This window comes from Polynucleobacter victoriensis, assembly GCF_900187875.1.
Classification (GTDB): domain Bacteria; phylum Pseudomonadota; class Gammaproteobacteria; order Burkholderiales; family Burkholderiaceae; genus Polynucleobacter; species Polynucleobacter victoriensis.
The window spans coordinates 340,041-396,942 of the sequence record NZ_FYEX01000001.1 but is presented as its reverse complement, the minus strand read 5'-3'; the positions used below and the strand labels follow the sequence as shown (position 1 = coordinate 396,942).

The 56,902-nt window shown below is 44.4% G+C and carries 57 protein-coding genes, 1 other RNA gene and 1 pseudogene (2 of these 59 only partly in view); 37 read left to right on the top strand and 22 right to left on the bottom strand.

The features are described from left to right. A protein-coding gene (locus CFR83_RS02090) for an ATP-binding cassette domain-containing protein (RefSeq protein WP_088812304.1) crosses the window boundary here: on the top strand, positions 1 to 118 show its final stretch. Its footprint begins 1,802 nt before the window's first position; 118 of the gene's 1,920 nt are visible here — the last part of the coding sequence; the start codon falls outside the window, past its left edge; its stop codon occupies positions 116 to 118. Here the strand turns inward: CFR83_RS02090 and CFR83_RS02085 are convergent. Further along, complete coding sequence (locus CFR83_RS02085) at positions 115 to 1,566, bottom strand: ferredoxin reductase family protein (protein ID WP_088812303.1); 1,452 nt, start codon at positions 1,564 to 1,566, stop codon at positions 115 to 117. The genes CFR83_RS02090 and CFR83_RS02085 overlap by 4 nt on opposite strands. A gap of 80 nt (positions 1,567 to 1,646) precedes the next feature. Between CFR83_RS02085 and CFR83_RS02080 the strand changes: the two genes are divergently transcribed. Further along, a complete protein-coding gene (locus CFR83_RS02080) occupies positions 1,647 to 2,615 on the top strand; it encodes an SLAC1 anion channel family protein (RefSeq protein ID WP_088812301.1) in 969 nt (322 codons plus the stop codon). Here the strand turns inward: CFR83_RS02080 and CFR83_RS02075 are convergent. Beyond that, a complete protein-coding gene (locus tag CFR83_RS02075; RefSeq protein WP_088812300.1) occupies positions 2,581 to 3,054 on the bottom strand; it encodes a methylated-DNA--[protein]-cysteine S-methyltransferase in 474 nt (157 codons plus the stop codon). The genes CFR83_RS02080 and CFR83_RS02075 overlap by 35 nt on opposite strands. A 187-nt stretch (positions 3,055 to 3,241) precedes the next feature. Between CFR83_RS02075 and CFR83_RS02070 the strand changes: the two genes are divergently transcribed. After that, positions 3,242 to 4,363: a hemin-degrading factor gene (locus CFR83_RS02070; RefSeq protein ID WP_088812298.1), complete on the top strand. Its 1,122-nt coding sequence runs from the start codon at positions 3,242 to 3,244 to the stop codon at positions 4,361 to 4,363. Positions 4,364 to 4,417: 54 nt separating this feature from the next. After that, positions 4,418 to 4,776: a transfer-messenger RNA gene (gene ssrA, locus CFR83_RS02065) on the top strand. Positions 4,777 to 4,898: 122 nt separating this feature from the next. Here the strand turns inward: ssrA and CFR83_RS02060 are convergent. The 6 genes from CFR83_RS02060 to ompA all read right to left on the bottom strand — a co-directional run bounded on the left by CFR83_RS02060 (position 4,899) and on the right by ompA (position 10,637). Further along, positions 4,899 to 6,119 carry a 50S ribosomal protein L11 methyltransferase gene (locus CFR83_RS02060; RefSeq protein WP_088812297.1) on the bottom strand — a complete coding sequence of 407 codons (1,221 nt, stop codon included), beginning with the start codon at positions 6,117 to 6,119 and terminating at the stop codon, positions 4,899 to 4,901. Further along, positions 6,112 to 7,170 carry a tRNA 2-selenouridine(34) synthase MnmH gene (gene mnmH / locus CFR83_RS02055; protein WP_088812295.1) on the bottom strand — a complete coding sequence of 353 codons (1,059 nt, stop codon included), beginning with the start codon at positions 7,168 to 7,170 and terminating at the stop codon, positions 6,112 to 6,114. The genes CFR83_RS02060 and mnmH overlap by 8 nt, the downstream gene beginning before the upstream one ends. A 134-nt stretch (positions 7,171 to 7,304) precedes the next feature. Next, on the bottom strand, positions 7,305 to 8,588 hold the full coding sequence (chrA, locus tag CFR83_RS02050) for a chromate efflux transporter (protein ID WP_088812293.1): 1,284 nt from the start codon (positions 8,586 to 8,588) through the stop codon (positions 7,305 to 7,307). Then, on the bottom strand, positions 8,589 to 9,254 hold the full coding sequence (gph, locus tag CFR83_RS02045) for a phosphoglycolate phosphatase (protein WP_088812291.1): 666 nt from the start codon (positions 9,252 to 9,254) through the stop codon (positions 8,589 to 8,591). It lies immediately after the preceding gene. A 3-nt stretch (positions 9,255 to 9,257) separates the two neighbouring features. Then, the gene (ubiG, locus tag CFR83_RS02040) at positions 9,258 to 9,950 is read right to left on the bottom strand and encodes a bifunctional 2-polyprenyl-6-hydroxyphenol methylase/3-demethylubiquinol 3-O-methyltransferase UbiG (RefSeq protein WP_088812289.1); all 693 of its coding nucleotides are present in this window, start codon (positions 9,948 to 9,950) and stop codon (positions 9,258 to 9,260) included. Between the two features lie 114 nt (positions 9,951 to 10,064). Further along, entirely contained in the window at positions 10,065 to 10,637 is a 573-nt protein-coding gene (ompA, locus tag CFR83_RS02035; protein ID WP_088812287.1) for an outer membrane protein OmpA, read from the bottom strand. A 115-nt stretch (positions 10,638 to 10,752) separates the two neighbouring features. On the opposite strand from ompA, the gene gyrA reads away from it, so the two are divergent. From gyrA to cysM, 15 genes and pseudogenes are all read left to right on the top strand, one after another. After that, entirely contained in the window at positions 10,753 to 13,464 is a 2,712-nt protein-coding gene (gene gyrA, locus CFR83_RS02030) for a DNA gyrase subunit A (RefSeq protein ID WP_088812286.1), read from the top strand. Beyond that, positions 13,457 to 14,548 (top strand): 3-phosphoserine/phosphohydroxythreonine transaminase, encoded by a 1,092-nt coding sequence (gene serC, locus CFR83_RS02025; protein WP_088812284.1) that lies wholly within the window; start codon positions 13,457 to 13,459, stop codon positions 14,546 to 14,548. Before gyrA ends, serC begins: the two co-directional genes overlap by 8 nt. After that, on the top strand, positions 14,538 to 15,617 hold the full coding sequence (gene pheA, locus CFR83_RS02020; RefSeq protein ID WP_088812282.1) for a prephenate dehydratase: 1,080 nt from the start codon (positions 14,538 to 14,540) through the stop codon (positions 15,615 to 15,617). Before serC ends, pheA begins: the two co-directional genes overlap by 11 nt. 18 nt (positions 15,618 to 15,635) lie before the next feature. Further along, on the top strand, positions 15,636 to 16,769 hold the full coding sequence (gene hisC, locus CFR83_RS02015) for a histidinol-phosphate transaminase (RefSeq protein WP_088812280.1): 1,134 nt from the start codon (positions 15,636 to 15,638) through the stop codon (positions 16,767 to 16,769). Continuing rightward, positions 16,769 to 17,659, top strand: coding sequence for a prephenate dehydrogenase (locus CFR83_RS02010; RefSeq protein ID WP_088812278.1), 891 nt, complete (start codon positions 16,769 to 16,771; stop codon positions 17,657 to 17,659). Before hisC ends, CFR83_RS02010 begins: the two co-directional genes overlap by 1 nt. After that, the gene (gene aroA / locus CFR83_RS02005; RefSeq protein WP_088812276.1) at positions 17,659 to 18,981 is read left to right on the top strand and encodes a 3-phosphoshikimate 1-carboxyvinyltransferase; all 1,323 of its coding nucleotides are present in this window, start codon (positions 17,659 to 17,661) and stop codon (positions 18,979 to 18,981) included. Before CFR83_RS02010 ends, aroA begins: the two co-directional genes overlap by 1 nt. A 114-nt stretch (positions 18,982 to 19,095) precedes the next feature. After that, a complete protein-coding gene (gene cmk, locus CFR83_RS02000) occupies positions 19,096 to 19,782 on the top strand; it encodes a (d)CMP kinase (protein ID WP_088812274.1) in 687 nt (228 codons plus the stop codon). 103 nt (positions 19,783 to 19,885) lie between these two features. Then, on the top strand, positions 19,886 to 21,562 hold the full coding sequence (gene rpsA, locus CFR83_RS01995) for a 30S ribosomal protein S1 (protein ID WP_088812273.1): 1,677 nt from the start codon (positions 19,886 to 19,888) through the stop codon (positions 21,560 to 21,562). 108 nt (positions 21,563 to 21,670) lie between these two features. Then, positions 21,671 to 21,949: pseudogene (locus tag CFR83_RS01990) on the top strand (integration host factor subunit beta); the annotation flags it as partial. 26 nt (positions 21,950 to 21,975) lie between these two features. After that, positions 21,976 to 22,224, top strand: a complete 249-nt coding sequence (locus CFR83_RS01985; RefSeq protein WP_088812271.1) for a lipopolysaccharide assembly protein LapA domain-containing protein — start codon at positions 21,976 to 21,978, stop codon at positions 22,222 to 22,224. 2 nt (positions 22,225 to 22,226) lie between these two features. Beyond that, the gene (gene lapB, locus CFR83_RS01980; protein ID WP_088812270.1) at positions 22,227 to 23,441 is read left to right on the top strand and encodes a lipopolysaccharide assembly protein LapB; all 1,215 of its coding nucleotides are present in this window, start codon (positions 22,227 to 22,229) and stop codon (positions 23,439 to 23,441) included. 47 nt (positions 23,442 to 23,488) lie between these two features. Next, positions 23,489 to 24,430, top strand: coding sequence for a D-glycero-beta-D-manno-heptose-7-phosphate kinase (gene rfaE1 / locus CFR83_RS01975; protein ID WP_088812268.1), 942 nt, complete (start codon positions 23,489 to 23,491; stop codon positions 24,428 to 24,430). Then, positions 24,427 to 25,446 (top strand): ADP-glyceromanno-heptose 6-epimerase, encoded by a 1,020-nt coding sequence (rfaD, locus tag CFR83_RS01970; RefSeq protein ID WP_088812266.1) that lies wholly within the window; start codon positions 24,427 to 24,429, stop codon positions 25,444 to 25,446. The genes rfaE1 and rfaD overlap by 4 nt, the downstream gene beginning before the upstream one ends. Positions 25,447 to 25,536: 90 nt before the next feature. Then, positions 25,537 to 25,986, top strand: coding sequence for a ComEA family DNA-binding protein (locus CFR83_RS08485; protein WP_088812264.1), 450 nt, complete (start codon positions 25,537 to 25,539; stop codon positions 25,984 to 25,986). Positions 25,987 to 26,056: 70 nt separating this feature from the next. Further along, positions 26,057 to 26,974: a cysteine synthase CysM gene (gene cysM / locus CFR83_RS01960; protein ID WP_088812263.1), complete on the top strand. Its 918-nt coding sequence runs from the start codon at positions 26,057 to 26,059 to the stop codon at positions 26,972 to 26,974. Here cysM and mltB read toward each other — a convergent pair. Beyond that, positions 26,971 to 28,188 (bottom strand): lytic murein transglycosylase B, encoded by a 1,218-nt coding sequence (gene mltB / locus CFR83_RS01955; protein ID WP_088812261.1) that lies wholly within the window; start codon positions 28,186 to 28,188, stop codon positions 26,971 to 26,973. The genes cysM and mltB overlap by 4 nt on opposite strands. 77 nt (positions 28,189 to 28,265) lie before the next feature. On the opposite strand from mltB, the gene CFR83_RS01950 reads away from it, so the two are divergent. From CFR83_RS01950 to CFR83_RS01930, 5 genes are all read left to right on the top strand, one after another. Next, positions 28,266 to 29,189, top strand: a complete 924-nt coding sequence (locus CFR83_RS01950; protein ID WP_088812259.1) for a histone deacetylase family protein — start codon at positions 28,266 to 28,268, stop codon at positions 29,187 to 29,189. Positions 29,190 to 29,343: 154 nt separating this feature from the next. After that, positions 29,344 to 30,996: an acyl-CoA synthetase gene (locus tag CFR83_RS01945; protein WP_088812257.1), complete on the top strand. Its 1,653-nt coding sequence runs from the start codon at positions 29,344 to 29,346 to the stop codon at positions 30,994 to 30,996. 99 nt (positions 30,997 to 31,095) lie between these two features. Continuing rightward, entirely contained in the window at positions 31,096 to 31,845 is a 750-nt protein-coding gene (locus CFR83_RS01940; protein WP_088812256.1) for an electron transfer flavoprotein subunit beta/FixA family protein, read from the top strand. Continuing rightward, positions 31,846 to 32,784, top strand: a complete 939-nt coding sequence (locus CFR83_RS01935; RefSeq protein ID WP_088812254.1) for an electron transfer flavoprotein subunit alpha/FixB family protein — start codon at positions 31,846 to 31,848, stop codon at positions 32,782 to 32,784. Positions 32,785 to 32,841: 57 nt separating this feature from the next. Beyond that, a complete protein-coding gene (locus tag CFR83_RS01930; protein WP_088812252.1) occupies positions 32,842 to 34,623 on the top strand; it encodes an acyl-CoA dehydrogenase in 1,782 nt (593 codons plus the stop codon). Positions 34,624 to 34,698: 75 nt separating this feature from the next. On the opposite strand, the gene CFR83_RS01925 is transcribed toward CFR83_RS01930, so the two are convergent. Further along, on the bottom strand, positions 34,699 to 35,139 hold the full coding sequence (locus CFR83_RS01925; protein WP_088812250.1) for a hypothetical protein: 441 nt from the start codon (positions 35,137 to 35,139) through the stop codon (positions 34,699 to 34,701). 42 nt (positions 35,140 to 35,181) lie between these two features. Next, positions 35,182 to 35,673, bottom strand: a complete 492-nt coding sequence (locus CFR83_RS01920; RefSeq protein ID WP_088812249.1) for an META domain-containing protein — start codon at positions 35,671 to 35,673, stop codon at positions 35,182 to 35,184. A gap of 78 nt (positions 35,674 to 35,751) precedes the next feature. Between CFR83_RS01920 and rpsP the strand changes: the two genes are divergently transcribed. The 6 genes from rpsP (at position 35,752) to CFR83_RS01890 (ending at position 39,635) form a co-directional block, all read left to right on the top strand. After that, the gene (rpsP, locus tag CFR83_RS01915) at positions 35,752 to 35,997 is read left to right on the top strand and encodes a 30S ribosomal protein S16 (protein WP_088812247.1); all 246 of its coding nucleotides are present in this window, start codon (positions 35,752 to 35,754) and stop codon (positions 35,995 to 35,997) included. A 67-nt stretch (positions 35,998 to 36,064) separates the two neighbouring features. Then, on the top strand, positions 36,065 to 36,616 hold the full coding sequence (gene rimM / locus CFR83_RS01910) for a ribosome maturation factor RimM (RefSeq protein ID WP_243383306.1): 552 nt from the start codon (positions 36,065 to 36,067) through the stop codon (positions 36,614 to 36,616). A gap of 20 nt (positions 36,617 to 36,636) precedes the next feature. Continuing rightward, a complete protein-coding gene (gene trmD, locus CFR83_RS01905) occupies positions 36,637 to 37,401 on the top strand; it encodes a tRNA (guanosine(37)-N1)-methyltransferase TrmD (protein ID WP_088812246.1) in 765 nt (254 codons plus the stop codon). A gap of 65 nt (positions 37,402 to 37,466) precedes the next feature. Continuing rightward, positions 37,467 to 37,853 carry a 50S ribosomal protein L19 gene (rplS, locus tag CFR83_RS01900; protein ID WP_088812244.1) on the top strand — a complete coding sequence of 129 codons (387 nt, stop codon included), beginning with the start codon at positions 37,467 to 37,469 and terminating at the stop codon, positions 37,851 to 37,853. A gap of 109 nt (positions 37,854 to 37,962) precedes the next feature. After that, positions 37,963 to 38,694: a CoA pyrophosphatase gene (locus CFR83_RS01895; RefSeq protein ID WP_088812242.1), complete on the top strand. Its 732-nt coding sequence runs from the start codon at positions 37,963 to 37,965 to the stop codon at positions 38,692 to 38,694. Further along, entirely contained in the window at positions 38,691 to 39,635 is a 945-nt protein-coding gene (locus CFR83_RS01890) for a CobD/CbiB family protein (protein WP_088812240.1), read from the top strand. Before CFR83_RS01895 ends, CFR83_RS01890 begins: the two co-directional genes overlap by 4 nt. Here the strand turns inward: CFR83_RS01890 and rsgA are convergent. Together rsgA and CFR83_RS01880 are read right to left on the bottom strand one after the other, a co-directional pair. Then, the gene (gene rsgA / locus CFR83_RS01885; protein ID WP_088812239.1) at positions 39,613 to 40,551 is read right to left on the bottom strand and encodes a ribosome small subunit-dependent GTPase A; all 939 of its coding nucleotides are present in this window, start codon (positions 40,549 to 40,551) and stop codon (positions 39,613 to 39,615) included. The genes CFR83_RS01890 and rsgA overlap by 23 nt on opposite strands. Positions 40,552 to 40,557: 6 nt before the next feature. Further along, a complete protein-coding gene (locus tag CFR83_RS01880) occupies positions 40,558 to 41,814 on the bottom strand; it encodes a M48 family metallopeptidase (protein WP_088812237.1) in 1,257 nt (418 codons plus the stop codon). A 15-nt stretch (positions 41,815 to 41,829) separates the two neighbouring features. Here CFR83_RS01880 and orn point away from each other — a divergent pair, with 15 nt between their 5' ends. Together orn and CFR83_RS01870 are read left to right on the top strand one after the other, a co-directional pair. Then, on the top strand, positions 41,830 to 42,414 hold the full coding sequence (gene orn / locus CFR83_RS01875) for an oligoribonuclease (RefSeq protein ID WP_088812235.1): 585 nt from the start codon (positions 41,830 to 41,832) through the stop codon (positions 42,412 to 42,414). Continuing rightward, entirely contained in the window at positions 42,414 to 43,295 is an 882-nt protein-coding gene (locus CFR83_RS01870) for an AEC family transporter (RefSeq protein WP_088812233.1), read from the top strand. Before orn ends, CFR83_RS01870 begins: the two co-directional genes overlap by 1 nt. 51 nt (positions 43,296 to 43,346) lie before the next feature. Here the strand turns inward: CFR83_RS01870 and mog are convergent, their stop codons facing one another. Then, a complete protein-coding gene (gene mog / locus CFR83_RS01865) occupies positions 43,347 to 43,988 on the bottom strand; it encodes a molybdopterin adenylyltransferase (RefSeq protein WP_088812231.1) in 642 nt (213 codons plus the stop codon). 26 nt (positions 43,989 to 44,014) lie between these two features. On the opposite strand from mog, the gene pmbA reads away from it, so the two are divergent. From pmbA to CFR83_RS01850, 3 genes are read left to right on the top strand one after another with little or no spacing between them, the layout of a single operon-like run. Next, a complete protein-coding gene (gene pmbA / locus CFR83_RS01860; RefSeq protein ID WP_088812229.1) occupies positions 44,015 to 45,367 on the top strand; it encodes a metalloprotease PmbA in 1,353 nt (450 codons plus the stop codon). Between the two features lie 12 nt (positions 45,368 to 45,379). Then, positions 45,380 to 45,931, top strand: a complete 552-nt coding sequence (locus CFR83_RS01855) for a TRAP transporter small permease subunit (RefSeq protein ID WP_088812228.1) — start codon at positions 45,380 to 45,382, stop codon at positions 45,929 to 45,931. Continuing rightward, positions 45,928 to 47,421 carry a TRAP transporter large permease gene (locus CFR83_RS01850; protein ID WP_088812225.1) on the top strand — a complete coding sequence of 498 codons (1,494 nt, stop codon included), beginning with the start codon at positions 45,928 to 45,930 and terminating at the stop codon, positions 47,419 to 47,421. The genes CFR83_RS01855 and CFR83_RS01850 overlap by 4 nt, the downstream gene beginning before the upstream one ends. An 89-nt stretch (positions 47,422 to 47,510) precedes the next feature. Here CFR83_RS01850 and CFR83_RS01845 read toward each other — a convergent pair whose 3' ends face one another. The 4 genes from CFR83_RS01845 to CFR83_RS01830 are packed head-to-tail and all read right to left on the bottom strand — an operon-like array spanning position 47,511 to position 50,988. After that, positions 47,511 to 48,593 (bottom strand): TRAP transporter substrate-binding protein, encoded by a 1,083-nt coding sequence (locus CFR83_RS01845; protein ID WP_088812223.1) that lies wholly within the window; start codon positions 48,591 to 48,593, stop codon positions 47,511 to 47,513. A 14-nt stretch (positions 48,594 to 48,607) separates the two neighbouring features. Then, the gene (locus tag CFR83_RS01840; RefSeq protein WP_423808368.1) at positions 48,608 to 49,087 is read right to left on the bottom strand and encodes a dihydrofolate reductase; all 480 of its coding nucleotides are present in this window, start codon (positions 49,085 to 49,087) and stop codon (positions 48,608 to 48,610) included. A gap of 10 nt (positions 49,088 to 49,097) precedes the next feature. Further along, entirely contained in the window at positions 49,098 to 49,892 is a 795-nt protein-coding gene (locus CFR83_RS01835) for a thymidylate synthase (protein ID WP_088812219.1), read from the bottom strand. A gap of 19 nt (positions 49,893 to 49,911) precedes the next feature. Continuing rightward, positions 49,912 to 50,988: an ABC transporter ATP-binding protein gene (locus CFR83_RS01830; RefSeq protein WP_088813159.1), complete on the bottom strand. Its 1,077-nt coding sequence runs from the start codon at positions 50,986 to 50,988 to the stop codon at positions 49,912 to 49,914. A gap of 18 nt (positions 50,989 to 51,006) precedes the next feature. On the opposite strand from CFR83_RS01830, the gene CFR83_RS01825 reads away from it, so the two are divergent. Then, complete coding sequence (locus CFR83_RS01825; protein WP_243383305.1) at positions 51,007 to 52,578, top strand: ABC transporter permease; 1,572 nt, start codon at positions 51,007 to 51,009, stop codon at positions 52,576 to 52,578. Here the strand turns inward: CFR83_RS01825 and CFR83_RS01820 are convergent. Both CFR83_RS01820 and fdxA read right to left on the bottom strand, forming a co-directional pair. Continuing rightward, positions 52,552 to 53,619, bottom strand: coding sequence for an NAD(P)/FAD-dependent oxidoreductase (locus CFR83_RS01820; RefSeq protein WP_088812216.1), 1,068 nt, complete (start codon positions 53,617 to 53,619; stop codon positions 52,552 to 52,554). The genes CFR83_RS01825 and CFR83_RS01820 overlap by 27 nt on opposite strands. Positions 53,620 to 53,726: 107 nt before the next feature. Next, positions 53,727 to 54,050, bottom strand: coding sequence for a ferredoxin FdxA (gene fdxA, locus CFR83_RS01815; protein ID WP_088812214.1), 324 nt, complete (start codon positions 54,048 to 54,050; stop codon positions 53,727 to 53,729). Positions 54,051 to 54,235: 185 nt separating this feature from the next. Here fdxA and CFR83_RS01810 point away from each other — a divergent pair, with 185 nt between their 5' ends. Beyond that, positions 54,236 to 55,216: a 2-hydroxyacid dehydrogenase gene (locus tag CFR83_RS01810; RefSeq protein WP_243383304.1), complete on the top strand. Its 981-nt coding sequence runs from the start codon at positions 54,236 to 54,238 to the stop codon at positions 55,214 to 55,216. Between the two features lie 73 nt (positions 55,217 to 55,289). Here the strand turns inward: CFR83_RS01810 and CFR83_RS01805 are convergent, their stop codons facing one another. After that, the gene (locus CFR83_RS01805; RefSeq protein WP_088812212.1) at positions 55,290 to 55,607 is read right to left on the bottom strand and encodes a hypothetical protein; all 318 of its coding nucleotides are present in this window, start codon (positions 55,605 to 55,607) and stop codon (positions 55,290 to 55,292) included. Positions 55,608 to 55,706: 99 nt separating this feature from the next. Next, a protein-coding gene (moeA, locus tag CFR83_RS01800) for a molybdopterin molybdotransferase MoeA (protein WP_088812210.1) crosses the window boundary here: on the bottom strand, positions 55,707 to 56,902 show its 3' portion. It continues 100 nt past the right edge of the window; the window shows 1,196 of its 1,296 coding nt (coding positions 101-1,296); its start codon lies off the right edge, out of view; it ends in the stop codon at positions 55,707 to 55,709.

Below are 56,902 nucleotides of genomic sequence, written 5' to 3'. Positions count from 1 at the left end.
ATATAAAAACCAACCTGAGCAAGTCATCGTTTTACAAAAGCGCCTCAAAGACATTGAAGAAGATTTGATGATCTTGATGACTCGCTGGGAAGACTTGCTAAAACGTTCTGAAGCTTAACGGTTGACCAAATAAATGGCGCTCGCAATTAAAGCGCTAGTGGCTAATAACCAATTGGCAAGACTTAGTCTATTTCTGGCATTTTTCTGAGCAAAGTCATATTGAAACTTCTCAGAATCAATCTGACCCAAGCTCACGCCTAAATCAGCTAAAGCATTTTCAACGCTATCAATCATGACAGCGGGGCCGCAGACAAAATATTGAGCAGTATTGGCGTTAATTGCAGAAGACTTCAGAATTTTTTCTAGCGAGGCTTTATCTAGTACACCTGTTAGGCCATGCCAAGAGGCATCCGGCTCTGTGATCACATCAACTAACTCAAAATTCTTAAGTGAAGTCAGGTCCATCATTTGATCAATGTGGACAATCTGTTCTCTGATGCGATTGCCGTATATCAACACAATCTTTTTATTTAAAAGTTGTGAATCATTACTTTTTGCGATTTGTTTCAGTAAGCTAAGGATGGGGGCAATGCCAACGCCACCTGCAATCAACACAATCTCATTGGACTTATTTGAAAATATGGCATGCCCAAAGTTCCCGTAGGGGGCATCTACATAAACTTTGTCACCAACTTTTAGTTCTGTGACTTGATGAGTGAAGTCGCCAACCTCTTTGATTAAAAATGTCATCTGTGATGATTGATTATCAGAGCATGAGGCAATTGAGAAGGGGTTTTCGTATAGTGGGGCGGGGCTAGAAAGTTTTAGCCATGCAAATTGACCAGCTTTGTAGGATGCTATTTTGTTGCGATGATGTTGAATCACGAGTTCCCAAATACGATGTGAGGTCTCTTTGATTGATATCACTTGGTAAGCATGCATTGATTGAATCAATGGTCTTGCAAGGTATACCCAAGCAACACTGAGTAAAGCTAGGCCCAGAGCTATTTGCCAGTAAAGATGCATGCTGGATTCTTGAGCAAACCTGCCTGCATGTACCGTGTGATGAAAGCCTAATAATGCAACGGCAATGGCCATGATGGCATGTGTTGCACGCCAAGTTTCATATTTACTCTCAGATTTATTTCTCGTGATGGCAAGACCCACCATGATGCCTAAAACAATTAAGGCAATTAAACCGCTAACAAATGAGTTAGAGCTTAGGCCCAAATATGATTCATTTGCCGGCCCTGGTGAATAAGCAGGTCTACCTGGCAGGCTATACATGAATGGATGAGCCACTAACAATAAAACAGCAGTTCTGGCAAATAGTTGATGAACTTGTAATACCCAATCGATCCCAAGTAATCTGGAAATTATCTTGATTCGACCGATGCTCCAAAATTCCAAAAGAATGATGTTGAATGCCAACATGCCTAAGTTGCTAGAAACTTGATCCATCCATGGTCTATTAGGCAAGTCCAAATGAATACTGATACCTAGGGGTGCCAGAATAAGACCTAAGTAAATAAGAAGGCTTGTAAAGCTCAGCAACGTTGGTTTCATATTCCCATTATGATTGTTAAGAGATGCAATTTGTATTACTTATGACATTTTTTTAACTAATGAAATTAATCTGAATCAACATGCGAACATTTTTAGCTGCGCCACCTGTATCTGCTTTTGCCATGGTGATGGGTCTATCAGGGCTCTCCCTCTCTTGGACTAAGTTTGCGCATGCAACTCAGCTTACCTATGCTCAAAATCTTTCACAAGTTTTTGGATTGTTGGCCGCCACTGTTTTTCTAGTATTAATTTTAGGGTTGCTACGAAAGCTGTTTCAAGCTCCAGAGAAGTTAGTAGAGGAGTGGAATCATCCCGTTAAATCCGCTTTCTTTGGCGCTATCTCTGTAGGTATCTGTTTGTTGGCGGCCGTTGCCTATCCTTATTCAGAGCAGGTGGCTCAAATCGTTTGGGTTGTGGGTGCAACTTTTCACTTGTTTGCAATGTTGGCCGTTTTGAATGCCTGGGTTCATCGCGAAAACTTGCAAGCTGCCCATGCATGTCCCGTTTGGTTTATACCAGCCGTTGGTAATGTGGTCGTGCCATTAGCAGGCGTCAAATTAGGGTATATCGAAGTTTCTTGGATGTTCTATTCCGTCGGGCTAATTTTTTGGATAGTTCTTTTATCTTTGGTGATGTATCGCTTGATGTTTGTGCAGCCACCATTGCCTGATCGTTTAAAGCCAACTATTGCAATTTTCTTAGCGCCTCCGACAGTAGCGTTTTCTTCCTGGATAGCGCTAACAGGGCTGACCCCTGGTCAAGCATTGGATCCTTTTGGGCATATCTTGATGGGGATTGCTTTCTTCTTTACTTTCTTTTTAATCACACAATTTGGTCGGTTTGCTAAATTGCCATTTTTTATGTCTTGGTGGGCCTATTCATTTCCATCAGCAGCGCTTACTGTGGCAACTTTTAACTATGCCTTATTTGTGCCTGCAGCTATTTATATTGCCTACGTATCCTTGTGTTTCACCACCATACTAATTCTTGGTTTATTTGTGCGAACATTAATGGCTATCCACGTGAAGGACCCTCACTGGGTGGATTAACCCCTTCTTCTAGAAGTAATCTCTTTTTAAGAGCGATGCCGCTACTAAATCCGCCAAGCGTGCCATCACTTTTAATCACTCGATGGCACGGTATAAAAACACAAATGGGATTGGCGCCGATTGCATTTGCAACTGCACGGACACTTTCAGGTTTGCTGATCATTTTCGCCACATCTAAATAGCTACGTACGGTACCTAGAGGAATTTTTTGTAAGGCTGCCCATACAGAGCGTTGGAACTCTGTGCCCTCAGGTTGAAGATCAAATGTCTTGGGCTTTGCAATTAAAGCATCAGAGACTGCCTGGCAGTTAGCATCAATCTTTACCTTAGCTTGAGAAGTAAATTCAAACCTATAGATGGTTTTATTCTGATATTCAAGTAAGACAATGCCCCAGGGGGTTTTAGCGTAGCCCTGATGGCGTTGATGGAACTTTTTCATGATTGAGTCATTAGATTGTTTTTACATGTCAATCGTAGTCCAATCAAGCCAGATTGACCACATGATGAACATTGTTACTTGTTGAGAATTATTCTCATGTAATATGTGAACTGCATTTTTCACTCACTTAGCACAAGCCAGCCCATATCTCCTTAGCAAGCCAGTGCCTATTTTTATAGGAGGGCGTATGTGCGGTACCGTCAATGACATTCGAAAAAGTTTTGCCTCATTAAGAATCGACAGAAAAATGAGGCATCGTGAGATTGCCCATTTTCTTCAAATCACTGAAGCTGAATTGGTTGATGCCCATGTGGGCGTTTCAAAGTTAGATGCCATGCAGTCATCACCCAATTTGGCCAGGGCAGTGAGACTTAAAAAATCATGGCCAGAACTCATTCAATTTATTGAGAGATTTGGTGAGGTCATGGCTCTAACCAGAAATGAGTATGGTGTTCACGAAAAAATTGGGACATATAAAAATATCTCTATGCAAGGAGATATTGGCCTGGTGATGTCAGAAAAAATAGATTTACGACTGTTTTATAAACACTGGGAACTGGCTTATGTCTTTGAAGAAGGTAAGGGTGACTCCTTGCAGCGAAGTGTGCAATTCTTTGATGAATGTGGGCAAGCCATACATAAAGTGTTTTTGTTGCCTGACAGTAGTCACGAGGCCTGTGAACAAATGATTAAGGCGTGGGCGGACTCTAATCAAGATCCTGGTATCCAACTGCAAGAACCTTCTAAACAATCTTTAGATGAGTTGAAGAATCCTGAAATATTTGACTTTGAAGCATTTAAGAATGACTGGGCTAACTTGATTGATACCCATGACTTTTTTGGGCTATTGAAAAAGTATCACCTGAATCGTTTGCAAGCTTTTGAGCTAATTGGTCAGCATTACGCCGAACCATTGCCAAGAGATGCGGTGGGGGCGTTGCTAAATTCCGCTGCGCTTTTAAATGTACCAGTCATGATATTTGTGGGTAATCGTGGCGCTATCCAAATTCATACTGGGCAAATCAAGCGGGTATTAGATGTCAAAGGTTGGTTAAATGTGCTCGATCAAGACTTCAATTTGCATTTGCGTTTGACTGATATTCATAAAGTTTGGTTGGTACGTAAACCTACTAAAGATGGCGTGGTCAGTTCAATGGAAATTCTAGATGAGCGGGGTGATGTGATTGCGCTCATCTTTGGCAAGAGAAAGCCTGGTCAGCCTGAGCTTGAAACTTGGCGAGATTTACTGGAAAGCTGCAAAGAAGCTAAAGATCATGAGGAGGCGGTGATGGAGGAGATTAGTAACTAATTCGACAGCAATTCTCTAAAGAGAATAAAATAGAACTACTGATATGCGTATATCGGGGCCGACATGGTTTCGACGTGGATTACAAAGCATTGAGGGCATACCGAGGACCCGTCATCTCGTAAAACAATGGGAATGTAATAACTGCTAACGACGAACGTTACGCACTAGCAGCTTAATTGCTGCAGCCCCTGAACTGATTCTCTCTTGGGTCAGGTAGCGCAAGCTACATCAGGGTCATTTACAAGAGATAAGGTTGCATAGTGTCGTGATGTGCAGCTCGAAAATTAAACGAATCGCCAGTTTGTAACGTGTTGGTCCGTGACAGGTTGGTTAAATCAAATGACACAACTAAGTATGTAGAACTCCATGTGGAGGATTTGCGGACGCGGGTTCGATCCCCGCCGGCTCCACCAAACTGAAGGGCTCGGGTAATTCCGAGCCCTTTTTTTATTTCTATCTAAGCCTACGATGGTCTTTTGCGGTGTTTATGGGCGCTATTCACCGCATTAATTGCGGTGAATAACTTGAGCTAGTGTTAGCCCGCAGCCCCTAAGCGCCACAAAGATGTCACCTCAGCAGCTCTAGCTCGATATAAAGGATCTTCTTTATCAAGAGCCTTTGCATGGGTTGGTCTGACATCATTGCGACCTAACACCGATAAACCAGCTGCATCTATCCATTCAAGAAGTTCTGGGCGTGTGCGCAAACCTAAATGCTCAGCCAGATCAGACAAAATCAACCAGCCTTCACCATCGGGTAATAAATGTTCTTTAAGGCCACTTAAGAATCCCTTGAGCATTTGACTGTCTGGGTCATACACCGCATGTTCAATCGGTGAGCTAGGTCTTGCTGGAACCCATGGTGGATTGCAAACAATCAAAGCTGCTTGGCTATCTGGAAACAAATTGGTTTGAACTAACTTTATTTGCTTGCCAATGCCTAAACCTTCAATATTTTCGGCAGCACATTCAATGGCGCGCTCATCAAGGTCAGTGGCAATAATCTTCTGAACGCCGCGCTTAGCCAGAACAGCAGCTAGTACACCGGTACCTGTACCAATATCAAATGCTATGGATTGTTTGGTCAAGGATGCAGGTAAGGGCGCTTTTTCTAAAAGACCAATGTATTCAGAGCGAACTGGGGCAAACACACCGTAGTGTGGGTGTATGCGACCATCCCCTAAATCCTTAATGGCATCTAATGCCATGCCATTCTTGCGCCACTCTAATGAACCAATAAATCCTAAGAGATCTCGTAGTGACATCACATAAGGTTCTGTGACTTTGCCGTACACAGCCAAGCAAGCTTGAGTCACATCAGGGGCTCTACGTAGAGGAATGCTGTGATCAAGATTAACTTGGATGAGTAGCATCCCTAGCGTTCTGCTTCTTTGAGATTGAGTTAAGCGGTGCTTGTGGAAAATCTCTGACATGGGTTTTGCCAGAGGAATTAATCCTTCTTGTTGTTTCTTGGCAGATTTTTGATTGCGAACACTTTTCTTAGATGGTTTATCAGCTCTTCGAGACATTGCTTGAAGTAGTTGCTTAGCATTTTGATAGTCGCCTCGCCAAATAATGCCTGTGCCTTCACACGCTACGCGATAGGCTTCATCAGCAGTGAGGGTGTCGTCTGCAATGATGAGTTTTTTGGGCGGTGGGGTGCCTTTTTCTGAGCGCCAACGGCACGCATAAGTGGTTTCACCCTCTTCCCAGCTAATCGGTGGGTGGGCTGATTCGTGCAGAATGGTTTTATGCATGATGGTGATCCATCAATATTTGCTTGGCTAAGATATCAATTCCTTTGGCAGATAAGTCTGCAGTGTTGTAATTGGTGGCTTTTTCATAGTTCACATAATTTGAGTTTTGTGAACGGCGATAGAGTGCGTCGTAGTGTTGTTCTAGAAGTTCTTGAACCAATAATGGCCATTGAGATTCTTTGGCCAGTGTTTTCCAATGCTCAAGTTTTTCTTTGCTGTGCAGCTCTTTTAAAAAATCGATGGTGCGAATTAAATCATCAGGTTGTTTGATGAAGTAAGCGTAGTCATCAATTAAATAATTAACGCGAGCGTCCATCGTTGCGTTGATTTTGATGCAAGGACTGCTGCGCATTTGATCCAAAAGAAGATCTGGAACATGTAATGTGCCAATCTTGCGACTTTCTGCTTCGACAAATACAACCTTACTAGTATTAAAGCTCTCTAATGCTAAAACGAGTTGCGTTTCAAACATCTTTTGGCTAGGTTGTGGCGAATTAGGAATATTGCCAAGCACTGAGCCTTTATGAACAGCGATGGTTTCTAAGTCTAAGACTTGGGCGCCTAAATGGTGAAGATGCTCAAGGATGCGACTTTTGGCACTGCCAGTCTGACCAGTGACCACCATGTACTTAAATTCTTTTGGAAGGCTGTTGAGCTTACTCACAACCTCTCTGCGGTAGGACTTATAGCCACCATCTAAAATTTGTGCATTCCACCCAATCTGTCTCAAGATGTGGGTCATAGAGCCACTGCGCTTACCACCGCGCCAACAATAAATTAATGGATTCCAGTTTTTAGGCTTATCAATAAAATTATGCTCAATGTAATGAGCAATTCTTTTGGCGATCAAAGCGGCGCCTATCTTCTTGGCTTCAAATGGGGATTCTTGTTTATACATGGTGCCCACCAAAATCCGCTCTTCATTAGAGAGAACTGGATAGTTAACTGCGCCAGGTATGTGATCTTCTGCAAATTCATCGGGTGAGCGAACATCAATCACCATATCAAACTGATGGCGATCGGTGATGTTGGCGGCAAGTGATGACTTCATGAAGATTGGGTGGTGTTAAACAATAGTTATGTTGCTGATTTTCCCATGACAAGGCTTGTTGTGCGGAAAACTAATAAATTAAGCTAACAGATAGAGGTAATCTACAAAGCCAATAGACAAAGCCAGTTGATTGATTAAATGCTAACTAGTAAAAAGGCTTTGTGGATGAGGCCAATGCTTGCTGCCAAGCCAAGCATTTTGATAATTGAGTATTGCTTTTTAAAGAGTAGCCAAATGGATAGGGCGGTGATGAGTACTGCTAATAAATTTGGAGTTTGGCTAAAACCATTTGGCCAAAAAATATGGGATGTAAAAAATATGCCCAAATTGATGATCACTCCCACGACTGCAGCCGTAATAAATTGCAATGGTTTTGTGTATTTGCTGTTGTTTTGACTTGATTTGACGAGTGGGGCACCTAGCAAGATAAACAAAAAAGATGGCAAAAAAGTAAACCAAGTGGCAACCACTGCGCCCAATGCCCCAGCCAAAAATGGGTATTCACCACCCAGTAACTCTTTTGAATGACCGGCAATAAATCCAACAAAAGCAACAATCATGATCAATGGCCCTGGCGTACTTTCGCCTAAAGCTAGACCATCAAGCATTTGCGTTGCTGAAAGCCACTGAAAATGTTCAACGCTGGCTTGATAAACATAAGGCAAAACTGCGTAAGCACCGCCAAAAGTTAGCAATGCAGCCTTTGTGAAAAACCACGACATTTGCGTGTAGGTATTGGTGAAGCCAAATATCAATACAAGACTCATTATTGGAATAAGCCACAGAGACAAACCAATGCATAAATATTTGAAGAATGTCTTTGTCTGAAATTTATGAGGGTTTGATGGTGTAACTATGTCGATATTGGTCGTTACATCATTCTTTTGTGAGCTCACATATCCAAATACTGCTGCAGCCAAAACAATCCATGGGAAGGGAATGTTGAGGAAATAAATGGCAGCAAAAGATACGAGTGCTGTTAGGCCTAGAGATAAATTATGTAAAGTCTTTTTGCCAATTCGATATGCTGCATGAAACACAATTGCCACCACCGCTGGCTTAATGGCGTCAAAAATGGCCGTGATCCATTCATTGTGACCATAAGACACGTAAAGCCATGATAGCGCGATCAAGATAAATAGGGATGGCAGAATGAACAGCACGCCAGCCACAATGCCGCCCCAAGTTCGGTGCATTAGCCAGCCAAGGTATGTTGCTAGTTGTTGTGCTTCAGGACCAGGTAACAACATGCAGTAATTAAGCGCATGCATAAAGCTCTCTTCAGTGACCCATTGCTTTCTTTCAACGAGTTCTTGATGCATGGTGGCTATTTGCCCAGCAGGACCACCGAAACTAATAAAACCTAGTTTTAACCAAAACCAAAAGGCTTCTAGAAAGCTTGGTGTTTTGAGTAGCATTTACACCCCAAAGACAATCGCATGTAAATCTGATGGGTGATCAATGATGTAATCAGCGCCCCAGGCGCTCACTGGTTCATCGCAACCACAATAGCCGTAAGCAGCAGCAACAGTTTTCATGCCAGCAGCTCTGCCTGCCTCAATATCTCTTAAGTCATCACCCACATATAAGCAGTCTGTAGGATTAATTTGACAAATTTCAGCTGCTTTCAAGATGGGGGCTGGGTGAGGTTTAGAGTGGGGCGTCGTATCGCCACCCACAATTGCGCCACTGCGCTCATGTAGTTGCATCAGTTTTAAAAGTGGGTGAGTGAAGCGTTCCACTTTATTGGTAACAATGCCCCATAAAACCTGTTCTTTTTCTAAGGCATGTAGCAATTCATTCATACCTTCAAAGAGTTTGCTGTGTACGCAAATATTTTTTTCGTAATTACTTAAAAATTCATCACGCAGTTCTTCAAACTGGGGATGATTGTTGTCGTAACCAAATGCGCCTTGTATCAAGCCACGTGCGCCAGCAGAAGCCGTTGGTCTTAATATTTCATAGGGCAGGGGAGCCAGCCCTCTAGCAACTCTTAATAGATTGGCTGCTGCAACTAGGTCAGGGGCTGTGTCTGCTAAGGTGCCATCTAAATCAAAAAATACACCTTTGTATTGTGAAGTCATAAATTACTTTTTAGTGGTGGCCATCAAGTAATTGACGTCTGTATCCCGACCCAGTGAGTACACCTCAGTAATAGGGTTGTAGCTTAGGCCAATTAACTCATTTAGCTCTAAGCCAGCCTCACGAATGAATTCATTTAACTCAGAGGGCTTGATGAACTTTTTATAGTCATGCGTGCCTTTAGGCAATATGCGTAAAACATACTCAGCGCCAATAATGGCAAATAAATAAGATTTTGGATTGCGATTAAGGGTGCTAAAAAATACCTTACCTCCTGGTTTTACCAAGGCAGCGCAAGATTTGATGATGCTTAATGGGTCAGGGACGTGTTCAAGCATCTCCATGCAAGTCACCACATCATATTGACCGGCTTCCTTTTGAGCTAGATTTTCAGCGCTGATGTATTCATATTCAACTTTCACGCCAGTTTCTAGGCTGTGCAAATCAGCAACTTTAAGAGCTTTCTCAGATAAATCTATTCCTTTGGCTTGCGCGCCAGCAACAGCCATTGATTCAGCCAAAATGCCACCGCCACAACCTACATCAAGCACTTTCTTGCCGGCAATCGATACGTGTTCTTGTATCCAGCCCAGTCTTAGTGGGTTGATAGCGTGTAATGGTTTGAATTCGCTACTTGGGTCCCACCAGCGGTGAGCAAGGGCGCTGAATTTGTCGATTTCTGTTTGGTCTGCATTCATGGCTCTATTCTAATCAAGCCCATGCTTATGCGCACAAACACCATAAAAAAAGCCCGGCGATGCCGGGCTTTTAGACTACTTAACTAAAAATCAGTAAAATTGACCGGTTAAGTATTAGTTCTTACGTGTACCAATCGCTTCGATTTCAACGCGACGGTTTTTAGCGCGACCTTCTTTGGTCTTGTTGTCAGCAACTGGTTGTGACTCGCCTTTACCTTCTACGTATACGCGGTTAGCTTCAATACCTTTGCTAACTAAGTACTTTTTCACTGATTGAGCGCGACGTACTGACAATTTTTGGTTGTAAGCGTCTGTACCGATTGAGTCTGTGTGACCAACAGCGATGATCACTTCAAGAGTCAAATTCTTAACTTGGCCAACTAAGCTGTCCAAGCTAGCTTTAGCAGCTGGCTTAAGTACTGATTTGTCAAAGTCGAACAATGCATCAGCGTTCAAAGTTACTTTTGAGCTTACTGGCTTCACTGCACCGCCTGCAGCGATTGCACCATCGCAACCTGGAGCAGCAGTTGCTGGAGTCCAGTTGGCGTTACGCCAGCACAATTCATTTGTACCGTTTTTCCAAACGATACCTGTGCTATTAACCCAGTTGTCGTTTGCTTTTTGTGCGAATGCGCTTGAACTGATGGCAACACCAGCGATAACGATTAATTGCAGCAATTTTTTCATGTTTTATCCCTCTAATTATCTGTGTGGAGGCTGATCCAATTTGGATACCCCATAGTTTAGCACTTTAAATCCCAGAAATACCTTTTTATGGTGCTGTGAGTGATAAAATTGCGACATGGAAATTACACAAAATAACGCCGCAAAAGAGACACTCCCAATATCACTAGAAGACGAGATGCGTCGTTCCTATCTCGATTACGCCATGAGCGTGATCGTAGGTCGAGCCTTGCCTGATGTGAGAGATGGTTTGAAGCCAGTTCATCGTCGAGTTTTGTTCGCGATGCACGAGTTAAATAACGACTGGAACAGAGCTTACAAGAAGTCAGCTCGTATTGTCGGTGACGTAATCGGTAAATATCACCCACACGGTGACTCAGCTGTTTATGACACGATTGTGCGTATGGCTCAAGATTTCTCTTTGCGCTACATGCTGGTTGATGGTCAGGGTAACTTTGGTTCTGTAGACGGCGATAATGCCGCGGCGATGCGTTATACGGAAATCCGTTTAGCGAAGATTGCTCATCAACTGTTAGACGATTTGGATAAAGAGACAGTTGATTTTGGTCCTAACTATGACGGTAGTGAAAAAGAGCCTTTAATCCTTCCGGCAAAAATCCCTAATCTGTTAATTAACGGATCTTCAGGTATTGCTGTGGGTATGGCGACGAATATTCCGCCGCACAACCTAGATGAGGTTGTATCTGCCTGTTTGCATTTATTGGCTAATCCAGAGTGCACGATTGATGACCTGATGGAAATCATTCCGGCGCCAGATTTCCCAACTGCCGGCATTATTTACGGTATCCAAGGTGTTAAAGATGGTTACCGTACTGGTCGTGGTCGCGTGGTGATGCGTGCCAAGACTCATTTTGAAGACATGGATCGTGGTTCACGCCAAGCGATCATCGTTGATGAGTTGCCATACCAGGTTAATAAGAAGACTTTACTTGAGCGTATTGCAGAACTCATTACCGAGAAGAAGGTAGAGGGTATTTCAGATATTCGTGATGAATCTGATAAATCCGGTATGCGTGTAGTGATTGAGTTAAAGCGTGGTGAAGTACCAGAAGTGGTGCTAAACAACTTGTACAAGTTCACTCAATTGCAAGATACCTTCGGTATGAACATGGTGGCATTGGTGGATAACCAACCGCGCCTACTCAACTTGAAACAAATGTTGGAGTGCTTCTTATCTCATCGTAGAGAAGTGGTTACTCGTCGCACAGTGTTTGAACTTCGCAAAGCTCGTGATCGCGGTCACGTATTAGAAGGTTTGGCGGTTGCTTTGGCAAACATTGATGAATTCATCAAAATTATTAAAGCTGCACCAACTCCACCAGATGCTAAACGTGAACTTCTATTGAAGTCATGGGATTCTGAGGTTGTGCGTGAGATGTTATCTCGTGCCGAGAAAGACGCTCCTGGCGGACGTAATTCATTCCGTCCTGAAGATTTAGATCCTGCGGCTGGTATGCAAGCTGATGGTTTGTATCGTTTGTCTGAAGGTCAGGCGCAAGAGATCTTGCAAATGCGTTTGCAACGCTTGACAGGTCTTGAGCAAGACAAGATCGTTGGTGAGTACAAAGAAGTGATGCTTGAGATTGCCAACTTGTTGGACATCTTGGCTAAGCCAGAGCGTATTACCGTGATTATCAGAGAAGAGTTGCAAGCTGTTCAAGCTGAGTTTGGTCAAGCTGGTAATGACACAGGTCGACGTTCACGCATTGAGATGAATGCGACTGAGTTGTTTACTGAAGACTTGATCACGCCACAAGATTTGGTAGTGACTTTGTCTCATGGTGGCTACATGAAGAGTCAGCCACTATCTGAGTACCGCGCTCAAAAACGTGGTGGTCGAGGCAAGCAAGCAACTGCAACTAAAGACGAAGACTGGATTGAGACATTATTCGTAGCTAATACACATGACACGATTCTTTGCTTCTCTGATCGTGGTCGTATGTATTGGTTGAAGGTTTGGGAAGTGCCACAAGGTGGTCGTGCTTCTCGTGGCAAGCCAATTGTGAACATCTTCCCATTGGTTGAGGGTGAAAAAATCACAGTGATTCTGCCTATCAAAGCCTACGAAGATGACAAATATGTATTCATGGCAACCCGTAAGGGTGTGGTGAAGAAGTCACGTTTATCTGATTTCTCCAATCCACGTAAAGCCGGCATTATTGCTGTTGACCTAGATGAAGGTGACCACTTAGTGGGCGCCGCCATTACTGATGGACGTCATGACGTGATGTTGTTCTCTGATGCTGGTAAAGCAGTTCGTTTTGATGAGAATGATGTTCGCCCGATGGGTCGAACTGCACGTGGTGTGCGTGGTATGAATCTAGATGCATCACATGAAGTGATTGCGATGTTGGTGGCGCCTGCAGAGATTGAAGGTCAAACCAATGCTGTTGATGAAAACGGTGTTCCATTGCCAAGCAGTGTGCTAACAGCCACAGCTAATGGTTATGGTAAGCGCACGCCAATCTCTGAGTACACACGTCATGGACGTGGCACGAAGGGCATGATTGCGATTCAGACATCTGAGCGTAACGGCAAAGTTGTGGCTGCTGTTTTAGTGTCTGAGCAAGACCAAATTATGTTGATCACAACAGGCGGTATTTTGGTGCGCACACGTGTTGCTGAAATTCGTGAGATGGGTCGTGCAACACAAGGTGTTACTTTGATCAACGTTGATGAGGGTACTGAGTTATCTGGCTTGCAGCGTATTGCTGAAAGTGATGACGATGAAGGCGATGACAATGTTGATGAGCTTGTCGACGGTCAAGACAGTCAAGGAAACGAGGGCGGGGAGCCGGAGAATGTTTGATCGCCGTGTTTTTAACTTCGCTCCAGGTCCAGCAACGCTTCCTGAGGAAGTTTTAAAACAGGCTGCTGCTGAAATGCTTAACTGGAATGGGTTAGGCATGGGTGTGATGGAGGTTAGTCACCGCGGTAAACCTTTCATGGCTTGCTACGAAGAGGCTATCGCAGATCTTCGTGAGCTCATGAACATTCCTGACAGTTATGCAGTTTTATTCTTGCAAGGTGGCGCCATTGGTGAGAATGCTGCCATTCCAATGAACTTAATGCCTTTGGCTAAAAATGGCCCTAAGGCTGATTTCATTGTGACAGGCATTTGGACAGAAAAATCTGCTAAAGAAGCAGCCAAGTATGGTCAGGCTCACATTGCAGCAACAAGTGCTGCAACTGGTTTTAATAGCATTCCTGATCAAAAAGATTGGCAGTTGTCTGATGACGCCGCATACGTGCATATTTGCTCTAACGAAACGGTGGGTGGTGTTGAGTTTCAGAACGTGCCTAAAGTAGCTAAGCCCTTAGTGGCGGACGTTTCAAGCAACATCCTGTCACGCGTTTGGGACATTAATGATTTTGGTGTTTTGTTTGGTGGTGCACAAAAAAATATTGGTCCAGCAGGTTTGAGTATTGTGGTTGTGCGCAAAGATCTTTTGGGTCACGCCATGCCAATTACTCCGATGGTTTGGGATTGGGCTAAACAAGCTGAGAATGATTCAATGCTAAATACGCCACCAACCTATGGCATTTATTTAGCAGGATTGGTATTCAAGTGGTTAAAGCGCCAGGGTGGTGTGGCAGCCATGGAGCAGCAAAATATTGCTAAATCTAATTTGCTATATGACTGCATAGATAGCAGCAGTTTATTTACCAGCAAGGTTGATAAAAACTGCCGTTCACGCATGAATGTGACTTTCTACTTAAATGATGAGTCTTTGAACGATGCATTTGTAGAGGGTGCGGCCAAGTTGGGTCTTATGAACATTAAAGGTCACAAGAGTGTGGGCGGTATGCGTGCAAGTATTTATAACGCGATGCCAATCGCTGGTGTGAAGGCATTGGTTGAATACATGAAGGAGTTTGAACGTGGCTGCTGATGACAAAGACCTAGCGCCACTGCGCGCTCGTATCGACTCTATCGATCAACAGTTATTAGAGTTGCTAGCTGCCCGAGCAGAGGCAGCGCAGGCTGTTGGAAAAATTAAACATGATGTGAATGCGCCAGTATTTCGTCCTGAGCGTGAGCGTCAAGTCATTGACGGTTTAATCGCTAAGAATAAAAGTCCTCTAGCAGCCGATGGTATTACCTACATTTGGCGCGAGATCATGTCTGCTTGCCGTGCTTTAGAGGCGCCAATTCGCGTGGCTTACTTAGGTCCTGCAGGAACATTTTCAGAGCAAGCTGCTTTTGCTCAGTTTGGTCAGTCAATTAGCAAAGTTCCTTGCTCAAGCATTGATGAAGTATTTCGTGCGGTTGATGCTGGTTCTGCTGACTTTGGGGTGGCTCCAGTAGAAAATTCATCGGAAGGTGCTATCTCTAGAACCTTGGATTTACTACTTGATACTGATTTAAAAATTACTGGTGAAGTTGCTTTGGCAATCAAACATCATCTTTTGACCAAGTCTGGTAACTTGGATGGTGTGAGTAGGGTGCTAGCTCACCCTCAAGCTTTGGCTCAGTGTCAAAGATGGTTATCGAACAACGCTCCTAAACTAGATCGTCAAGCTGTTAGCAGTAATGGTGAGGCAGCTAAATTGGCAGCGCAGGATTCAACAGTGGCTGCCATTGCAGGTGATTCAGCGCAACAACAATATGGCTTGCAAGCTGTACAAAGCCAAATCCAAGATGACCCGCATAACCGCACACGTTTTGTGGTGGTGAGCCATGGTTCGTGCCAAGCATCTGGCAAAGATCAAACTTCAGTGATTCTTTCTGTGAACAATAAGCCTGGTGCAGTGCATCAGTTATTGGCGCCATTGGCTAAGCATGGTGTTTCGATGAATCGCTTAGAGTCTCGTCCGGCAAGAAGAGGTACTTGGGAGTACTTCTTCTATATTGATATGGATGGTCATGCAGATGATCCAAAAGTCGCGGCTGCTTTGAAAGAATTACAAGCTGAGGCTGCATTCTTTAAGAACTTGGGATCTTATCCCCGTAGTCATTAAATTTTAGAAAGATTGATCATGGCCAACGATGTTGGACAAGTTGATGGGCGAGTCATTGGTTTAAGCCATGTGCGTGCTATTGCCCCTTATGTCGGTGGTAAACCGATTAGTGAGGTGGTGCGCGAGTTTGGTTTGGATGAGGGCAAGATTGTTAAGTTGGCCTCTAATGAAAACCCACTGGGTATGCCTGAATCTGCAAAAAAAGCGATGGCCAAAGCTGCTGAAGATTTGGGTCGCTATCCAGACTCTAATGGTTTTGATTTAAAAAATGCCCTAGCCAAAAAACTTAATGTGCCATTTGAGTGGATCACTTTGGGTAATGGTAGTAATGACATTTTGGAGTTGACTGCTAGAGCAGTTGCTAAAGAGGGTGATGAGGTAGTTTTTTCAAAACATGCTTTTGCTGTTTATCCACTAGCTACTCAAGCGGTTGGTGGAAAAGCGATTGAAGTGCCTGCGACAAAAGACTATGGCCATGATTTACCTGCCATGTTGAAGGCTATCACATCAAAAACTCGTCTAGTGTTTGTGGCCAATCCAAATAATCCAACCGGGACTTTTTTACCTGCTAAAGAGATTGAGACATTTTTAGAGCAGGTTCCAAGTAACGTAGTGGTTGTTATTGATGAAGCCTATAACGAATTCTTAACCCCTGAGCAGCAATATGATGCAATTGCTTGGGTGCGCAAATACCCGAATGTAATTGTGTCGAGAAGTTTCTCTAAGGCATATGGTTTAGCAGGTTTGCGCATTGGTTATGGTGTTGCGCAAAACAACATCACTGATTTATTAAATCGTATTCGTCAACCGTTTAACGTTAATAGCTTGGCTCAGGCAGCAGCTATTGCGGCCTTGGCTGACGTTGAGTTTTTAAAGAAATGCTATGAGTTAAATCGTGCCGGTTATGCTCAGCTAACCGCAGCATTTGAGCAAATGGGATTGCGTTATTTACCATCTTCTGGCAATTTTGTTTTGGTTAAAGTTGGCGATGATGTTAATGCTGGTGCTAAAGTAAATTTGGAGTTATTAAAAGCGGGTGTCATTGTTAGACCCGTTGGTAACTATGGGTTACCAGAGTGGTTACGTATTTCTATTGGATTGCCTGAGGAAAACCAGGCATTTATTGAAGCTCTTAAAAAGATTCTTAATTAATGAACGCTACTCAAAAAAATCCTTCTGCCAATGCCCCATTAACTTTGGGCATTATTGGTGTTGGCTTAATTGGTGCATCGATTGGTTTGGCGCAAAAAAAAGCCAAGGCTTTTGATCGAGTCTTAGGTGTTGGTCGTTCACAAACAAATTTAGATGAGGCTCTTAAGATCGGCGCCATTGACCAGGCGGTTAGTCTTGAGGAGTGCGCTAAAGAAGCTGATGTGATTGTGGTGTGTGTGCCTGTTGCGCAAACATTCTCAATCCTTCATGCGATTGAGCCTCACATTAAAGCCAATGCATTAATCACTGATGCAGGTAGCACTAAATCAGATGTCATCATGGCTGCTAAAACTGCCTTAGGTGACAAAGTGGCGCAATTCATACCGGCTCATCCAATTGCTGGTGGAGCACAGCATGGCGCAACTGCAGCTAAAGAAGATTTGTACCAAGGTAAAGAAGTCATTATTTGCCCGTTACAAGAAAACATTCCTCCAGCAGTTGATGCTATCAATGAGTTTTGGTTGGCAACGGGTGCCGTGACTCACAAAATGTCAGCCTTGCAGCATGATGCGGTGTTTGCGTCGATTTCTCATTTACCGCATGTTCTATCTTTTGCCTTGATGCTTCAGGTGGCAAATTCTGAGGATGCCAATGTTAAGTTGGGTCATGCAGGCGCTGGGTTTAGAGATTTCACGCGGATTGCAGCTTCTAGCCCAGAAATGTGGCGTGACATTTGTCTGGCTAATAAAACAGCCGTTCTAAAAGAGCTGGATAAGTATCTCAATCTCACCAAATTATTAAGAGACACGATTGCTAAAGAAGATGGCGATGCTTTATTAAAAGCTTTTACAAGAGCCAGTGCAGAACGTCAAAAGTGGGAAGGTCGTTAATGAGTTCTGCAGTTCTTGATTACATTGAAGTTGGACCTTTTGCAAAAGCTGAGGGTGCGGTTGCTCTACCGGGATCAAAAAGTATTTCTAATCGCGTATTACTTTTATCAGCTCTAGCCTCGGGTACTACTCGCTTAAAGGGTTTGTTGGATGCTGATGACACGCGCGTGATGCGCGCAGCTTTGAAGACCTTGGGCGTTGATGTTGATGAGACGGATGGCGATTGCGTTGTGCATGGTTGCTCAGGTAAGTTGCCTAAAGATCAAGCTGATTTATTCATGGGTAATGCTGGCACAGCGATTCGACCTTTAACTGCTGCGTTGGCCATCTTGGGTGGCGACTATCGTTTGCATGGTGTGCCCCGCATGCATGAGAGACCTATTGGTGATTTGGTCGATGGGTTGCGTATGGTGGGTGCTCAGGTTGCCTATGAGCAAAATGAAGGTTATCCACCTCTAAAACTCTCAAAGGGTCAGATACGTACCAATGAAATCATCAAAGTGCGCGGTGATGTATCTAGTCAGTTCTTAACTGCGCTACTCATGTCTTTGCCATTGGTGGCAAACAATGAGATATGTATTGAGGTGGTGGGCGAGTTAATTTCTAAGCCTTACATTGATATCACGCTCAAATTAATGAGTCGTTTTGGTGTAGATGTTCGTAATGACAACTGGCAGCGTTTTTATATTCCTGCTAATTCAGGGAAGCCTTATGCAAGTCCAGGAACTTTGTATGTGGAGGGTGACGCATCTTCAGCATCCTATTTTTTAGCTGCTGGGGCGATTGCAGGTGGACCTGTCAGGGTCACTGGTGTTGGAAAAAACAGCATACAAGGTGACGTTGCTTTTGCGCAGGCTCTGGCTCAAATGGGTGCCAAAGTGACATCCGGCGATGATTGGATTGAGGTCCATGGTGTGAATACACCTAATGGCAAATTGAAGGGTATCGAACTAGATTGTTTGGCTATTCCTGATGCGGCAATGACTTTGGCGGTAGCAGGTTTGTTTGCAGAAGGCGCAACCAAGTTAACGGGTATTGCTAGTTGGAAGGTTAAAGAAACTGATCGCATCGCTGCGATGGCTAAAGAGCTTCAAAAAATGGGCGCTACTGTTAAAGCGGCTGATGACTATATCGAAGTGACGCCACCTAAACAATGGGCAACGCCTGTTGATGGTATTGATACTTATGACGACCATCGCATGGCCATGTGTTTCTCACTGGCTGCTTTTGGACCACTCAAGGTGCGTATTAATGAGCCAACTTGTGTGGCAAAAACTTTCCCTGAGTACTTTCAAGAGTTTGCGAAAGTTGCTAAAAAGTAAGCTTTGGCAGCTTAATTTCGCCTGAAAAGCTTCAAAAAAAGCCTGCCATCGTTTCACATTAAGAAATATTTATAAAAAATAAAAGACTGATAAAGTCACTGTCAACACTAAGAAATGCCACAAATGACTGAAATTAATAGCTCCAATATTCCTGTAATTGCCATTGATGGACCAACTGCCTCGGGAAAAGGGACGGTTGCTCAGCAGGTGGCAAAGCGTTTGGGATATCACTATTTAGATAGTGGGGCTTTGTATCGTTTGGTCGGTTTGGCTAGCTTTAAGCGCGGTATTTCTACGGCCTCTGAATCTGATTTAATCCCCATTGCTAAAAATTTAAACGTTATTTTTCAAGAAGATAGAGTTATTTTGGATGGCGAGGATGTGAGTGATCAGATTCGCCAAGAAGAAATGGGTAAGCGTGCCTCTGAGGTGGCAGTTCACACAGGTGTTCGCCAAGCTTTGGTGGCAAGGCAGCAGGCATTTAGACAAAAACCGGGTTTGGTGGCTGATGGCCGAGATATGGCCAGCGTAATTTTTACGGATGCAGTGACCAAGGTGTTTTTGACTGCAAGTGCTGAGGCTAGAGCCGACAGACGCTATAAACAATTGATAGCTAAGGGCTTTTCTGCTAATATAGACGTCCTTTTGCAGGATTTACGTGATCGAGATGCCCGCGATGCAAATCGCAGTCAATCGCCACTAAAAGCTGTTGAAGGGGCTCACCATCTCGACACCACGTCGATGACGATTGAAGAGGCGGTGAATCAGGTTCTGAAGTGGCATCAAGCTAGTCAAAACTAGTTAGGTGTTACAGAGGGAATTTAGGAGCCAGTCCTTGCCACGCGAGTACTGGTATGTGCAATCTAACCCGTCAAGTCTTTTGACGGCTTTATAGTGAAAACTCATGTCTGAATCTTTTGCAGCTCTATTTGAAGAATCCCTAGCCCGCTCTAATATGAAGGCTGGTCAAGTTATTTCCGCTGAAGTTGTGCGTATTGATCACAACTTCGTGGTTGTAAATGCCGGTTTGAAATCTGAAGCTTTTATCTCTGTTGAGGAATTCCTTAACGATCAAGGTGAAGTTGAAGTACAACCTGGCGATTTCGTTTCTGTGGCGATTGATGCCCTAGAAAACGGTTACGGTGACACCGTGTTGTCACGTGACAAAGCTAAGCGTTTAGCTTCTTGGTTGAACCTAGAGAAGGCCTTGGAACAAGGCGAACTCGTTACTGGTGCTGTAACTGGCAAAGTAAAAGGTGGTTTGACTGTGATGGTAAATGGCATCCGTGCCTTCTTGCCAGGCTCTTTGTTGGATACACGTCCTATCAAGGATACGTCTCCATACGAAGGCAAAACAATGGAATTCAAAGTTATCAAGCTTGACCGTAAGCGTAACAACGTTGTGTTGTCACGTCGTGCGGTTGTTGAAGCTAGCCAAGGTGAAGAGCGCGCTAAGTTGCTTGCTAACCTTAAAGAAGGTACTGTGGTTCAAGGTATCGTTAAGAACATCACTGACTACGGTGCATTCGTGGATCTAGGTGGTGTTGACGGCTTGTTGCACATTACTGATTTGGCATGGCGTCGTGTTCGTCACCCAAGCGAAATGTTGACTGTTGGTCAAGAGGTGACAGCTAAGATTCTTAAGTACGATCAAGACAAGAACCGTGTTTCATTGGGTATCAAACAATTGGGCGATGATCCATGGGTTGGTATCGCACGTCGTTACCCACCAAACACACGTTTATTCGGTAAGGTAACTAACCTAACTGACTACGGTTCATTCGTTGAAATCGAAACAGGTATCGAAGGTTTGGTTCACGTTTCTGAAATGGACTGGACTAACAAGAACGTTGCTCCAAGCAAAGTTGTTCAACTAGGCATGGAAGTTGAAGTAATGGTTCTTGATATCGATGAAGACAAGCGTCGTATTAGCTTAGGTATGAAGCAATGTAAAGCTAATCCATGGGATGAGTTTGCTCGTACACACCAAAAAGGTGAGAAGCTAACTGGCGCAATCAAGTCAATTACTGACTTCGGTGTGTTCATTGGTTTGCCTGGTGGCATCGACGGTCTAGTTCACTTGTCTGACTTGTCATGGCAAGAAACTGGCGAAGAAGCTGTTCGCAAGTACAAAAAAGGTGACGAAGTTGAAACAGTTGTTTTGGCTATCGATGTTGAAAAAGAGCGTATCTCTTTGGGTATCAAGCAAATGTCTGGTGACCCATTCAACAACTACACATCTACTAGCGACAAAGGCAGCATCGTTGACGGTACTGTGAAGAGCGTTGATGCTAAGGGCGCAGTGATTCAGTTGGCTGATGAAGTTGAAGGCTACTTACGTGCTTCTGAAATTTCAACTGATCGCGTTGAAGATGCGCGCAATTTGTTGAAAGAAGGCGATGCCGTAAATGCCATGATCATCAACGTTGATCGCAAGTCACGCAGCATCAATTTGTCTATCAAAGCTAAAGATAGCGCCGATCAGCAGCAAGCCATGAGCAAGTTGCAGAACGAAGCTAGTGCAGGCACTACTAACCTAGGCGCATTGCTAAAAGCTAAGTTGGACAACCAAGGTAATTAATACTTGGTGTAATGTATAGGGGAATCCTCATCCGCATGGATGGGGATTTTCAAAACCATTAAAAAAGAATATTGTTGAGTTATGGACGATTTAGAACGCAGTGATTCAATGACAATCACACGATCAGAATTGGTAGAGCGTTTGGCTCAGGCATTCCCGCAGCTATTGCCGCGTGATGTTGAGTTGGCCGTAAAAACATTGCTCGACACCATGTCACAAGCCTTGGCTGAAGGTAAACGTATTGAGTTACGCGGCTTTGGTAGTTTTGTGATGCATCACCGTCCGCCACGTCAGGGTCGCAATCCTAAATCTGGCGCTACTGTGATGGTTCCTGAAAAGCACGTGCCTCATTTCAAACCGGGTAAAGAGTTGAGAGAGCGCGTTGATTTTCCTAAGAAAGACGAATCTAAAGAATGACCGCGTTTCTGAATGCCGCATTCAGAGCTTTGCGGATCATTGGACGAATCATTATTTTTATACTCTTGGTATTACTAGCTTTAGGCAATACTCAAGAAATTAGTTTTCAGTTAATTCCTGGGTTGATCTGGGATTTACCTCTCATATTAGTTTTATTCATTGCATTTGTTTTGGGCATTTTGCTCACTTTATTAAGTGGCATTTCTTTGCGCCGCTTTAAACAAAACAAACAACCTCACTCATAATCGTGTTACAGATCGAAACCTGGTGGCTATTTGCTCTACCAATCGTATTTGCTTTGGGTTGGGTAGGTGCGCGTTGGGATATGCGTTTAGAAAAACGCGAAAACGAAATTGAGCGCTTAGCGCAACAAAAATCAACCTTTAAGGGTCTGAACCTTCTTTTAAATGAAGAACCAGATAAAGCCATTGATGCTTTGGTGCAAATCGCGCAACTGGACCCAGAAACAACAGAGCTTCATTTTGCTTTAGGCAGTTTATTTAGGCGCCGTGGTGAAACAGAGCGTGCGATCCGTGTGCATCAACATTTAGCTAATCGTGAAGATTTACCCTCAAGACATCGCGATCATGCCGCCTATGAATTAGGTAGAGACTTTTTGCGTGCAGGTCTATTGGATCGCGCAGAAACATCACTCAATCGAGTTGGTACAGATAGTAAATATGGCATTCCTGCTAAAGAAAGTTTATTAGAGATGTACCAGGTTGAAAAAGACTGGGCAAAAGCCATCATCTCTTCGAATGAGTTAGAGGTGTTACAAGGTAAGAGTCGCCAAAAAGAAATTGCTCACTTTAATTGTGAGTTGGCAGAGGAGGCTTTGCGACGTAAAGACATTGCTACAGCTGAGCGCCACATTGATTTGGCGATGCAGTCTGTGCCTAGCCACCCAAGAGCAACTATTTTGCGTGGCGATTGTTTTGTTGCGCAAAACCAATTGGAAAAGGCTGTGGCGACATGGTCTTTGATTGCGCAGAATCATCCGGCTTATTTAGCTTTGGTGGCTGATCGTTGGATTGATGTACACAAAGCTCTCTCAAAAGCAGATGAGGGCCTGCAAGTTTTAGTGGATGCCTTAAAAACCCAAGCTGGTGGGGAGCTATTGGACATTACGTTTAAGCATGTGATGGCTTTGCGTGGAGTACCTCAAGCAGAGGCGTTGATGAACGAAGTAATGCGTCATACACCTAGTTTGAGTGCAATGGCACTGCGTGTGCAAGCGCGTTTAACTTTGGCTGAAGTTGCGCAAAATGACAAAGCTGCCCAAGAATTCAAAGCCTCTTATGGCTTACTTAAACAAAGAACCAATACTTTAGCTAGATATACGTGTGGCAATTGTGGTTTTAGAGCCAGACGTTTTTATTGGCAATGCCCTGGTTGTAATCATTGGGAATCTTATTCACCGAGACGTGGTGAGGGTGCTGCGCCATCAGGTCCATCGATGTAATGTCATATAGTCATAAATATTAAATAAACCAAGTAGAAAATAACGCCATGGACATCCGATTAACTGCTGCTGATATTCAACAATTTCGCCAAGCACGATTGCTAGTTGTTGGTGATGTGATGTTAGATCGCTACTGGTTTGGTGATACCGAAAGAATTTCGCCGGAAGCTCCTGTGCCAGTAGTACTTGTTAGCAAAGACGATGAGCGTTTGGGTGGTGCTGCTAACGTGGCGCGCAATGCAGCGAGCATTGGAGCCAAAATTTCTATTTTGGGCGTTGTGGGTGATGATGAGCCTGGTCGCAGGGTGGAAGAGTTGTTAAAAGCCCAGGGCGTTAATAGCTATTTACAACGAGACCCAAGTTTGCCGACGACGGTTAAACTGCGTGTGGTGGCACGTCAACAACAATTAATTCGTTTGGACTTTGAAAAAGCGCCAACACATGAAGCGCTCCTAAATAAATTGGAGCAATTCCAATCTCTATTGCCTGAAGTTGATGCAGTTATTTTGTCTGACTACGGTAAGGGTGGCTTAACTCATGTCACCAAAATGATTGCTGCTGCACGAGCAGCCGGTAAGGTTGTACTAGTTGATCCTAAGGGGGATGACTACAGCAAGTATGAAGGTGCATCAATCATCACACCTAATCGCTCTGAGTTAAGGCAAGTTGTGGGGCGTTGGAAGGATGAGGCGGATTTAACTGCTAGAGCTCAAGCATTGAGAGAAAAATTAAAGCTAGATGCTTTATTGTTAACTCGCTCTGAAGAGGGTATGAGTTTGTTTACCGCTCAGGGCGTTGAGCATGTAAAAGCGGATGCTAGAGAAGTTTATGATGTATCTGGTGCAGGGGACACAGTTATTGCAGCAATGGCTGTTGCATTGGCTGCGAAATGGCCTGCAGGTCAAGCCATGAAATTGGCTAATAAAGCCGGTGGTATTGTGGTTGGAAAGTTAGGTACGGCAACTGTATCGTTAGAGGAATTGCAATGACATATATTGTGACTGGCGCAGCTGGTTTTATTGGAGCTAATTTAGTTCAGGCGCTCAATGCCAAAGGTATCAAAGATGTGATTGCTGTTGATGAACTGCAACCAGCTGACAAATACCGCAACTTGGCAGATTTGGATATTGTTGATTACCTAGATAAGTCAGAATTTGTCGAAGCTTTTGCCAGGGGGAAATTTGGCAAAGTCACAGCTATTTTCCATGAGGGCGCATGCTCAGATACCATGGAAACAGATGGCAAATACATGATGGCGAATAACTTCCGCTACTCCATGGATTTGTTAGATATTTGTACTGCTCAAAAAGTTCCTTTCTTATATGCATCATCTGCTGCTACTTATGGTGGTTCTGATACCTTTAAAGAAGAACGTCAATTTGAGAAGCCTTTGAACGTTTATGGCTATTCAAAGTTTTTATTTGATCAGGTGGTGCGCAAGCGTTTTGCTGAAAAAGCAACCACTGCCCAAGTCGTTGGTTTCCGTTATTTCAATGTCTATGGCCCGCGTGAGTCACACAAGGGGCGTATGGCTTCGGTAGCTTTTCATCACTATCACCAATTCTTAGAAGACAACACGGTTAAGTTGTTTGGTGAATATGATGGTTACGCTCAAGGTGAGCAAAAGCGTGACTTTGTGTTTGTGGAAGATGTGGCTAAGGTGAACTTATTTTTCCAAGAGCACCCAGAGAAAAGTGGCATCTTTAATTTAGGTAGTGGTCGTGCTCAGCCATTTAATGACGTGGCTAAGTCGGTGATTAATTCACTTAGAAAAATCAATGGTGAGTCTCAATTAAGTTTGGCTGAGTTAGCAGATGAGCGTTTGATTGAGTACATTTCATTTCCTGAAGCATTAAAAGGCAAGTATCAATCTTTTACGCAAGCCGATTTAACTAATTTGCGTGCAGCCGGTTATCAAGCTGATTTCCATACTGTTGAGCAAGGTGTAGAGAAATACATGAAGTGGCTGTCAGAAAATTCTGATTTTCTTGCTCAACCTTTGTAATCAGGCACTATTTAGTCAACAACATAGCTAGCCTCTCGTTAAGGAAAAGCTCCATCAACCGGTGGAGCTTTTTACTTTCAAGGAGGCAAGATGTTATTAAATTTATTTCAATCACTCGCGAGATTTCTGGTTGCATCGATTGCAGGTTTATTTTTATTGAGTACTTATGCAGTTGCTCAAGTTGAAGTAAATTCTGCGGACCAAACAGCGTTGGAATCTGTGAGAGGTTTGGGGCCATCAAAAGCAAAAGCGATTTTGGCGGAACGTAAAAAGAATGGCCCCTTTAAAGATGCCAACGATTTGCATACTCGAGTCAAGGGTATTGGCGAGAAAACCGTTGAGCGGATGATGCAAAATGGTTTAACCATCAATAACAAGGGCGTTGCTGGGGCTAAAACTGAGAAGCCAGTTAAAGATAAATCTGTGAAAGAGAAATCTATTAAAGAACCCTCAACCAAAAGTAAAGAAAAAGAAAAGCAAGCCACGGAAAAAGCGCCCAAGCAAAGCAGAAGGTCCAAAGAAGAGAAAAGCGCCCCCTAAAATCAAGGTTTCGGTGAGCTTCTAAAACTTAGGCATATGATGACTATAAATCCATTAATATAGGCGTCATATGTCTATTTCACGTCCTAATTACCCCACTATTGCCCAAACGGTTGGTCATACACCATTGGTTCGTTTGCAACGTATTCCAGGTCCTGGTAATACAGAGCGCAACAATGTCATTCTTGGTAAATTAGAAGGCAACAATCCAGCGGGGTCTGTCAAAGACCGTCCGGCACTATCGATGTTCATGCGTGCAGAACAGCGTGGCGATATCAAACCCGGTGATACTTTGATTGAAGCAACGAGTGGTAATACAGGCATTGCTTTGGCCATGGTTGCAGCCATCTTGGGTTACAAGATGATTTTGGTTATGCCTGAGAACCAGAGTATTGAGCGACGTCAGAGCATGGCGGCCTATGGCGCTGAATTAGTTCTTACCCCTGCCTCTGGCGGCATGGAGTATGCGCGTGACTATGCAACACAATTGGAAAAAGAAGGTAAAGGAAAAATCCTTGATCAGTTTGGTAATAAGGACAATCCGTTAGCTCATATTGAATCAACTGGCCCAGAAATTTGGGAAGACACACAAGGTCAAATCACGCACTTTGTGTCTGCCATGGGAACAACCGGCACTATCACGGGTGTGTCGATTTATCTCAAAGAAAAAAATCAACAAATTCAAATCATCGGTGCGCAACCTGAAGAAGGTTCTCAAATACCAGGTATTCGTAAATGGTCACCTGAGTACATTCCTAAGATTTATGCTGATGCCAAGGTGGATCGCATTGAATACGTTAGTCAGGCAGCGGCAGAGGATATGACTAGGCGCTTGGCTAGAGAAGAGGGTATTTTCTGTGGCATATCAGCTGCTGGTGCCTTGGTAGTGGCATTGCGCATCGCAGAGCGCGTTGAAAACGCAACAATTGTATTTATTGTTTGCGATCGAGGCGATCGTTACCTATCAACAGGTGTATTCCCAGCTTAATTAGAAGCCTGCTTCACCTTTGTGGATTTCTTGGAAGACTTCTTAGAAGTCTTCTTTGTTTTTTCAGAAGACTTTTTTGCGGTCACCTCTTGCCCGGGAACTTCGCCTCTGAGCGCTTGAGCAAATTCAGCCACAGACTGGGCGTAGAAGAAGCTGCGGTTGTAATCGCAAATTGCAATAAAGTTTCTTAGACCAACCACATACTTGACCTCAGTGCCACCGTTGCTATCTGGGCTTGGAAGGTCAACCACCAAGCTAGGAGTTGTATCAGGCAGTTCCGTTTTTGAAATCATTTGGTCTTTGGCTAAATCACCTAATTTCAATTTCGCTTTGGGTTCGCCATCAGCCAATTTTTTTGCAAGAATCATGGCCTCTTCATTATTTTGAATATCCAAGTAAATCGGCTCGCCAGTTACCCAACCATGAGCTTTCAAGAAATTTGCAACGCTAGCAATCGCATCTTCTGGTGAATTTCTTAAATCAATTCTGCCATCGTTGTTGCCATCAACAGCAAAGCGACGAATGCTGCCTGGCATGAACTGGGGTAGACCAATTGCTCCTGCATAGGAGCCCAGTTGATTAAGACATTTCTTAAAAAGACTCGCTTGAGGATTCTCTGTGCGACACAAAAGAATTAAATCTTCCAGTTGATTTTTAAATAAGGCTTCTCTTGAAGTTTTATTTGGGGTATTGGGGTAATCAAAGCCTAGGGTGATCAGGGTATCTCTTACTGAAAACCCGCCCATGTGTTTGCCGTAGATAGTTTCTACGCCAATGATTGAAACAATGACTTCTGCAGGCACTCCTGTTTTGTTGGCAGTGGCTTCGATGAAGGTGCGATGTTTTTTCCAGAATTGTTGTCCTGCGGCAAGGCGCTTGGGTTCCACAAAGCGACTTCTATAGACTTTCCAGTTTTTCTGAAAACCGACTGGTGGCGGCATCACCAGTTTTTTGATGGATGGAATGGTTTTCGCGTCATCAAAAGCGAGTTGTAAGTCTTTTAGAGGAATTTGGTGATCTTGGCTAACTTTTTCTAAGAAAGGTGCCAGAGAGTCTGGTTTTTTCTCAAGTTCAGCAAAATTGTCGTTATTTATGACTTGATTTGAGTCAGATTTCTGTTCTGCTTGTTTGCTTGGAAGCGTAGAACAGGCGGATAATACAAAGGTAGTGATGCCACAGACTAAGCCTAACTGGGCAAGTGCGAGGGGTTTCATTGTTTTTGTTAGCAATTGAATTCAACCAATCAACTAGAATTTAATGTCACTGATTATCCACTGATTTATCAAGATTAATGAGCACTGCTTTTATTAGCCACGCAGATTCACTCCAGCACGAGATGGGCTCACACCATCCTGAGTGTCCTGCGCGTGTTCAAGCGATTGAAGATCAATTAATTCTCAGTAGGATCGACGCTTACTTAACCTATATTGATCCTCCTTTGGCAACCGAACAGCAGTTAGCTTTGGTTCACACACCTGAGCATATCGAGAGAGTTAAATCGAATAGTCCAACATCCGGTTATTACGCCATTGATGGGGACACCACCATGAACCCACATACCTGGCAGGCGGCTCTGAGATCTGCGGGTGGTGCCATCGCTGCCGTTGATGCGGTCATGAATAAAAAAGCATCCAATGCGTTTTCTTGTTTAAGACCGCCCGGGCATCATGCTGAGCCACACCAAGCGATGGGTTTTTGTTTTTTTAATAATGTGGCCATTGCTGCTAAATATGCTTTGGAGCATTATGGTTTAGAGCGTGTAGCTGTGATTGATTTTGACGTGCACCACGGCAATGGCACCGAAGCTGCTTTCATCAATGAGCCACGAGTATTGATGTGTAGTTATTTTCAGCATCCGTTTTATCCGTATTCTGAGCCAAGAACTGACTTGCCTAATATGGTCAATGTGCCTTTGCCTGCCTACACATCAGGACCTGCTGTGAGGGAGGTTGTGGAGTTGGGTTGGATGCCGCGCCTAAGAGAGTTCAAGCCGCAATTCATTTTCATCTCAGCAGGCTTTGACGCGCACCGTGAAGATGATATGGGGCAAATGGGTTTAGTGGAAGCCGACTATGCTTGGATCACTCGCCAGCTCATGACGGTTGCTAATGAGACGGCCGAAGGACGTATTGTTAGTTGTTTAGAGGGTGGGTACAACCTCTCGGCATTAGCTAGAAGCGTTGTAGCGCACCTTAAAGAATTGGCTGATTTGTAATCAATCCTCTAGTCTGTAGCACCCCATTCATAACTAAACAATTTAAGCCCTACCCATATTAGGGTTAGCCATTAATTACCCTATTTAGATGTGGACTAAATCAGCCCCTTGGCTAATAATTGTTTGATCACAAAAACAACGTGGAGTTATTGGCATGCCTGGCATCTATGAACAAGGGTTAGATAAAAACCCAGCGAACTTTTCACCAATCACACCTCTTAGCTTCATTGAGCGAACTGCCAAGATTTACCCTAATAAAACAGCGGTGATTCATGGGTCATTGACGCGAACTTGGTCAGAGACTTATTCACGTTGCCGACAATTGGCAAGTTCACTGGTAAAAGCTGGCGTTAAAGTTGGTGACACGGTGGCTGTGATGTTGCCAAATACACCACCAATGGTAGAAGCTCATTTTGGCGTGCCTATGGTTGGCGCAGTTTTGAACTCGCTGAATACCCGTTTAGATCCAGAAGCAATTGCTTTTATGTTGAACCACGGTGAAGCCAAAGTGGTGATTGTTGATCCAGAGTTTAGTTTGACTATGAAGAAGGCTCTGGCACTAGCTTTAGCTGAAAAACCTAGGGATATTTTAGTTATTGATGTTAAAGATGTTGAATACACAGGCGCCAGTGAGCAGTTGGGTTCAATTGACTATGACTCATTTGTTGCTAAGGGTGATCCTAATCATCAATGGCGCATGCCCGCAGATGAGTGGGAGTCAGTTTGTTTGAACTACACATCTGGCACGACAGGTAATCCTAAGGGGGTGGTGTATCACCACCGTGGTGCTGCGATTAATGCGCTATCGAATGTGCTTGAGTGGGATATGCCTAAGCACCCAGTGTATTTGTGGACTTTGCCAATGTTCCATTGCAATGGTTGGTGTTTTCCATGGACCATTGCTGCGAGAGCGGGTATCAATGTTTGTTTAAGAAGAGTGGATGCGCCATCCATCTTGAATGCGATGCGCACCTATAACGTGACCCACTATTGTGCTGCCCCAATTGTTCATGGTTTGTTGGTGAATGCGCCAGATGAACTGAAGGTAGATATTCCAGTGGGTATTAAAGGTTTGATTGCTGGCGCAGCGCCTCCTGCCGCGACTATTGAGGGTATGGAAAAAATGGGTATTGAGTTGACCCATGTTTATGGTCTAACTGAGGTGTATGGCCCGGCCGCCGTGTGCGTTAAGCATGAAGAATGGAATGATGTAGATGTTGGTGAGCGCGCCAGATTAAATGCTCGTCAAGGGGTTAGGGTGCTGTTGCAAGAAGGGGTGACTGTGATGAACCCTGAAACCATGCAAGAGGTACCTGCTGATGGCGAAACCATGGGTGAAATCATGTTCCGCGGCAATATCACCATGAAGGGCTATTTGAAGAACGATGCCGCCACTAAAGAAGCATTTTCTGGTGGCTGGTTCCATTCTGGTGACTTAGCGGTGATGTACCCAGATGGATACGTCAAAATTAAAGATCGCAGCAAAGACATCATTATTTCTGGTGGTGAAAATATCTCATCCATTGAGGTTGAAGATGTTCTTTATAGACACCCTGCAGTATTGGCTGCTGCGGTGGTTGCTAAGCCTGATCCTAAATGGGGTGAGACACCATGTGCCTTCTTGGAGGTGCGTGCTGACTCCAATGTGACGCCTGAAGAAATCATCGCGCACTGTAAAAAACACTTGGCGGGCTTTAAGATTCCTCGTGCTGTGGTGTTTGGTGATTTACCTAAAACGTCGACTGGAAAAATTCAAAAATTTGAGTTGCGTAAAAGGGCAGGATCTGCAACAGCGATTGACGTTTAAATCCCTTTAAAATGAATAGCTAACTAATTGGAAGGGCGTTTGCGCCCTCCAATACAATACTTAAGTAGGTTGTGTGGGTTTAATAGATTAGGCATAAATATGAAGATTTTGGTTGCGGTAAAAAGGGTGATTGACTACAACGTTAAAGTTCGCGTGAAGTCTGATAACACAGGCGTTGAAACAGCTAACGTCAAAATGAGCATGAACCCTTTTGATGAGATTGCGATTGAAGAGGCGGTTCGTTTAAAGGAAGCAGGTGTGGCAACTGAAGTGATTGCCGTTTCTTGTGGCGTGACTCAATGCCAAGAAACTCTCAGAACTGCTATGGCCATTGGTGCAGACCGAGGCATCTTGGTGGAAACAGATGCAGAACTGCAACCCTTAGCAGTGGCTAAATTATTAAAAGCATTGGTGGATAAAGAGCAGCCATCTATTGTTATTTTAGGTAAGCAAGCGATTGACGATGACAGCAATCAAACAGGTCAGATGTTGGCAGCTTTGATGAATGCGTCTCAAGCCACTTTTGCTTCTAAGGTTCAAGTGGCTGACGGTAAAGCCACGGTTACTCGTGAGGTCGATGGAGGTTTGGAAACCCTGGCGCTTAATTTGCCAGCCGTGATCACTACTGACTTGCGTTTGAACGAACCACGTTATGTGACTTTGCCAAACATCATGAAGGCTAAAAAGAAACCTTTAGATACTGTTAAGCCAGAAGATCTTGGTGTTGACATTACCCCTCGTCTAAAAACAATCAAAGTTGAAGAGCCTCCTAAGCGTAGTGCTGGCGTGATGGTTCCAGACGTGAAGACTTTGGTTGAAAAATTAAAAAATGAAGCGAAGGTGATCTAAATGACTTCTTTGGTAATTGCAGAACACGATAATCAATCTTTAAAAGCAGCAACACTTAATGCTGTGACAGCCGCACTTGCTTGTGGTGGAGATGTTCATGTATTGGTTGCTGGTCATCAGGCTGGCGCTGCTGTCGAAGCTGCTAAGCAAGTGGCTGGTGTAGCAAAAGTTATTCATGTGGATGCACCGCATTTAGAAAACCAGTTGGGTGAAAACTTGGCTGAGCAAGTATTGGCTTTGGCATCTAACTACAGCCATATCTTGGCACCTGCAACAGCTGTTGGTAAAAATACTTTGCCGCGTGTGGCAGCCAAGTTGGATGTTGCTCAAGTATCAGAAATTACAAAAGTAATTTCTGCGGATACGTTTGAGCGTCCTATTTATGCTGGTAATGCGATTGCAACTGTGCAAGCAACTGATGCGACCAAAGTTATTACGGTACGTACAACGGGATTTGACGCTGCAGCTGCTACAGGTGGTTCAGCAACAGTTGAAACTGCTCCAGCAGTAGCTGATACAGCGAAATCAACTTTTTCCGGTAGAGAAATTAGCAAATCTGATCGCCCCGAGTTAGCTACTGCTAAGGCAATTGTGTCTGGTGGCCGTGGTTTAGGTTCTTCAGAGCAATACCACGCCATCATTGAGCCTTTGGCTGATAAGTTGGGTGCGGCTTTGGGTGCATCTCGTGCGGCAGTTGATGCAGGCTACGTTCCAAATGATTACCAAGTTGGTCAAACAGGAAAAATTGTTGCGCCACAACTGTATGTTGCTGTTGGTATTTCTGGAGCGATTCAGCATTTGGCGGGCATGAAAGATTCCAAGGTGATTGTTGCAATCAACAAAGATCCTGAGGCGCCAATTTTTAGTGTGGCTGATTATGGTTTGGTGGCAGATTTATTCACTGCTGTCCCAGAGTTGGTCACAGAGTTAAGCAAATAATTCCATCAAACGGCACACATTAACAACATCAGTCTATTCAAATCATAGGAACGAGCCATGAGTTACTCCGCACCTTTAAAAGAAATGCTATTTGTACTTCAGGATGTGGCAGGTGTTGATGATGTGGCAAGCATTCCGGGTTTTGAGGATTATGGTTATGACACGGCTGCTGCCGTTCTAGAGGAGTCAGCCAAGTTCTGTAATGAGGTTGTTGCTCCACTTAATTGGGATGGTGATCAACAGCCAAGCAGTCTAAAAGATGGTGTGGTGACTACTACTCCAGGCTTTAAAGAAGCTTTTAAGCAATTTGGTGAAGCAGGGTGGCAAGGCGTGATTCACCCTACAGAATTTGGTGGTCAAGGCTTCCCAAAAGTTATTGCCACAGCTTGCTCAGAAATGTTGCATGCAGCGAACATGTCTTTTGCACTTTGCCCCATGTTGACGGATGGTGCTATTGAAGCGATGTTGACAGCTGCTAGCGATGAGCTCAAACAACTTTATATACCTAAGATGGTGAGTGGTGAGTGGACGGGCACCATGAATCTCACCGAGCCTCAAGCCGGCTCTGATTTGGCCGCTGTGCGTACACGTGCTGAACCACAAGGTGATGGCACTTATAAAGTTTTTGGTACAAAAATATTTATCACCTATGGCGAACACGACATGGCAGAAAACATCATTCACTTGGTGTTGGCACGTTGTCCTGGGGCGCCTGAGGGTGTGAAGGGTATTTCATTATTTGTAGTGCCTAAGTTCTTAGTGAATGCTGATGGTTCTTTGGGTGAGCGTAATGATGCGCATTGCGTATCGATCGAGCATAAGCTAGGTATTAAAGCCAGCCCAACAGCAGTTTTGCAGTTTGGTGATCATGGCGGTGCGATTGGTTATTTGGTCGGTGAAGAAAATCGCGGTCTAGAGTACATGTTCATCATGATGAACGCTGCACGTTTTGCAGTTGGTATGCAAGGTATTGCTATTGCCGACCGCGCATATCAAAAGGCAGTTCAGTACGCTAAAGATCGCACGCAATCAAAAGATTTAGCTGGTTCAGAGGGTCCTGTTGCCATCATTCATCATCCAGACGTTAAGCGCATGTTGATGACGATGCGTGCCTACACTGAGGGCGCTCGTGCAATGGCTTATGTAGCTGCCGCAGCGAGTGATCAAGCTCATTTCAGTCCAGATGAGTCTGTGCGTCAGAGCAACTTGGCTTTGTATGAGTACTTGGTGCCGATTGTTAAAGGTTTCTCAACTGAGATGTCAGTGGATGTTGCCAGCTTAGGTGTTCAAGTACATGGTGGTATGGGTTTCATTGAAGAAACTGGTGCAGCGCAGTTCTATCGTGATGCGCGTATTTTGCCAATTTATGAAGGCACAACAGCTATTCAGGCGAATGATTTGATTGGTCGCAAAACTTATCGCGATGGCGGTAAGGTTGCTAAACAAATAGCGCAGTTGATTCAAGCGACTGAGGCTGAGTTGGCCAAGAGTCATACGCCTGCTGCCCAAGCGATGCTAAAACACCTATCTGCTGCTAGGGTCTCATTTGAGTCAGTAGTTGATTATGTGGTGGCCAACTTTAAATCTGACACTAAAAATGTATTCGCAGGCAGCGTTGCCTATTTGCGTTTAGCAGGTTTACTAGTGTCAGGTTGGCAAATGGCGCGAGCATTGATCGTTGCAGAGCAAAAGTTGAATGATGACTCAGAGTTCTTCTCTGCCAAAATTGCCACAGCACGTTTTTATGCTGAGTACTTACTAAGCCAAGTGCCAGGTGCTGCAGCCTCGGTATTGGAGGGTGGTGCAGCGGTTAATAGTTTGAGTGCTGAGCAGTTTTAAGTTGTAGTAAAGAAGTGATTAACCAAGAGATACAAAACGATTTATCTCTTGGTTGTATCTTAAGTAGCCGATAGATTATTGAGAGATTTTTCTCGCTTCTTCAAACTGACTTAAGAAGTGTTGTTCAAAGGCAACTGCCAAGCCAGTCATCATCACTGCTGCGCCAATCATCAAAGAAAAAATCACACAAAGAATAACTAACCAATTGGAGTTACTCGTTTGATTGCTGTGTGAATTAAATTGAGCATCCCATTTTTCATCAGGACGTAAGCCAAACACGATGGTAGTTAACCAACTAGCTTCTAAGGTAATGAAGCCAACTGTAGCTAATACCCAGCCCAAGGCTGATGACATATCGCTAGCGCCCAATAATTTCCAGCCTAAGATGCCGCCAAAAAGTGCTACTAGGTGAGCCCATGCCCAAATATTGCCAAGACCTTTTAGGTAGAAGACATTAAGACCTGTGCCAGGGGCAAATAATCCTAGTGCGCAAAAGAAAAGTTTGTTTTTATGCATGAGGGTATTGTATTGAGTTAATGCATTCGGTATCGGACAGATTTAATTTCTTAAGGCAAAGCTTAAGACTTCTCCATCACGCGTCATAATCAATAGACGATCACCGTCTCTCACCATGGTTCTGTAATCGGCTAAGTAACTTAAAAACTTGTACTCAAGTTCATCAATTTGAGACCCACAAGCTTTGCGAGTGCCAGCCACCTTCTCCATTAAAAATCCCCAGTCGCTTGGCGCAACTTGGGCAGTGAAGCGGTTGCAACCTGCAAAACCACTGACCGATTTTCCGTCTGGTGAAATCGATAAAGTGATGGCAGCGGTGTTTTCGCTATGTGGAATGCTACGTAAGCGGTTTTTGCCATCATTAGGGCTGGTGTAGTGCCATCTGATCAATTGCCATTGGCTGCCCGCCATATCTCTAGTAGGCGGGGCTGATACCGCATTGCAGGTGGGCATTACTTGTGCGCAAGAGCTTAAAAATAAGCAAGCCAAGCCCCAAAAGCCTAAAAATAAGGGGGTGCGGGGTAAATTAGTCATGGTTACCTTTAATTTTTGGTCTTCTTATCAATTCTGCGATAGAATATGTGGTTTATTTCAGCATTGTAAGGAAATCACATGGTCGTCATTCGACTCGCACGCGGCGGTTCAAAAAATCGTCCATTCTTCAGCATCGTTGCTACAGACAAACGCAACCGTCGTGACTCGAACTTTATCGAGCGCATCGGTTATTACAATCCTAGCGCAGTAGAAACTGAACAAGGTTTCCGTATTGCTCAGGATCGTTTGACATACTGGCAAGGCGTTGGTGCTCAATTGTCACCAACAGTTGCACGTTTGCTCAAAGGCGCTCCAAAGGCCTAAGTCTTGGACGATGATGCTTGCATCATCAGAGTAGTAATCATTATCGAATCAATTTGCGGAGGCTCTGATGAGCAATATGATGAGCCCTCCGTCTGATTTGATCTTAGTCGGGCATATTCTCGACGCCCAGGGGATCAAAGGCTTGGTGAAAATCAAACCTTATTCAAAAGAACCTGAGGCACTATTTTCCGCACCGCATGTATGGTTAGCTAAGCCTCCAGCCTTGGCTGACACTGCTCGTCCATGGGTTATCAAAACTGCTAAAGAGCATAGTGGTCAAATCCTATTGGGTCTAGAAGAGGTCTCTGACCGTGATCAAGCCTTAGCTCTTAAGGGATCAGCTGTTTACGTCAGTCGTGCTGATTTTCCTAAGCAGGATGAAAACAGCTTTTACTGGGTTGATCTGATTGGTTTGCCTGTCATCAATGAACAGGGACAATCTTTAGGGCAAGTGGTTGACCTAATGGATAACGGAGCCCAATCAATTCTGTGTGTTCGTGCTGAAGGGTTAAAAGAAGATCGATTGATCCCATTTATTGCATCTGTGGTTAAGTCAGTCAATCAAGCCCCTGATGACCCTGAACGCCAAATTGTGGTGGATTGGCAACTGGACTGGTAAGTCCGCTATATGATTAAGCCATGCGCTTTGACGTCGTAACTATTTTTCCTGAAATGTTTTCTGCTTTGAGCTCTTGGGGGGTGACGGGCAGAGCATTTGAGCAGGGTTTGGTGAGTCTAAAAACCTGGAATCCACGTGATTACACAACTGACGCACGCAGAACAGTAGATGACCGTGCGTACGGTGGTGGCCCAGGAATGGTGATGATGGCAAAGCCTTTGGAAGATGCTCTGGACGCTGTGGCGGCTGATCAAGCTCAATCAGGTGGGAAAAAGGGCCCAGTCATCCTTTTGTCACCTCAAGGTGAGCGATTTAGCCAGAAAAAAGCTAAATATATCAGTGATTTAGGGGTTGCCACATTGTTGTGCGGCCGTTATGAGGCAATTGATCAGCGTTTGGTCGACAGAAGAGTGGATGAAGAGCTCAGTTTGGGCGATTTTGTCCTTTCTGGCGGTGAAATACCCGCCATGGCGGTCATGGATGCGGTGATTAGATTGATTCCCGGAGCCTTAGGGGATGCCGATTCTGTGGCTCAAGATAGCTTTATGGACGGTCTTTTGGACTGTTATCACTACACCAGACCCGAAAATTATGAAAATTTATTGGTTCCAGACGTGCTTTTAGGCGGACATCACGCTAAAATAGCGGATTACCGTCGGAAACAATCTTTGGAGCTGACGTTAAAGCGGCGACCTGATTTAATTATTCAGGCGCGCCAGCAAGGCTTGTTAAGTGCTGCAGATGAAGCTTATTTAGCTAGTTTGCAAAATGAGACAGGGTTTTAAACCGCATCCTCTACCAAGTCCGCTAGTGCGGAATACAACGTTGGTACGATGCTATAGGAGTTGTAATGAACATTATTGAATCAATTGAGCAAGAAGAGATTGCTCGTCTAACTGCCAACAAAACAGTTCCTGCTTTTGCACCTGGCGACACAGTAGTTGTTAACGTTAACGTGGTTGAAGGTAACCGTAAACGTGTACAGGCTTACGAAGGTGTTGTAATTGCTAAGCGTAACCGTGGTTTGAACTCAAGCTTTATCGTTCGTAAGATTTCATCTGGCGAAGGTATTGAGCGTACATTCCAAACTTACTCACCATTGATCGCTAGCATTGAAGTGAAGCGTCGCGGTGATGTACGTCGTGCCAAGTTGTACTACTTGCGCGATCGTTCTGGTAAATCAGCACGTATTAAGGAAAAGCTACAAGCTCGTACAAAGGAAGTTGCTGCTGAGTAATCAGTGCCACTTTCAATACGCTTGTGTATCAAAGGCAGCTTCGGCTGCCTTTGTTCTTTTTGCGAGCAGCATTTTGGCAACCACATGGATATTTCTATAAACTAGCTGCATGTCTAGCTCTTCAGAGTCACCCCCAGCAACTGCGGCGCGAGCGCCTGCCTTTGATCCCACGATAGTTCCCATCGTCGGTAGAGATACGCATCTACCTAAAGTGAGAGAACATCTTCTGAGTGTTGATGGCATCAAAGCTAGATTTTTAGAAGATCGCCCTTGGGATGTAGAAGTGACTGATGAAAATCGTGCTGCTAGATCTGCCGAAGGAGCTTTGCGTGCCGGGCGAGGATCTTGCCCAACGCCAGCATCAGTTCTTATTCCTCTGGTGACGCATGAGGCTGAATTAAAAATATTACTCACGCAACGAACCAGTCATTTGTACGACCATCCTGGGCAAATTAGTTTTCCTGGTGGTAGAGCAGATCCTGAGGATCAATCTCCGGAGCATACGGCTTTGCGTGAGGCGGAAGAGGAAATTGGTTTGCCCGCCAATCGTGTAGAAATTTTAGGGCGCCTACCTCATTACTTAACGATTACTGGTTATCAGGTCACTCCAGTGGTGGGCTTAGTAACCCCAGGTCACCAGTATCAAGCTGATCCATTTGAGGTGGCTGAGATCTTTGAAGTGCCCATGAGTTTTTTGATGGACCCGCATCATCATGAGCACAGAATGTGGCAAAGTCCTGAAGGGGCTCGTCGTTTTTATGCCATGCCTTATGAAAATAAATTCATTTGGGGTGCAACAGCGGGTATGCTACGGAATCTTTATCATTTTTTAAGAGCATGACATTCTTTTCTATTCTATTTGCACTCATCGCTGAGCAATATAAGCCGGTTGAAAAAGACCATTGGATTCGTCGCTTATCAGCTGCATGGCTAGATTTTGTGGTCAAGAGCATTGATAGTGGTAGTGAGCGAAGTGGTCGCTTGGCATGCGTAGCTGCATTTTTGCCGCCAGTTATCTTGGTGCTTGCGGTTCATATTATCTTGTTGGCTACTCAACCTTTGCTAGCATTCATTTGGAATGTATTTGTTGTTTATTTATTCTTAGGCTTTAGACAATTTAGCCATCCATTCACAGCCATTCATGAGGCATTGCTCGACAGAAACTTGGATGAGGCACGACGTCTTTTAGCTGATTGGCAAGGTGCGGGCGTTAACACTGACACCATGAGTGAGTCTGAAGTAATTCGTTTGGCACTTGAGCGAGCTATTGTTGGTTCGCATCGTCATGTCTTTGGCACGATATTTTGGTTCATGGTGCCTATGGGTCCTGCGGGCGTGGTCTTGTACCGTTTGGTAGATATGGCTGCAGGACGTTGGCCATCTCAAGCAAGCGCATCCTTGGGGCAAGCAGCAAGAGATTTCTTCCAGTTGATTGATTGGATTCCTGTGCGCTTAACTGCAATGGGTTTTGCGATTGTGGGTAATTTTGAAGATGCGATGTATGGTTGGCGTTATCACTTGCGTAAGTGGAGTAATGAGTTAGAAGCGGTTATTTTGGCTTCTGGCGCCGGTGCTTTAGGAGTGCGTTTAGGAGCGCCATTGCCTGAGCCTGATAGTGATGAAGCTCTAAGAATGGCTGAAGCGGGTGAGCCACCGATTCATGATTTAGGTCACGAAGCTTCGATTAGAAGTTTGCGTTCTGCAGTAGGTTTGGTGTGGCGCGCCGTGATTTTATGGCTCACCTTGATTGCACTCATGACTATTTCAGTCTGGATTGGATAGCATCCGCATTATGTGATTCATGGCGCAACTGGCGGAATAACTCCACACGTTGCGCTGAAATTTCTCCAGCATCAACTGCTGATCTCACCACGCAGCCTGGCTCATCGCCATGACTGCAATTATGAAATTTACATTGACCTAATAGGGGTCTAAATTCAACAAAGGCATGTTGTAGCTCACTCTCAGATAAGTGCGCTAAGCCAAACTCCTGAAAGCCTGGTGAGTCAATTAATGCCCCTGCAAAAGATTCAGAGGAGCCATTGTTAGGTAAGTCGTAATAACGACAGGCTGTGGTGGTGTGTTTGCCGCTGTCTAACTTTTTAGAGTGCTCTTGAGTTTGTGCGGCCGCATTGGGGATCAATGCATTCAACAGGGTTGATTTGCCCATGCCTGATTGACCTACTAGTACTGAGACTTTCCCTTGTACGTGTGGCAACAGTGATGCAACTGATGAGGGGTCATGTTTAACTGACATCTCATGCACAGGGTAGCCCATAGCAATATAGGGTTCTAGCATTTTGCGTGCAGCTGGCAATTTATTAGGTAAGTCACATTTATTCAAAATGATGCGTGGTGTGATGCCTGCAGTTTCTGCAGCGATCACAGCGCGACCTAACAAGTCTGGTGAAAAACCAGGCTCGGTAGCTAGCATGATCAAAATTTGATCAACGTTACTGGCAATTGATTTACTTTTATAAGCGTCTGAGCGATACAAAAGATTTTTACGCTCCACAATCTTTTCAATTACTGCTTGCTCAGGACCAGTTTCTGATACTTCTAAGATATCGCCAACTGCTCCCAAGTGTTGCTTACCGCGCGAGGTAACTTGATATAAACCTTTTTGATTATCATCGATCGCCCTCGCTAAATAATGGCGGCCATATGAGGCAACAAGGAGGGCTTTGAACGATTTCATGGATGACTATCTTAATGCCAGCTCTTGCAGATGAGCAATGCGTAGCGGCGCCGGCGGATGTGAGTCATAGAACTTGGAGTAAAGCGGATCAGGCGTTAGGGTGGCCGCATTATCTTGGTAAAGCTTTACTAAGGCTGTGATTAAGTCTTTGGCGGATGATTTTTCAGCAGCAAAAGCATCAGCTTCGTATTCATGTTTACGTGACCCCATGCTATTAATAGGAGTTAAGAAAAAGCCAAACACAGGCATCACCAAACTAAATAATGCCAACGCTAATCCCGCGTTATAGCCATTTAAATCAGGTGTGACACCTAGGCTTAAATAGAACCAAGCTTTGGTAGATATCCAGCCTAATAAGCCCAATACTAAAAAGCTAAGAGCAAATGATTGGATGAGGCGCTTACGTATGTGTTGACGTTTGAAGTGACCTAATTCATGAGCGAGTACTGCCTCAATTTCTTCGGGGTTCAAGCGTTCAATCAAAGTATCAAAAAACACAATTCGTTTGGCTTTGCCCATGCCAGTAAAGTAGGCGTTGCCATGAGCACTGCGTTTGCTGCCATCCATAATGAAAAGGCCCTGACTGGTGAAGTCGCAACGCTTAAGCAACTCTTCGATACGATCTTTTAATGGACCATCTTCAAGAGGTTTAAATTTATTAAATAGTGGGGCGATAAACGTTGGGAAGAGCCACAACATCAAGGCATTAAAGCCTACCCATACAAACCAAGTCCACACCCACCAATATTCACCAGCTTCGGCCATTAAAGTTAGAACAACCCAAAGAAGTGGCAAGCCAATTGCAAGACCTAGCAAGATGCCCTTGATTAAATCTGTAAAAAATAGAGTAGGTGTCATGCGATTAAAGCCAAATTTCTCCTCGATGGTGAATTGGCGATACCAAGAAAATGGCAAATCAATGATGCCTGTGATCAAGCTGATTGAAATCAGTAAAGAAATTTGCTGAAGAGTGCCAGGCCCAAGTAACTCTAGGGTGAGGTCATGAACATACTGCAGACCACCCAATAATGTAAAACCAATCAAAATAGCAGCAGATAGGGCAATTTCAAATAAGCCCAAACGTAATTTAGCCATTGTGTAGTCAGCGGCTTTATGATGCTCGGGTAATGAGATTTTGCTGGCAAAATCAGCGGGAACTTGGTTGCGGTGCTCTGCAATATGACGAATATGTCGCCCTGCTAAGTAATAGCGGGTGCCAACACTCAAAACCAAGCCTAAGATAAACAAAAAAGTAAATGTCATGAGAAGATTATAGGGATGAGTACAACAAGAAAGAATGACCGTTTAGTTTGGGTGGATATGGAGATGTCTGGTTTACAGCCAGAAACCGACCGAATTCTCGAAATTGCCATGATTGTGACAGATGGTGACCTCAACATCATAGCGGAAGGCCCTGTATTAGTGGTGCATCAAGAAGATGCGGTCTTAGATCGCATGGATGCCTGGAATAAAGGAACTCACGGCAAATCTGGGCTGATTGATAAGGTTAAGGCGTCTACCCTAACTGAGGCAGAAGTTGAGACCCAATGCTTGGCTTTCTTAAAGCAGCACGTTAAGGCGAGTATTTCGCCGATGTGTGGCAATACCATCCACCAAGATCGTCGCTTTATGAACCGTTATATGCCCAAATTAGAGGCTTACTTTCATTACCGCAATATAGACGTATCAACCATCAAAGAATTATGTAAACGCTGGCAACCTGAGGTGGCTAAGGGTTTTACTAAGAAACAGGCTCACACGGCTTTAGCAGACATCATTGAGTCTGTGGAAGAGCTGCGCTACTACCGCGAAAAATTATTCATTCCAACAGTAGGTGATGAACCTATTGCTGAGGGCAACTAATGTTTTTCAGAATTGCATCGATCATCACGCCGGTTGTGTTGATTATTTTTGCCGGTTGGGTGTATGGTCGCAGAGCTCACCCAGACATGTCTGGGATTAATAAAGCAACATTGGATGTGATTGCTCCAATGTTGGTGGTCTCCGCCTTTGTGAGTAAAGATTTTGAGTTGTTAGAGCAGTGGAACCTATTGTTATGCGGTGTGGCCATTGTTCTAGGTTCTGGCATCTTAGCTTGGCCAATCGCCAGATTGTCTGGCATGGATCCCAAAACTTTTGTTCCTCCCATGATGTTTAACAACTGCGGCAACATGGGTTTACCTTTGGCTGTCTTTGCTTTTGGCACAGTTGGTTTGGCGCCTGCGGTGGCATTATTTGCAGTATCTAATTTGATGCATTTCACATTGGGTGTGAAGTTGGTTAACCCCAAAGCATCAGTTAAGGGTGTATTTGCTAATCCAATGGTGATTGCAACCATACTGGGCGTGTTCTTATCCACGACCAAGCATCTTTACACTTTGCCTGAGCCTTTGTATCAATCAATTAAATTATTAGGTGATGCCACAGTACCTTTGATGTTGTTCTCATTGGGTGTGCGCATGAAAGATGCCAATCTTAAGCATTGGCGTGAAGGTTTCTTGGGTGCAGCTATCTGTCCGATTGTTGGTTTAGCTGTGGCGCTATTAATTGCACCATTCATACCGATGACAGATTTGCAAAGAGGGCTTTTATTTGTGTTTGCCAGCTTACCGCCCGCAGTGCTTAACTTCTTGGTGGCAGATCGCAACAAACAAGATCCAGAGCTTGTGGCATCAATCGTGCTGCTAGGCAACCTCTCTGCCATGATCTTTGTGCCAATTGGACTTTATTTAGGATTGAAGTAAAAAAAGGAAGGCATGCCTTCCTTTTTTATTGATCACTCCCTTAGATTGAATCTAGTTCTTCACCCTAATCGCTGACTTAGGCCTAAATGCCTTGATCACAGTTTCATTGGTTTCAACATAGGGTCCACCAATTAAATCGATGCAGTAGGGTACTGCTGCAAAAATTCCAGGAACGATCGATTTACCATCAGCATCTTTTAAGCCTTCTAGGGTTTCTTGGATGGCTTTTGGCTGGCCCGGTAAATTAATGATTAGGGCAGCGTGATCATCGATTTCACGCAAGGCTGCCACCTGGCGAGACAAAATGGCTGTAGCAACAAATTTAAGGCTGATTTGGCGCATTTGTTCGGCAAAGCCTGGCATTTCCCTTGAGGCGATCGCTAAAGTCGCCTCTGGCGTTACATCGCGTCTTGAAGGGCCTGTGCCACCTGTGGTGAGTACTAGGTCGCAGCCAACCTCATCAATTAACTCCACAATCGTTTTAGAGATCAACTCTTTTTCATCAGGAATCAGGCGAGACTCCATATGCCATGGTGAGCTTAAGGCTTTACCAAACCATGTTTGAAGCGCTGGGATCCCCTCGTCTTGGTAAACCCCGCTGCTTGCTCTGTCAGAAATCGATACCAAACCAATCCAAATTTCATCTGGATGGCTACGTTTTGTGTTTTTAGTATTTGTATTTTTTGCACTCATTCTGTAATTCTAGCTATGATTGCGGAATGTTTTCACATACACCTGAACAATTACAAGAATTAGTATCTTTTTTATTGACCGAAGCCAAGGCTTTGGGCGCCACAGACGCTGCTGCTGAGCTATCTGAGGGCAGTGGATTATCGGTATCGGTGCGTAAAGGCGATATTGAGACCATTGAGCAAAATTTAGATAAGCAAGCGGGCGTGACAGTCTTTATTGGACAAAGACGTGGCAATGCAGGCGCCAGTGATTTTTCAAAAGAATCTCTAAAGGCCAGTGTTAGAGCGGCATTTCATATTGCTCAACACACGGCTGAAGATGACTGTGCAGGTTTGGCTGAGGCAGACCTATTAGAAAAAAATCCTAAGGATTTGGATCTGTATCACCCATGGCAGATCAATACTGCTCAAGCAGTTGAAATTGCAAGAGACGCTGAGCGTGGAGCATTTGCAGTTAGCAAAAAAATCACCAACAGTGATGGTGCGAGTGTCTCTGCTCAGCAGTCTCATTTCATGTTGGGAACGACTAATGGTTTCATGGGTGGTTATGCCATCTCTCGCCATTACATCTCTTGCACACCCATTGCGAGCGCATCCACCAAACAGGGCGCTGCCATGCAACGGGATGATTGGCACACTACATCTCGTGTGCCTGAAGAATTAGCAAGGCCCCAAGATGTTGGTGCTTATGCAGCCAAAAGAGCGCTGGCTAGGTTGGGGGCTAGATCGATTTCAACGCGCCACTGCCCCGTGCTTTTTGAAGCACCTCTCGCGGTTGGTTTGTTGGGTGCTTATGTGCAGGCAACCTCAGGTGGTGCTTTATACAGAAAATCTAGTTTTTTATTGGATAGCCTTGGTGTGCAAGTATTTCCAAAGCATTTAGATTTGCTCGAGGAGCCACACTTGCCTCGTTTAACTGGTAGTGCACCGTTTGATGAAGAGGGTGTAAGAACACGTTCACGCAAGGTTGTTGATGCAGGGGTGGTGCAAGGTTATTTCTTGTCAACTTACTCTGCTAGAAAATTAGGTATGCAAACCACAGGTAATGCTGGTGGTTCGCATCAGTTGCAACTCAAGAGCCGTTTAACTAAGAAATCTGATGATTTACCTGCCATGTTGAAAAAAATGGGTACAGGACTCTTGGTGACAGACTTAATGGGGCAAGGCGTTAACTATGTGAATGGTGATTACTCTCGTGGCGCTTTTGGTTATTGGGTTGAGAATGGTGTCATCGTTCATCCTGTTGAAGAAATCACGATTGCTGGTAATTTAAAAGACATGTTCAAACAAATTGTTGCAATTGGTTCTGACACCATTGTTAGGGGAACCAAAGAAACGGGTTCCATCTTGATTGAGAACATGACTGTGGGCGGTCGTTAAGTAGTTCGCAAAATGAAACAAGTATTACGACAAGCTATTTACTTAGCGCACGGTATTGATCACATCACCAATCTCTTTGCATCTTTTGCAAAGTGGGCCCTGGTTCTATCTTGCTTGATTAGTGCCATGAACGCGTTCATTCGGTACGTCTTTGATTACAGCTCCAATTCTTGGTTAGAGATTCAGTGGTATTTGTTTGCAGCTGCCGTGATGTTGGGAGCGGCCCAAGTATTAAGAGTCAATGAGCATGTGCGCGTTGACATCATTTATGGAAAGTTGTCTAGTAAAGCCAGGATCTATATCGATCTACTCGGTTTATTCTTATTCTTGTTGCCCGCCATGATTTACTTTGCATATCTAGCATGGCCTTTATTTCTTGGCATGTATCAATCTGGCGAAATGTCGAGTAATGCTGGCGGATTAATCCGTTGGCCAGCGATGTTAATGTTGCCCGCAGGATTTTTCTTGGTCACCATTCAGGGTTTATCAGAAATCATTAAACGACTTGCATGGTTAGCTCATGTTTATGAGATGGACTTTCATTATGAGAGGCCGTTGCAATGAGTATGGAAAACTTTGCGCCTCTGATGTTCTTGGATTTGATACTCATCATGTTGATGGGTTTTCCTGTGGCGTTCTCACTGGCCGCATTAGGCTTGATGTGTGGTTTCTTTGCTGTTGCTCAAGGTTGGTTCCCAATCAGCTTCATGTCTAACTTGCCATTAAATATTTTTGGCATTTTGTCGAATGATCTTTTGTTGGCAATTCCATTTTTCACCTTGATGGGCGCCATCTTAGAGAAATGTGGCTTAGCAGAAGACATGCTGGAATCGATGGGGCAGTTGTTTGGCTCTGTGCGTGGTGGCTTAGGCTATTCAGTAATCATTGTGGGCTTCATCTTGGGCGCAATCACAGGGACTGTGGCAGGCCAAGTGATTGCCATGGCAATGATTTCTTTGCCTGTGATGATGCGCTATGGATACAACATGCGATACACCACGGGCGTACTGGCAGCCTCTGGAACAATCACGCAGTTAGTGCCACCTTCGTTGGTCTTGGTGGTGATGGCAGATCAGTTGGGCCGCTCAGTAGGAGATATGTATAAGGGTGCTTGGGGGCCATCGATCCTACAAGTATGCTTATTTGTGCTTTACACATTCTTGCTCTCGCGTATTCGACCGGGTGATCTACCGGCGATTCCTAAAGAGGCGCGCACCCTCACGGGTTGGAAATTATGGCGCACTTGCTTGCGAGGCATTATTCCATCAGCCATTTTGATTTTTGCTGTTTTAGGCAGTATGGGCGGTTTGCCTGGTATCAATGTCGCCATTGCAACCCCCACAGAAGCTGGTGCGATGGGTGCCTTAGGTGCTTTTGTTTTGGCAGCAATACATGGGCGACTTAATTGGCAAATCATTAAAGAAGGTATGACCAACACCATGCGTATTACCGCCATGGTGGTATTTATTTTGATTGGCTCAAGAGTTTTCTCATTGGTATTCCAGGGTGTGGATGGCGGCGTTTGGATTGAGAGCATGTTGTCTAATTTGCCAGGCGGTCAAATTGGTTTCTTGCTGGCGGTTAATACATTTGTTTTCTTCTTGGCATTTTTCTTAGATTTCTTTGAGATAGCCTTCATCATCTTGCCAATGTTGGCTCCCGTGGCAGAGAAGATGGGTATTGATATGGTTTGGTTTGGTGTGCTTTTATGCGTGAACATGCAAACTAGCTTTATGCACCCACCATTTGGCTTTGCTCTGTTTTACTTAAGAGGTATTTCAGACACCTTATTTAAGAGTAAATCGATTCCTAGAAAAATTGAATCAAGAGATATTTATCTAGGATCCATTCCTTGGGTGATTTTGCAACTGCTATTGGTGGTGATTGTGATTTTCTTCCCGCAAACAGTCACCATATTCTTAGATAAGAAAGAGGTTGTCGATCTAAATCAAATCAAGATTGAGATCGCCCCAGAAGATGTGCTGCAAGCACCTCAATTAGATGACCAAAAAATGATGGATGATTTATTCAAAGTTACACCAAGTAAAGAGTAACAATCTCTAGATAATAAAAAACCAGCCTAAGCTGGTTTTTTATTATTGGGCATCAATTAATTAGAGCCTCAATCGCTCAAATAACAGTTTTATAACTTTTGTGATTGCATGAAATTATCAAAGCTCATCTCTGAGAAGCGGAACCATAAGTTTTGATCGCGACGGAAGTTACTAAAGTCTGCGTAGATCTTTTTCCAGCGCGGGTTCTTGTTGCTGAGTTCTGCATAGTATTCTTGAGAAACCTTGAAAGCTGCATCCATCACAGGTTTTGGTAAGCGGTGTAAACGAACACCGTTAGCAACTAGTTCGCGAAGAGCGCTTGGATTACGAGCATCGTATCTAGCCATCACTTGGGTATGCGCGTAGTTAGCTGCAGTATCTAAAATTGCCTTGTACTCATTAGAAAGACTTTGATAGGCTTTGCTGTTCACGTACAAGCTAAGTTGCGCGCCACCTTCCCAAAAAGCTGGGTAGTAGTAATTCTTTGCCACTTTATAAAGACCAAGCTTAAGGTCGTCATAAGGACCAATCCACTCGGCCGCATCAATCGTACCTTTTTCAAGGGATTGATAGATTTCGCCGGCAGGTAAATTTTGTGGCACAACCCCTAGCTGTTCCAAAATTTTTCCACCAAAGCCACCCACGCGGAACTTCAAACCTTTTAGGTCTTCAAGACCTTTCACTTCTTTTCGGAGCCAGCCACCCATTTGTGCGCCAGAGTTGCCTAAAGGGAAGTTAACAACGTTATAGTTAGCGTAAAACTCACGAGTTAGCTTAAGACCGTTGCCGTCAAACATCCAAGCATTCTGTTGGCGACAGTTAAGACCAAATGGAATCGCGCAATCAAATGCAAAGGTTTCGTCTTTGCCAAAGAAGTAATAGGCCGCTGTATGCGCGCACTCCACTGTTTCTTGTTGAACTGCATCCAATACACCAAACGCAGGAACTAGTTCACCAGCAGCATGCGTGCTGATTGTGAATTTTCCACTAGATAACTCTTTTACTTTGGCAGCAAAAATTTCAGAACCGCCAAAAAGAGTTTCTAATGATTTTGGAAAACTAGATGCTAAGCGCCATCTAATGGTGGCTCCTTGAGCGTGAACAACTGGGGCTGTACCGGTGGCTAGAATGCCAGCAAGACCAGTGCCTGCAATAAATTTGCGACGATCCATGGTTTCTCCGTGATTTAAAGTTTGCTGTTGTAGGTTACGAATGCGTAAGCCAGTTGACCATTGTTATGTTCTTCGCGAGCCACTTCTTCCCACATCATGTCATCAATGTCTGGGAAGAATGCATCACCATCCACTTCAGTATCAACCTCGGTGATGATTAGTTTGTCGACATAAGCTAAAGCTTCGTCATAAATTTGCGCGCCACCGATGATGAAAGCTTTTTCAACGCCTGAGCAGGCATCAATCGCATCTTCTAATGATGTAAATGTCTCAGCCCCTTCGGCCTTGAATTCTGGATTACGACTCACCACAATATTGCGGCGACCCGGAAGTGGACGACCTAGTGACAACCAAGTGTTACGACCCATGATGATGGGGCAACCCAGGGTCGTGTTTTTGAAATGTTTTAAATCCTCAGGCAAGTGCCAAGGAAGCGTGTTGTTAACACCAATCACGCCATTTTTTGCACGCGCAACAATGATCGCTAATTCCACGGTAATTCCCTTAAACCGCTACTGGAGCTTTGATAGGGTCGTGGTGTTGATAACCAACAAGCTCAAAGTCCTCGTATTCGTAATCAAAAATTGATGCTGGTTTGCGACGGATGGCTAATTGTGGCAATTGCAAGGGCTCACGCGAAAGCTGCAAGTTCACTTGATCCATATGGTTAGAGTACAAGTGGCAGTCACCACCTGTCCAAATAAATTCACCAGGTGTTAAGCCTGCTTGTTGGGCAATCATGTGTGTGAGCAATGCATAGCTAGCAATATTAAATGGCACGCCCAAGAAAATATCAGCACTGCGCTGATACAGTTGGCATGACAACTTACCATCTGCTACATAGAACTGAAAGAATGCATGACAGGGTGGCAGCGCCATGCGTGGAATTTCAGCCACGTTCCAGGCGGACACAATTAAGCGACGAGAATCAGGGTTATTTTTAATCTGATCCATCAATTGAGTAATTTGGTCAACGTGTTCCCCGTTTGGTGCTGGCCATGAACGCCATTGATAACCGTAAATAGGACCTAACTCACCATCTTCCTTGGCCCATTCATCCCAAATACTCACACCACGTTCTTTTAACCAATTGTTATTAGTGCTGCCTTGCAAAAACCAAAGCAATTCAATGATGATTGATTTGAGGTGTAGCTTTTTGGTGGTAACGACCGGAAAGCCTTGTTGCAGGTCAAAGCGCATTTGATGGCCAAATACTGAAACGGTGCCTGTGCCGGTGCGGTCTGATTTATGAGTGCCATTAGCTAAAACATGGCGCATGAGGTCTAAATATTGCTTCATGGAAAGATTCTACTATTAGTTATTTGCTAAAAGTGACAACGTGGTCGGCCACTATTTTGATGCCAATTTTTTCACCGATGGCATGGTCATGATGACTTGGCACCATCGTTAAAAGTTCTTGCCCAGAATCTAATTTGACGGTGTATAAAAAATCACCGCCTCTAAAGGCTTTTGTTAAGACTTCGGCTTGTAAAGGACTGTCGTCATCGTGCACGATATCGTCAGCGCGCAACAATACATCGACTTCTTCACCTGGCAAGCCATAGCTTGATTGTGGCAACGGCAGGGTGCCTAGTTCGATTTCTACAGCAGGACCTGGGCGCGTGACGCCAGGCACAAAAACACCATAGCCAACAAAACTAGCCACAAAGCGACTGGCCGGACGGTGATAGAGGTTGTAGGCACTGTCCCACTGTACTAATCGACCATCAACCATCACGCCAATGTCATCGGCAATTGCAAAAGCTTCAAACTGATCATGCGTGACCAAGAGAGCAGTTGTGCCGTTGGCTTTGAGGATGTCTCTAATTTCGCCAGCCAAGCGCTCGCGTAAATCCACATCCAAATTAGAGAAGGGTTCATCTAGTAGCAATAACTCTGGTTCTGGAGCCATTGCTCGAGCCAGTGCCACACGTTGCTGCTGACCGCCAGATAATTCATGGGGGTAACGAGAACCCACATTTTTAAGACCTACGCGCTCTAACCATTCTTCAGCCTTTAGTAAAGCCTCTTTCTTTGGCAAGTCCCTCAAGCCAAACGCAACGTTCTGAGCATTGGTCAAATGAGGAAATAGGGCGTAATCCTGAAACACCACGCCCACACGTCTTTTTTCTGGAGCCAAGGTTGTGTCAGGTGAGCTGACCACTTGTTTATCTAAAGTGATTTCGCCTGCTTGAATTGGCTCAAAGCCACAAATGGCGCGCAGCACAGTCGACTTGCCGCAACCTGAGGGACCTAGCAAGCAACCAATCCGACCGTGCCTTAATTGCATGGTCAGACCTTGGACTACTTCATTCCAGCTACCTGACTTTTCGCCAGGGTAGCCCACATGAATATCCTTTAAATTTAAATGAATTGGTGGCGTATCGATAATCATTCTTATAATTGTCGCATCTTGCGACTACGTTTAACACCCATACTCCTGTCATTAATATTGGCTTTACCAATATTAGGGATATTTGCTGCTCTTTTAAACCCCCAAGCAGCCAGTGGGGATGTGCTGACACACCTTGTAACCACGGTACTTCCAGGCTATGCCTGGACCACTTTATTGATGGCAATTGGGGTGGCTTGGGGGGTTGCTAGCATGGGTATTATCACTGCTTGGCTAGTAGCTACCTGTGATTTTCCAGGTAAGCGTATCTACGAATGGGCCTTGATTTTGCCTTTGGCCATGCCAACCTATGTGATGGCTTATGCCTATACAGATTTTTTCCAGTTTTCAGGCCCAATACAGACCTTTTTGAGAGATCTGCTGGGTGTTTCTAAATTGGAGTGGTTTCCTGAGCCTAGATCGGTTTGGGGAGCTGTTTGTGTTTTAAGTCTGGCTTTATACCCTTATGTCTATTTGTTATGCCGCACTGCTTTTTTGGAGCGCAGCCCACGTTTGATTGATGCGGCAAGAACTTTGGGTGCGGGCCCATGGAGTGCCTTTTGGCAAGTCGCCTTGCCAATGGCAAGACCTGCAACGATGGCAGGTGTGGCTTTGGCTTTGATGGAGGCTGTCGCAGATTACGGTGCGATGTCTTACTTTGGTGTGCAAACCATGACTACAGGTATATATCGTGCATGGTTGGGGATGGGGGATCGTATCGCAGCGGTGCAATTATCGGCAGCCTTATTAGGAGTCATTTTTTTACTCTTGATGTTGGAGCATGCAAGTCGTCGACAAATGCGCTTTGCTGCTAGTGGCCAGCGTTTCAGACAAATCAAGCCTTGGCGTTTGCAGGGTAAGAAGGCTTTTTGGGCAAGCCTCTCATGCGCACTGCCCATGATTTTTGGTTTTATCTTGCCAGTCATCATCATGGCTTACTTGGCTTTGACTAGTGGTGAGGCATTGAATGAGCGTTATTGGACATGGCTTACCAATACATTGACGCTTTCAACGGTGACAGCTATTTGCGCTGTCATCATCGCGGTTTGGTTGGCTTACAGTGCTCGCATGGCCAAGGGTGGTTTGCAGTTATTAGCGAATCGAATGGTGAGTTTGGGTTACGCCGTTCCTGGTGCGGTGTTAGCAGTGGGCGTATTGATTTTGTTGGCTCAATTAGATCTAGCTTGGTTGCTATCAGGTTCAGTATTAATTTTGGTTTACGCTTATCTCACTCGCTTTTTATCCTCTGGTTTGCAAACGGTGGAAGCGGGCTTGAGCAAAATCACTCCGAGTATGGATGCCAGCGCTATGAGTTTAGGTTCTGGCAAATGGGAGTTACTCACCAAAATACATTTACCGTTATTGCGACGTAGTTTGTTAACTGCTGGCTTATTGGTATTTGTGGATGTGATGAAAGAGTTGCCAGCTACTTTGGTATTGAGACCATTTAACTTTGATACCTTGGCAGTGATCACATATCAACTGGCGGCTGATGAGCGTTTAGCTGAAGCAGCTTGGCCAGCACTAACAATTGTTTTGGCTGGCTTATTGCCGGTAATCATTCTTTCAAGAGCGATGTCTCGCGACTCCTAAAATTTCGTGTAATTTTGTAGAAGTCGTTGTGTACTGCAGTTGTATTGGTTCATTAGGATGAATCAATTCTGCACAAGCAAAAGCAGCCAGTGTTGCCTCATGAAAACCGCTCACAATTAACTTTCTTTTGCCTAGATAGGTGTTGATATCGCCGACCGCAAAAATACCCGGTACATTGGTTTGAAACTTAGCGGTATCAACAGGAACTTGTTTGCGTTCTAAATCTACTCCCCAGTCAGCGATCGGACCCAGTTGGGGTGAGATGCCCAGATAAACCAACAAGGCATCGAACTTTAGATGGTTGGCGCTGCCATCTGGGGCTGTAACTTTGATTTCTTGGCCGGGTGTATTGCTTCTTAATAGCTCAGTGATTTGCCCAGCTTTAAAAGTTACTTGGCCACTGGTGCGTAGTTGTTCAAATTTTGCCAACAACTCATCGGGCGCTTTTAAAACATCTCGACGATGCATTAATGTGACGCTTTTGGCTGTATTGCTTAATTCAATGGCGGCGTTTACAGCGCTTTCATCGCCGCCATAAATCACGACATCTAAATCTTTGAATGAAGATAAGTCATGTGGGTGGTAAAACACATGGGTTCCAACTAGGGCATCAATACCATCAACATTCAATATCTTTGGTTTGAATGCCCCAACACCAGTAGCAAGCACAATCGTTTTAGTGATGAAGGTATTTTGATTTGTTGACACCTTCAATTGACCATTGGGAATACGTATCAAATCACAAACTTCTTGCCCCCAATGAAAGGTGGCATTCATAGGTTTAATCTGTTCTAAAAGATTGTTTACCAATTCTGAGCCAGTGCAATATGGAATACCTGGGATGTCATAGATGGGTTTGTCGGGATACAGTTCTGCACACTGACCGCCAGCATGAGCTAGGGTATCAATCACATGAGATTGAATACCTTGTAAACCTAATTGAAAAATAGCAAACAAACCAACGGGCCCCGCACCAATTACTAGTGCATCGGTTTTAATACAAGCTTGGTTTAAATGATTTTGTTGATTCTGTTCTGACACGCAATCTTCCCGTCGAATTGGGTTGCTACTAAGAAGTAGTGCTTACGGTACAACAAAATGAAATCGCCTGCTATAGCAGGCGATTGAGTAGGGTCTTTAATGATTAGTTAGCGAACTAATTCACCCAATTTATTTTTAACGTCTTTCCATGCCTCAGCATCAGGAAGTGCTTCTTTTGATTTTGTGATTGATGGCCATTTAGCAGCAAGTTCAACGTTGAGCTTGATGTACTCTTGTTGATCGCCTGGCACATCATCTTCAGCATAAATAGCGTTCACTGGGCATTCTGGAACACAAACAGCGCAATCGATACACTCATCAGGGTCGATAGCTAAAAAGTTAGGGCCTTCGCGGAAGCAGTCTACTGGGCATACATCTACGCAATCAGTGTATTTGCAACGAATACAGGCTTCGGTAACTACATATGTCATGGCAATAATTTCAAATAAGACGAAAAGCGTTATTTTATCTTAGTGTGAGAACAATCTTGGCCATAAACCCAGTTTATTTAGATGAATTAGTAATTTTCATATGATTTAAATCAATGACATACAATCATCTGACGAGCAAAAAGTCTCGGAAAAACACATAAAAATAGTAAAAACAGGAGATCAAGATGTCCGAACAGGTGCAAAAACCTAAGATTTTGGTGGCTAGAGCTATTTTCCCCGATATTTTGACCAGATTAGAGCAATTGGCTGATGTGCAATCTAATCAAGAGGATCACTTGTGGAATGCCGAAGACCTCAAGGCTGCTATGGCTAATAAAGATGCAGCGATTGTGACGGGCGGTGAACGAGTTGATGCTGACATCCTCAAAGCATCACCGCAGCTCAAAATTGTTTCAAATATTGCCGTGGGTTATAACAACTTTGATATGGCTGCTTTTAGTGCGGCTAATGTGATGGCCACGAATACCCCAGATGTATTAACCGATACCACTGCTGATTTTGGTTTTGCCTTATTAATGGCCACGGCTAGAAGGGTGACTGAGAGTGAGCATTGGTTAAGGGCTGGTAACTGGAAGAAGTTTTCTATTTATGACACGCCATTGTCAATGGATATTCATCACAGTACTTTGGGCATCATGGGTATGGGACGTATTGGGCAAGCAATTGCTAGACGTGCGCGTGGTTTTAATATGAACGTGAAGTATTACAACCGCTCACGTTTATCAGCCGATTTAGAAAAAGAGTGTGGTGCAACTTATGTGGACCGAGACACCTTATTAAAAGAGTCTGATCACATTATTTTGGTGATGCCTTACACCCCTGAAAATCACCATCTCTTTGGGGAAAAAGAATTAAACATGATGAAGCCTACTGCTACTTTGGTGAACATTGCACGTGGAGGAATTGTGGATGAGTTGGCTTTGGCAAAAGCGCTTCAAGCGAACAAAATATTTGCTGCAGGTATTGATGTGTTTGAAGGCGAGCCAACTGTTCGGCCTGAGCTCTTAGCACTTAAAAATGTTGTTTTAGCCCCGCACATTGCAAGTGCTACAGAAAAAACTAGGCGAGCGATGATTGAGTTGGCGATTGAAAATTGCTTGGCTGGTTTAGCGGGCAAGACGCCACCTAACTTATTAAAAGCCTAATCAACTTAAAAAATAAGAAAAGAATTAAATAAGAAATAAAAAAAGAAATTAGCTAAAACAAGCAGACTAGAGATTAGTCTTGAGAAGAAACAGGTTTGGTGTCAGTGACAGTGGTTTCGCGAACGGCCACTTCAATGCCACCAAACTTTTCAGCTACCCAGTTGTATACCTTGCAAGCTAACCAAAGTAAGCCAAAGCCAATCAAAGCATTGAGGATCAATGCAGAAATCACTGTGAAGCCAGGTAATTCACCATCTCTGATAAATGCTACAAAAAGAGCAAGCAATACCACTGGTACAGAAAAGCTCAAGTAAACCAACACCAGCGTTTTGGCTGTGTGTAGAGGGTCTACATAAACAACTTCTTTTTTAGTGTATTTGGTGCTTGGCATTTTTAAATCAACAGTGGGTGGTTAACTCTGTAGACACGATTCTATACTAATTTTCTCGGTAATGTTGCAACGCAATAACAAAAACAACACAAAAAATCTTTATACCAAGCCTTCAAATAGAACCACGCCCACGGTATCGCCTGCCTTGATTTGGTCCTGATCATGCTCTAAAACGATGAAGCAATCTGCCTCACTCATTGATCTGAGGACGCCAGAGCCTTGGGCACCAGTGATTCGCACTGTTCTGGTGCCGGTGGCATCAGTAGATAAAACACCGCGTTGGAATTCTGTACGACCAGGACGTTTGCGGATAGCTTCAACAGCTTTGGCTTGCATCACAAGCGGGGCAACATCAGTTGCGCCACTCATGGATAGCAAAGCGTTACGTACAAATTGATAGAAAGTCACCATCACTGCAACTGGGTTGCCAGGTAGTCCAAATAACACCGCTTGGTGCTTATCACTTTTGATCGAGCCAAAAGCCATGGGGCGACCAGGGCGCATGGCGATTTTCCAAAAGCTCACATCACCTAGTTCACGCATGATTTGTTTGGTGTAGTCAGCTTCTCCAACAGACACACCGCCGGAGGTAATTACGGCATCACAAGTCGCGGCGGCTTGACTAAATGCGGCACGCATTGCATCTGGTTCATCACGCACTACGCCAAAATCATGAAGCTCAACGCCTAAGCGCGAGAGCATGCCAAAGAGTGTGTAACGATTACTGTCGTATACGCAACCGTCATCTAATGTTTGTCCGATGGAACGTAGTTCATCACCAGTTGAAAAAAAGCCAACTCGCAGACGACGTTTCACTTCAACCGTACCAATCCCTAATGAAGCAATTAAACCCAAATCAGAAGGGCGGATGATTTTCCCGGCAAGCAATGCTGGTTGTCCTGCACTTAGGTCTTCACCTTTTAGGCGGCGGTTATCGCCCGCCTTAATTTGTGATGATTTAAAACTGATCTGATCGCCATCAGCTGTCACCATTTCTTGGGCAATCATCGTGTCACAACCTTCAGGCATTACCGCACCTGTCATGATGCGCACACATTGCCCAGGGCCTACTTGACCTGCAAAAGCGTTGCCAGCTAAACCTTTGCCAATCATGGTCAGCATAGTTACTTCGCTCTTGGCAATTGATGAGCCAGCAAAGGCGTAACCATCCATTGCAGAATTATCTGCTGCAGGTACATTGATAGGAGAAATAATATCTTTGGCTAAGATGCGACCAAGAGCGTCGTAGATTCCGACGGATTCAGTGGCGAGTGCTAGTGAGCCTGGGCGCACAA

Bases quoted from the DNA above. Each gene is read 5' to 3' on its own strand.
- CFR83_RS02085 (WP_088812303.1), bottom strand. From the start codon at position 1,566: ATGAAACCAACGTTGCTGAGCTTTACAAGCCTTCTTATTTACTTAGGT.
- CFR83_RS02080 (WP_088812301.1), top strand. From the start codon at position 1,647: ATGCGAACATTTTTAGCTGCGCCACCTGTATCTGCTTTTGCCATGGTG.
- CFR83_RS02075 (WP_088812300.1), bottom strand. From the start codon at position 3,054: ATGAAAAAGTTCCATCAACGCCATCAGGGCTACGCTAAAACCCCCTGG.
- CFR83_RS02070 (WP_088812298.1), top strand. From the start codon at position 3,242: ATGTGCGGTACCGTCAATGACATTCGAAAAAGTTTTGCCTCATTAAGA.
- CFR83_RS02060 (WP_088812297.1), bottom strand. From the start codon at position 6,119: ATGCATAAAACCATTCTGCACGAATCAGCCCACCCACCGATTAGCTGG.
- mnmH (WP_088812295.1), bottom strand. From the start codon at position 7,170: ATGAAGTCATCACTTGCCGCCAACATCACCGATCGCCATCAGTTTGAT.
- chrA (WP_088812293.1), bottom strand. From the start codon at position 8,588: ATGCTACTCAAAACACCAAGCTTTCTAGAAGCCTTTTGGTTTTGGTTA.
- gph (WP_088812291.1), bottom strand. From the start codon at position 9,254: ATGACTTCACAATACAAAGGTGTATTTTTTGATTTAGATGGCACCTTA.
- ubiG (WP_088812289.1), bottom strand. From the start codon at position 9,950: ATGAATGCAGACCAAACAGAAATCGACAAATTCAGCGCCCTTGCTCAC.
- ompA (WP_088812287.1), bottom strand. From the start codon at position 10,637: ATGAAAAAATTGCTGCAATTAATCGTTATCGCTGGTGTTGCCATCAGT.
- gyrA (WP_088812286.1), top strand. From the start codon at position 10,753: ATGGAAATTACACAAAATAACGCCGCAAAAGAGACACTCCCAATATCA.
- serC (WP_088812284.1), top strand. From the start codon at position 13,457: ATGTTTGATCGCCGTGTTTTTAACTTCGCTCCAGGTCCAGCAACGCTT.
- hisC (WP_088812280.1), top strand. From the start codon at position 15,636: ATGGCCAACGATGTTGGACAAGTTGATGGGCGAGTCATTGGTTTAAGC.
- CFR83_RS02010 (WP_088812278.1), top strand. From the start codon at position 16,769: ATGAACGCTACTCAAAAAAATCCTTCTGCCAATGCCCCATTAACTTTG.
- aroA (WP_088812276.1), top strand. From the start codon at position 17,659: ATGAGTTCTGCAGTTCTTGATTACATTGAAGTTGGACCTTTTGCAAAA.
- cmk (WP_088812274.1), top strand. From the start codon at position 19,096: ATGCCACAAATGACTGAAATTAATAGCTCCAATATTCCTGTAATTGCC.
- rpsA (WP_088812273.1), top strand. From the start codon at position 19,886: ATGTCTGAATCTTTTGCAGCTCTATTTGAAGAATCCCTAGCCCGCTCT.
- CFR83_RS01985 (WP_088812271.1), top strand. From the start codon at position 21,976: ATGACCGCGTTTCTGAATGCCGCATTCAGAGCTTTGCGGATCATTGGA.
- rfaE1 (WP_088812268.1), top strand. From the start codon at position 23,489: ATGGACATCCGATTAACTGCTGCTGATATTCAACAATTTCGCCAAGCA.
- rfaD (WP_088812266.1), top strand. From the start codon at position 24,427: ATGACATATATTGTGACTGGCGCAGCTGGTTTTATTGGAGCTAATTTA.
- CFR83_RS08485 (WP_088812264.1), top strand. From the start codon at position 25,537: ATGTTATTAAATTTATTTCAATCACTCGCGAGATTTCTGGTTGCATCG.
- cysM (WP_088812263.1), top strand. From the start codon at position 26,057: ATGTCTATTTCACGTCCTAATTACCCCACTATTGCCCAAACGGTTGGT.
- mltB (WP_088812261.1), bottom strand. From the start codon at position 28,188: ATGAAACCCCTCGCACTTGCCCAGTTAGGCTTAGTCTGTGGCATCACT.
- CFR83_RS01950 (WP_088812259.1), top strand. From the start codon at position 28,266: ATGAGCACTGCTTTTATTAGCCACGCAGATTCACTCCAGCACGAGATG.
- CFR83_RS01945 (WP_088812257.1), top strand. From the start codon at position 29,344: ATGCCTGGCATCTATGAACAAGGGTTAGATAAAAACCCAGCGAACTTT.
- CFR83_RS01940 (WP_088812256.1), top strand. From the start codon at position 31,096: ATGAAGATTTTGGTTGCGGTAAAAAGGGTGATTGACTACAACGTTAAA.
- CFR83_RS01935 (WP_088812254.1), top strand. From the start codon at position 31,846: ATGACTTCTTTGGTAATTGCAGAACACGATAATCAATCTTTAAAAGCA.
- CFR83_RS01930 (WP_088812252.1), top strand. From the start codon at position 32,842: ATGAGTTACTCCGCACCTTTAAAAGAAATGCTATTTGTACTTCAGGAT.
- CFR83_RS01925 (WP_088812250.1), bottom strand. From the start codon at position 35,139: ATGCATAAAAACAAACTTTTCTTTTGCGCACTAGGATTATTTGCCCCT.
- CFR83_RS01920 (WP_088812249.1), bottom strand. From the start codon at position 35,673: ATGACTAATTTACCCCGCACCCCCTTATTTTTAGGCTTTTGGGGCTTG.
- rpsP (WP_088812247.1), top strand. From the start codon at position 35,752: ATGGTCGTCATTCGACTCGCACGCGGCGGTTCAAAAAATCGTCCATTC.
- rimM (WP_243383306.1), top strand. From the start codon at position 36,065: ATGAGCAATATGATGAGCCCTCCGTCTGATTTGATCTTAGTCGGGCAT.
- trmD (WP_088812246.1), top strand. From the start codon at position 36,637: ATGCGCTTTGACGTCGTAACTATTTTTCCTGAAATGTTTTCTGCTTTG.
- rplS (WP_088812244.1), top strand. From the start codon at position 37,467: ATGAACATTATTGAATCAATTGAGCAAGAAGAGATTGCTCGTCTAACT.
- CFR83_RS01895 (WP_088812242.1), top strand. From the start codon at position 37,963: ATGTCTAGCTCTTCAGAGTCACCCCCAGCAACTGCGGCGCGAGCGCCT.
- CFR83_RS01890 (WP_088812240.1), top strand. From the start codon at position 38,691: ATGACATTCTTTTCTATTCTATTTGCACTCATCGCTGAGCAATATAAG.
- rsgA (WP_088812239.1), bottom strand. From the start codon at position 40,551: ATGAAATCGTTCAAAGCCCTCCTTGTTGCCTCATATGGCCGCCATTAT.
- CFR83_RS01880 (WP_088812237.1), bottom strand. From the start codon at position 41,814: ATGACATTTACTTTTTTGTTTATCTTAGGCTTGGTTTTGAGTGTTGGC.
- orn (WP_088812235.1), top strand. From the start codon at position 41,830: ATGAGTACAACAAGAAAGAATGACCGTTTAGTTTGGGTGGATATGGAG.
- CFR83_RS01870 (WP_088812233.1), top strand. From the start codon at position 42,414: ATGTTTTTCAGAATTGCATCGATCATCACGCCGGTTGTGTTGATTATT.
- mog (WP_088812231.1), bottom strand. From the start codon at position 43,988: ATGAGTGCAAAAAATACAAATACTAAAAACACAAAACGTAGCCATCCA.
- pmbA (WP_088812229.1), top strand. From the start codon at position 44,015: ATGTTTTCACATACACCTGAACAATTACAAGAATTAGTATCTTTTTTA.
- CFR83_RS01855 (WP_088812228.1), top strand. From the start codon at position 45,380: ATGAAACAAGTATTACGACAAGCTATTTACTTAGCGCACGGTATTGAT.
- CFR83_RS01850 (WP_088812225.1), top strand. From the start codon at position 45,928: ATGAGTATGGAAAACTTTGCGCCTCTGATGTTCTTGGATTTGATACTC.
- CFR83_RS01845 (WP_088812223.1), bottom strand. From the start codon at position 48,593: ATGGATCGTCGCAAATTTATTGCAGGCACTGGTCTTGCTGGCATTCTA.
- CFR83_RS01835 (WP_088812219.1), bottom strand. From the start codon at position 49,892: ATGAAGCAATATTTAGACCTCATGCGCCATGTTTTAGCTAATGGCACT.
- CFR83_RS01830 (WP_088813159.1), bottom strand. From the start codon at position 50,988: ATGATTATCGATACGCCACCAATTCATTTAAATTTAAAGGATATTCAT.
- fdxA (WP_088812214.1), bottom strand. From the start codon at position 54,050: ATGACATATGTAGTTACCGAAGCCTGTATTCGTTGCAAATACACTGAT.
- CFR83_RS01810 (WP_243383304.1), top strand. From the start codon at position 54,236: ATGTCCGAACAGGTGCAAAAACCTAAGATTTTGGTGGCTAGAGCTATT.
- CFR83_RS01805 (WP_088812212.1), bottom strand. From the start codon at position 55,607: ATGCCAAGCACCAAATACACTAAAAAAGAAGTTGTTTATGTAGACCCT.